This is a genomic window from Marinirhabdus gelatinilytica (assembly GCF_003353425.1).
Taxonomy (GTDB): domain Bacteria; phylum Bacteroidota; class Bacteroidia; order Flavobacteriales; family Flavobacteriaceae; genus Marinirhabdus; species Marinirhabdus gelatinilytica.
The window spans coordinates 1,038,087-1,095,757 of sequence record NZ_QRAO01000001.1; the positions used below are offsets into that span (position 1 = coordinate 1,038,087).

General features: G+C 41.7%; 51 protein-coding genes (2 of these 51 cut by a window edge). 28 read left to right on the forward strand and 23 right to left on the reverse strand.

Going from position 1 to position 57,671, the window contains the following annotated elements:
* Together C8D94_RS04735 and C8D94_RS04740 are read left to right on the forward strand one after the other, a co-directional pair.
* A protein-coding gene (locus C8D94_RS04735; RefSeq protein WP_115122720.1) for a hemolysin family protein crosses the window boundary here: on the forward strand, nt 1-783 show its 3' portion. 507 nt of this gene lie to the left of the window's left edge; 783 of the gene's 1,290 nt are visible here — the last part of the coding sequence; its start codon lies beyond the left edge, outside the window; it ends in the stop codon at nt 781-783.
* Nucleotides 784-964: 181 nt separating this feature from the next.
* Complete coding sequence (locus tag C8D94_RS04740; RefSeq protein ID WP_115122721.1) at nt 965-3,079, forward strand: SurA N-terminal domain-containing protein; 2,115 nt, start codon at nt 965-967, stop codon at nt 3,077-3,079.
* 50 nt (nt 3,080-3,129) lie between these two features.
* Here C8D94_RS04740 and C8D94_RS04745 read toward each other — a convergent pair whose 3' ends face one another.
* Nucleotides 3,130-4,035 (reverse strand): GYDIA family GHMP kinase, encoded by a 906-nt coding sequence (locus C8D94_RS04745; protein WP_115122722.1) that lies wholly within the window; start codon nt 4,033-4,035, stop codon nt 3,130-3,132.
* Between the two features lie 11 nt (nt 4,036-4,046).
* Nucleotides 4,047-5,354: a hydroxymethylglutaryl-CoA reductase, degradative gene (locus tag C8D94_RS04750; RefSeq protein WP_115122723.1), complete on the reverse strand. Its 1,308-nt coding sequence runs from the start codon at nt 5,352-5,354 to the stop codon at nt 4,047-4,049.
* Nucleotides 5,355-5,564: 210 nt separating this feature from the next.
* Between C8D94_RS04750 and C8D94_RS04755 the strand changes: the two genes are divergently transcribed.
* The 3 genes from C8D94_RS04755 to C8D94_RS04765 all read left to right on the forward strand — a co-directional run bounded on the left by C8D94_RS04755 (nt 5,565) and on the right by C8D94_RS04765 (nt 9,961).
* Entirely contained in the window at nt 5,565-7,700 is a 2,136-nt protein-coding gene (locus C8D94_RS04755) for a S9 family peptidase (RefSeq protein WP_115122724.1), read from the forward strand.
* Nucleotides 7,701-7,728: 28 nt separating this feature from the next.
* Nucleotides 7,729-9,321 carry a peptide MFS transporter gene (locus C8D94_RS04760; RefSeq protein WP_115122725.1) on the forward strand — a complete coding sequence of 531 codons (1,593 nt, stop codon included), beginning with the start codon at nt 7,729-7,731 and terminating at the stop codon, nt 9,319-9,321.
* A gap of 103 nt (nt 9,322-9,424) precedes the next feature.
* A complete protein-coding gene (locus tag C8D94_RS04765) occupies nt 9,425-9,961 on the forward strand; it encodes a thioredoxin family protein (protein WP_115122726.1) in 537 nt (178 codons plus the stop codon).
* A gap of 23 nt (nt 9,962-9,984) precedes the next feature.
* Here the strand turns inward: C8D94_RS04765 and C8D94_RS04770 are convergent, their stop codons facing one another.
* From C8D94_RS04770 to surE, 5 genes are all read right to left on the reverse strand, one after another.
* A complete protein-coding gene (locus C8D94_RS04770) occupies nt 9,985-12,033 on the reverse strand; it encodes a ComEC/Rec2 family competence protein (protein ID WP_115122727.1) in 2,049 nt (682 codons plus the stop codon).
* A gap of 59 nt (nt 12,034-12,092) precedes the next feature.
* Nucleotides 12,093-12,602, reverse strand: coding sequence for a C40 family peptidase (locus tag C8D94_RS04775; RefSeq protein ID WP_115122728.1), 510 nt, complete (start codon nt 12,600-12,602; stop codon nt 12,093-12,095).
* Nucleotides 12,603-12,760: 158 nt separating this feature from the next.
* The gene (gene lpxB / locus C8D94_RS04780; RefSeq protein WP_115122729.1) at nt 12,761-13,876 is read right to left on the reverse strand and encodes a lipid-A-disaccharide synthase; all 1,116 of its coding nucleotides are present in this window, start codon (nt 13,874-13,876) and stop codon (nt 12,761-12,763) included.
* 46 nt (nt 13,877-13,922) lie between these two features.
* Entirely contained in the window at nt 13,923-14,213 is a 291-nt protein-coding gene (locus C8D94_RS04785) for a hypothetical protein (protein ID WP_115122730.1), read from the reverse strand.
* On the reverse strand, nt 14,210-14,986 hold the full coding sequence (gene surE, locus C8D94_RS04790; protein WP_115122731.1) for a 5'/3'-nucleotidase SurE: 777 nt from the start codon (nt 14,984-14,986) through the stop codon (nt 14,210-14,212). Before surE ends, C8D94_RS04785 begins: the two co-directional genes overlap by 4 nt.
* 170 nt (nt 14,987-15,156) lie before the next feature.
* Between surE and C8D94_RS04795 the strand changes: the two genes are divergently transcribed.
* The 7 genes from C8D94_RS04795 (at nt 15,157) to C8D94_RS04825 (ending at nt 23,145) form a co-directional block, all read left to right on the forward strand.
* Nucleotides 15,157-17,322, forward strand: a complete 2,166-nt coding sequence (locus C8D94_RS04795; protein WP_115122732.1) for a carboxy terminal-processing peptidase — start codon at nt 15,157-15,159, stop codon at nt 17,320-17,322.
* Nucleotides 17,323-17,428: 106 nt separating this feature from the next.
* Nucleotides 17,429-18,538, forward strand: coding sequence for an ABC transporter permease (locus C8D94_RS04800; RefSeq protein WP_115123039.1), 1,110 nt, complete (start codon nt 17,429-17,431; stop codon nt 18,536-18,538).
* A gap of 525 nt (nt 18,539-19,063) precedes the next feature.
* The gene (locus C8D94_RS04805; RefSeq protein WP_115122733.1) at nt 19,064-19,627 is read left to right on the forward strand and encodes a hypothetical protein; all 564 of its coding nucleotides are present in this window, start codon (nt 19,064-19,066) and stop codon (nt 19,625-19,627) included.
* A gap of 99 nt (nt 19,628-19,726) precedes the next feature.
* Complete coding sequence (locus C8D94_RS04810; protein ID WP_115122734.1) at nt 19,727-20,470, forward strand: hypothetical protein; 744 nt, start codon at nt 19,727-19,729, stop codon at nt 20,468-20,470.
* 184 nt (nt 20,471-20,654) lie between these two features.
* Nucleotides 20,655-21,086, forward strand: a complete 432-nt coding sequence (locus C8D94_RS04815; RefSeq protein ID WP_115122735.1) for a hypothetical protein — start codon at nt 20,655-20,657, stop codon at nt 21,084-21,086.
* Nucleotides 21,087-21,126: 40 nt separating this feature from the next.
* On the forward strand, nt 21,127-22,242 hold the full coding sequence (locus tag C8D94_RS04820; protein WP_147278495.1) for a hypothetical protein: 1,116 nt from the start codon (nt 21,127-21,129) through the stop codon (nt 22,240-22,242).
* 99 nt (nt 22,243-22,341) lie between these two features.
* Nucleotides 22,342-23,145, forward strand: a complete 804-nt coding sequence (locus tag C8D94_RS04825; RefSeq protein ID WP_115122737.1) for a DNA/RNA non-specific endonuclease — start codon at nt 22,342-22,344, stop codon at nt 23,143-23,145.
* A gap of 470 nt (nt 23,146-23,615) precedes the next feature.
* On the opposite strand, the gene rodA is transcribed toward C8D94_RS04825, so the two are convergent.
* The 6 genes from rodA to purH form a co-directional block, all read right to left on the reverse strand.
* Nucleotides 23,616-24,881 (reverse strand): rod shape-determining protein RodA, encoded by a 1,266-nt coding sequence (rodA, locus tag C8D94_RS04830; protein WP_115122738.1) that lies wholly within the window; start codon nt 24,879-24,881, stop codon nt 23,616-23,618.
* 18 nt (nt 24,882-24,899) lie between these two features.
* On the reverse strand, nt 24,900-26,828 hold the full coding sequence (gene mrdA, locus C8D94_RS04835) for a penicillin-binding protein 2 (RefSeq protein WP_115122739.1): 1,929 nt from the start codon (nt 26,826-26,828) through the stop codon (nt 24,900-24,902).
* 28 nt (nt 26,829-26,856) lie between these two features.
* Nucleotides 26,857-27,363 carry a rod shape-determining protein MreD gene (locus C8D94_RS04840; RefSeq protein ID WP_115122740.1) on the reverse strand — a complete coding sequence of 169 codons (507 nt, stop codon included), beginning with the start codon at nt 27,361-27,363 and terminating at the stop codon, nt 26,857-26,859.
* Nucleotides 27,350-28,234: a rod shape-determining protein MreC gene (gene mreC / locus C8D94_RS04845; RefSeq protein WP_115122741.1), complete on the reverse strand. Its 885-nt coding sequence runs from the start codon at nt 28,232-28,234 to the stop codon at nt 27,350-27,352. The genes C8D94_RS04840 and mreC overlap by 14 nt, the downstream gene beginning before the upstream one ends.
* Nucleotides 28,235-28,245: 11 nt before the next feature.
* The gene (locus C8D94_RS04850; RefSeq protein ID WP_115122742.1) at nt 28,246-29,274 is read right to left on the reverse strand and encodes a rod shape-determining protein; all 1,029 of its coding nucleotides are present in this window, start codon (nt 29,272-29,274) and stop codon (nt 28,246-28,248) included.
* A 64-nt stretch (nt 29,275-29,338) separates the two neighbouring features.
* The gene (gene purH / locus C8D94_RS04855; protein WP_115122743.1) at nt 29,339-30,871 is read right to left on the reverse strand and encodes a bifunctional phosphoribosylaminoimidazolecarboxamide formyltransferase/IMP cyclohydrolase; all 1,533 of its coding nucleotides are present in this window, start codon (nt 30,869-30,871) and stop codon (nt 29,339-29,341) included.
* A 204-nt stretch (nt 30,872-31,075) separates the two neighbouring features.
* Here purH and C8D94_RS04860 point away from each other — a divergent pair, with 204 nt between their 5' ends.
* Nucleotides 31,076-32,332 carry an ABC transporter permease gene (locus C8D94_RS04860; RefSeq protein WP_115122744.1) on the forward strand — a complete coding sequence of 419 codons (1,257 nt, stop codon included), beginning with the start codon at nt 31,076-31,078 and terminating at the stop codon, nt 32,330-32,332.
* A gap of 106 nt (nt 32,333-32,438) precedes the next feature.
* On the opposite strand, the gene C8D94_RS04865 is transcribed toward C8D94_RS04860, so the two are convergent.
* Nucleotides 32,439-32,906, reverse strand: coding sequence for a GAF domain-containing protein (locus C8D94_RS04865; RefSeq protein WP_115122745.1), 468 nt, complete (start codon nt 32,904-32,906; stop codon nt 32,439-32,441).
* Between the two features lie 80 nt (nt 32,907-32,986).
* Between C8D94_RS04865 and xrtF the strand changes: the two genes are divergently transcribed.
* The 7 genes from xrtF (at nt 32,987) to C8D94_RS04900 (ending at nt 38,608) form a co-directional block, all read left to right on the forward strand.
* A complete protein-coding gene (xrtF, locus tag C8D94_RS04870; protein WP_115122746.1) occupies nt 32,987-33,535 on the forward strand; it encodes an exosortase family protein XrtF in 549 nt (182 codons plus the stop codon).
* Nucleotides 33,532-33,966, forward strand: a complete 435-nt coding sequence (locus C8D94_RS04875; protein ID WP_115122747.1) for an exosortase F system-associated membrane protein — start codon at nt 33,532-33,534, stop codon at nt 33,964-33,966. The genes xrtF and C8D94_RS04875 overlap by 4 nt, the downstream gene beginning before the upstream one ends.
* Nucleotides 33,967-34,012: 46 nt before the next feature.
* Nucleotides 34,013-34,567, forward strand: a complete 555-nt coding sequence (locus tag C8D94_RS04880) for a DUF3347 domain-containing protein (RefSeq protein WP_170134717.1) — start codon at nt 34,013-34,015, stop codon at nt 34,565-34,567.
* A 22-nt stretch (nt 34,568-34,589) separates the two neighbouring features.
* On the forward strand, nt 34,590-35,000 hold the full coding sequence (locus C8D94_RS04885; RefSeq protein ID WP_115122749.1) for an HYC_CC_PP family protein: 411 nt from the start codon (nt 34,590-34,592) through the stop codon (nt 34,998-35,000).
* A 123-nt stretch (nt 35,001-35,123) separates the two neighbouring features.
* Complete coding sequence (locus tag C8D94_RS04890; protein WP_115122750.1) at nt 35,124-37,361, forward strand: TonB-dependent receptor; 2,238 nt, start codon at nt 35,124-35,126, stop codon at nt 37,359-37,361.
* Between the two features lie 57 nt (nt 37,362-37,418).
* The gene (locus C8D94_RS04895) at nt 37,419-37,778 is read left to right on the forward strand and encodes a heavy-metal-associated domain-containing protein (protein WP_115122751.1); all 360 of its coding nucleotides are present in this window, start codon (nt 37,419-37,421) and stop codon (nt 37,776-37,778) included.
* Nucleotides 37,779-37,870: 92 nt separating this feature from the next.
* Nucleotides 37,871-38,608 (forward strand): heavy-metal-associated domain-containing protein, encoded by a 738-nt coding sequence (locus tag C8D94_RS04900; RefSeq protein WP_115122752.1) that lies wholly within the window; start codon nt 37,871-37,873, stop codon nt 38,606-38,608.
* A gap of 512 nt (nt 38,609-39,120) precedes the next feature.
* Here C8D94_RS04900 and groL read toward each other — a convergent pair.
* From groL to miaB, 7 genes are all read right to left on the reverse strand, one after another.
* Complete coding sequence (gene groL, locus C8D94_RS04910; protein ID WP_115122754.1) at nt 39,121-40,752, reverse strand: chaperonin GroEL; 1,632 nt, start codon at nt 40,750-40,752, stop codon at nt 39,121-39,123.
* A gap of 136 nt (nt 40,753-40,888) precedes the next feature.
* Nucleotides 40,889-41,164, reverse strand: a complete 276-nt coding sequence (locus C8D94_RS04915) for a co-chaperone GroES (RefSeq protein WP_115122755.1) — start codon at nt 41,162-41,164, stop codon at nt 40,889-40,891.
* A gap of 182 nt (nt 41,165-41,346) precedes the next feature.
* The gene (secG, locus tag C8D94_RS04920) at nt 41,347-41,679 is read right to left on the reverse strand and encodes a preprotein translocase subunit SecG (RefSeq protein WP_115122756.1); all 333 of its coding nucleotides are present in this window, start codon (nt 41,677-41,679) and stop codon (nt 41,347-41,349) included.
* On the reverse strand, nt 41,676-42,617 hold the full coding sequence (locus tag C8D94_RS04925) for a hypothetical protein (protein WP_115122757.1): 942 nt from the start codon (nt 42,615-42,617) through the stop codon (nt 41,676-41,678). The genes secG and C8D94_RS04925 overlap by 4 nt, the downstream gene beginning before the upstream one ends.
* 2 nt (nt 42,618-42,619) lie before the next feature.
* Entirely contained in the window at nt 42,620-43,132 is a 513-nt protein-coding gene (locus tag C8D94_RS04930; RefSeq protein ID WP_115122758.1) for an LptE family protein, read from the reverse strand.
* Nucleotides 43,133-43,148: 16 nt separating this feature from the next.
* Nucleotides 43,149-44,423, reverse strand: coding sequence for a sigma-54 interaction domain-containing protein (locus tag C8D94_RS04935; RefSeq protein WP_115122759.1), 1,275 nt, complete (start codon nt 44,421-44,423; stop codon nt 43,149-43,151).
* 51 nt (nt 44,424-44,474) lie between these two features.
* Nucleotides 44,475-45,926, reverse strand: a complete 1,452-nt coding sequence (gene miaB, locus C8D94_RS04940) for a tRNA (N6-isopentenyl adenosine(37)-C2)-methylthiotransferase MiaB (protein WP_115122760.1) — start codon at nt 45,924-45,926, stop codon at nt 44,475-44,477.
* A 118-nt stretch (nt 45,927-46,044) separates the two neighbouring features.
* On the opposite strand from miaB, the gene C8D94_RS04945 reads away from it, so the two are divergent.
* A complete protein-coding gene (locus tag C8D94_RS04945; protein WP_115122761.1) occupies nt 46,045-46,821 on the forward strand; it encodes a hypothetical protein in 777 nt (258 codons plus the stop codon).
* Here the strand turns inward: C8D94_RS04945 and C8D94_RS04950 are convergent.
* On the reverse strand, nt 46,805-47,347 hold the full coding sequence (locus C8D94_RS04950) for an inorganic diphosphatase (protein ID WP_170134718.1): 543 nt from the start codon (nt 47,345-47,347) through the stop codon (nt 46,805-46,807). The genes C8D94_RS04945 and C8D94_RS04950 overlap by 17 nt on opposite strands.
* 255 nt (nt 47,348-47,602) lie before the next feature.
* On the opposite strand from C8D94_RS04950, the gene topA reads away from it, so the two are divergent.
* From topA to C8D94_RS04985, 7 genes are all read left to right on the forward strand, one after another.
* The gene (gene topA / locus C8D94_RS04955; protein WP_115122763.1) at nt 47,603-50,110 is read left to right on the forward strand and encodes a type I DNA topoisomerase; all 2,508 of its coding nucleotides are present in this window, start codon (nt 47,603-47,605) and stop codon (nt 50,108-50,110) included.
* Nucleotides 50,111-50,190: 80 nt separating this feature from the next.
* Nucleotides 50,191-51,354, forward strand: coding sequence for a formimidoylglutamase (locus tag C8D94_RS04960; RefSeq protein ID WP_115122764.1), 1,164 nt, complete (start codon nt 50,191-50,193; stop codon nt 51,352-51,354).
* Nucleotides 51,355-51,464: 110 nt separating this feature from the next.
* Nucleotides 51,465-52,838, forward strand: coding sequence for a T9SS ring complex lipoprotein PorK/GldK (gene porK, locus C8D94_RS04965; RefSeq protein ID WP_115123040.1), 1,374 nt, complete (start codon nt 51,465-51,467; stop codon nt 52,836-52,838).
* Nucleotides 52,839-52,912: 74 nt separating this feature from the next.
* A complete protein-coding gene (porL, locus tag C8D94_RS04970; RefSeq protein ID WP_115122765.1) occupies nt 52,913-53,554 on the forward strand; it encodes a type IX secretion system motor protein PorL/GldL in 642 nt (213 codons plus the stop codon).
* A 44-nt stretch (nt 53,555-53,598) separates the two neighbouring features.
* Nucleotides 53,599-55,170 (forward strand): type IX secretion system motor protein PorM/GldM, encoded by a 1,572-nt coding sequence (gene porM / locus C8D94_RS04975; protein ID WP_115122766.1) that lies wholly within the window; start codon nt 53,599-53,601, stop codon nt 55,168-55,170.
* A gap of 17 nt (nt 55,171-55,187) precedes the next feature.
* Nucleotides 55,188-56,090, forward strand: coding sequence for a type IX secretion system ring subunit PorN/GldN (porN, locus tag C8D94_RS04980; protein ID WP_115122767.1), 903 nt, complete (start codon nt 55,188-55,190; stop codon nt 56,088-56,090).
* A 239-nt stretch (nt 56,091-56,329) separates the two neighbouring features.
* Nucleotides 56,330-57,394: an NAD(P)/FAD-dependent oxidoreductase gene (locus C8D94_RS04985; protein ID WP_115122768.1), complete on the forward strand. Its 1,065-nt coding sequence runs from the start codon at nt 56,330-56,332 to the stop codon at nt 57,392-57,394.
* Nucleotides 57,395-57,501: 107 nt separating this feature from the next.
* On the opposite strand, the gene C8D94_RS04990 is transcribed toward C8D94_RS04985, so the two are convergent.
* Nucleotides 57,502-57,671, reverse strand: the 3' end of a protein-coding gene (locus tag C8D94_RS04990) for a DUF983 domain-containing protein (RefSeq protein ID WP_115123041.1). 208 nt of this gene lie beyond the right edge of the window; the window shows 170 of its 378 coding nt (coding positions 209-378); its start codon lies off the right edge, out of view; its stop codon occupies nt 57,502-57,504.

Genomic DNA, 57,671 nt, shown 5'->3' on the forward strand with positions numbered 1-57,671 from the left:
ACCGAAGGGGATTCCGTACAGCTCACCTTCAGCAAAATTGAACTGGGGAACTACATAAGCGAACAAATGGAAACCGTGGAGCTGCAGGACGAGATTGACAGTGAGATACAGATTTTCCAGAACGCCCTCGATTTTTCCGAAATAAAAGCACGGGAGGTCATGATACCAAGGACCGAAGTGATCGCTACCGAAATAGCTACCACGCCCAAGGAGCTTTCAAAAAAATTCACCGAGACAGGGCTCTCAAAAATAATTGTATATCGAGAGAACATAGACGATGTAATGGGGTACGTACATTCTTTTGAGCTTTTCAAAAAACCGCAGACCCTTAAAAAAGTATTGATGCCAGTAATTTTTGTGCCAGAGACCATGCTGGCAAAAGACGTGCTCAACATCCTTACCCGAAAGCACCGGAGTATGGCCGTGGTAATAGACGAATACGGTGGGACTTCCGGCATCATTACCGTAGAAGATATTATTGAAGAACTCTTTGGTGAGATTGAAGACGAGCACGACAGCGCTGCCCTTACCGAGGACGAACTGGGCGAGAACCATTATAGGTTCTCGGCAAGACACGAAGTAGATTATCTCAATGAAACCTACAAATTAGACCTCCCGATAAGCGAAAGTTATGAAACGCTGGGCGGGATGATCGTGCACGTAACCGAAGAAATACCCCAGCAGGGCGAAGCCATAGAAATAGAGGGGTTCCAAATAAACATCCTCGAGGTTTCCAATACCAAAATTGAATTGGTAGAATTACAAAAAGCCGAAGAAAACTAAGCGTTTGTAGAAGCCATACCAACAGCTGTGTAACAGTAAATTGGCCACAAAAAAACTTCCCTGTATTTTTTCTGGTAAACGTTTTTATAAATGGTGGGAAAATGGTATTTTCGCCCACTAGTTAAAATTTTGAAATAACACCCTTTGGCTGTATTGGCAAAGGTTAAACATACTTTATAACATGGCAGTTTTAAATAAAATTAGACAGCGTTCGGTTTTCTTGATCATAATTATTGCGTTGGCACTATTCTCCTTTGTATTGGCAGATGTGTTGCGTAATGGAGGCTTGTCTACCGATAAGTCCCAGGCAAATGTTGCAACGGTTAATGGAGTGGATCTAGAGCGTACCGAGTTTATGACAAAGGTTGAGAATATGCGCCGTAATTTGGGGCCTAATGCACCAGCTGGCCAAGCCATAAATGCTGTGTACGAGCAAGAGGTGAGGCGTGTTGTGTTAGAAGAGCAGTACGAGGAATTGGGTTTAACGGTACAGGGAAATCAATTGAACGATGCGTTGAGCACTACACTTGCAGGCAACGAAACTTTCCAGGACGAGGCTGGCCGTTTTAGCCAAGCAAAGTTGGACGAATATATTGCCAGCATCCGTACCAATCGTCAAGCATCGCAACAGTGGGACGATTTCGTGGAGAGTAATAAAAAATCCATCTTGGAAAATACATACTTTACCATGGTGAAAGCTGGATTAACATCCACTTTGGCCGAAGGTGAACAGGAATACAGATATGAAAATGATAAGGTGAACCTTCAGTTTGCATATATTCCCTTCACTAAAATCCCAGACGAAGACGTAACCGTTACCGATGCTGAAATCGAAGCATATATCAAGGATAACAAAAAGGAATTTGAAGTAGAGCCAGAGGTGGACATCCAGTATGTTACAATTTCAGGAAAAGCTTCTCAGGAAGATATCGATGAAGCTAGGACTTCAATAGAAGAATTGCTGAAAGATACTGTTGAATATAACGAAGTTTCTAAACTGAACGATACTATTACAGGTTTTGCAAACACCAATGATGTTGAAGCCTTTGTAAACGCAAATTCTGAAACGCCCTACCAAGACCGTTGGATGTACAAGCAAGATGTGCCACTGTCTATCAGGGATACTGTTTTTACTATGAACCCGGGAGCAATCTATGGTCCTTATAAAGTTGATAACACCTTTAACCTTACAAAGGTTGTAGCAAAGCGCCAATTGCCAGACTCGGCAAAAGTGCGTCACATACTTATCCCAATTGGGTTGAACCAAACCGATAGTATCACAAGAACCAAAGAAGAAGCAAAGAAAACAGCTGACAGCCTGTTGGCAATCCTGAAAACAAATAAAAACAAGTTCCCAGAATTTGTTGAGAAGCACTCCTCAGATGTTGCAAGTATCGAAAAAGATGGTGTATACGATTTCTTCCCATACAACCAAATGGTACCTGCATTCAGGGATTATTCTTTCGAAAAGAATGTTGGCGATATGGGAGTGGTTGAGACAAGATTTGGGTACCATCTCATTGAGGTACTTGGACAGAAAAATCCTAAGGATGTTATAAAAATCGCTACGGTTACAAAAGATATTGAAACCAGCGAAAAAACATTGAACAACGTATTTAGCGAAGCCACTAACTTTGAGTTGGATGCGCAAAAAGGTGATTTTGCTGAAACTGCAAAAGCTGCATCACTTCCATTAAAGCCTGTAAATAAAATAGGAAAACTGGATGCTACTATTCCAGGTGTAGGGAATAATAGAGAAATAGTTAAGTGGGCGTTTGAAGAAGAAACCAATGTAGGGGACATTAAGCGTTTTGGAGTAGGAGACGATTACATAATAGCGCAATTGACCCGTAAGAGCCCTAAGGGGTTAATGAGTATTGCTGAGGCTTCGCCAAGAGTAACGCCAATCCTACGAAAAGAGAAAAAAGCCGAGAAAATCAAGGAGGGTGTTAGCGGTACTACAGTGCAAGAGGTGGCAAGTAGCCAAGGCGTGACCGTACAAACTGCAACTGCTGTTACTATGGCTAGCCCAACCATACCCGGTGCAGGTAATGAGCCGTTGGTAGTAGGTACTGCATTTGGTAAAGAAGCAGGACAAGAAACCGACCTTATTGTAGGCGAAAATGGAGTGTATAAAGTACGTGTGCTGGCGTTTAACCCTGCTCCTGATTTGGATAACTACGCATCTTACGCTAACCAGCTTACCGCAAAGGAAACTCCAGCTGTAAACGGAAAAGTATACACAGCACTTAAGGAAGCGGCAGAAATTGAGGATAATAGAGCAAATTTCTTCTAAGAGAATAATCCAGAATATGTAAAAGGCCCCGAGATTTTTCGGGGCTTTTTTTATTTTACCATCTCGTGAAAGGGTACTATAGTCCCATAACCCTGTTCCTTGAAATAGGACATTTCTTCAAAAGATCCTGTAGCGAGCACAAAATCACCTCCCCAAGCGCCAAGGCTCTTAACGGTTCCGCTAAAGTCTGCAAACAACCTCTCTTTAGCAGTGGGCATTTGTATTATTTCTGAAATGATACGTTCGTGGGCAGCCATAAGCGCTTCAAAATCTGAAAGGGTGTAGCACAGCAATAGTTTTTTTGACAAGTCCGATATCCTTTCAATCTGCTCTTTTGAAGCGGGCTTTTTGCCGTATTTAGCAATTCCTTGTTTGCTGTCTTGCTTTTTGTTTAGGTGCACAAAAAATAACGAGTCTGTAAAATCCCATGGCAAGCTTATTTCCTGAACTTTTGGGGCGTTTTTTTCAACAGTATAAAAAACAGGGGTGTTGTGTTGTGCTGCTGCTATGTCGTATCCACTGCCTCCAAAAGCATTTTTAAGCAGTGTAAAAGCATCTACCTGTGCCCATTGCGCAATGTTGTTAATTAGGGTGGAGGAAGTGCCAAGGCCCCAATTGCGGGGAAAATCCAATTCGGTGATCACATGTACCCCTTTCGAATTACTCAAAAACTTAGGGTTTAAATGTCTTGTTTCTCTAAGAATGTTGGAAAGTGTAATTGCGGTGTCTAGCCTATCCGCCACCAAAACACTGAAATCCACCATAGAAAATCCTGCACTGAACCAGCAACGGTTCTTTTCATCATAACTGTTCCAGAGCAATTCGCCTTCGGCCCGGGGGAGGACAGTGAGCGATTGTCCTTTTTTGGTGGGGATGGCCAACGCCGTTGCCCCATCCAACACTACATATTCGCCAGTGAGTAAAAGTTTTCCGTTACTGTAAAAAGTGTCTTCCAATAGAATCTTCTTTATGTCCTCACTTCTTTTAAGAATTGTTCCACAGCAGTGTGTGAAACTGCATATTCCTTAAAATAGCTCAAGGCTTTTTCTTTTTCTTTTACGGATGCTCCCTGTTGGTTCAAGATGTTCATCAAGTGCATTTTCATATGCCCTTTTTGGATACCTACTGTTACCAGCGACCTCACGGCTGCAAAGTTTTGTGCCAATCCTGCCACGGCTACCAACTGCATCAATTCCCGTGCGCTAGGATTTTGCATAAGTTGAAGTGCAAATTTTGCCAAGGGATGTAGTGAGGTAAGTCCGCCAACGGTGCCCAGTGCCAGGGGTATCTCAATCCAAAATCTAAAGACACCATCCTTTACTTGCGCATGCGTCAAACTACTATAGTAGCCATTTCTTGCGGCATAGGCGTGTACGCCCGCTTCTACTGCCCTAAAATCGTTTCCTGTGGCAAGGATAACCGCATCAATGCCGTTCATTATGCCTTTGTTGTGGGTTACGGCACGGCGGGTCTCAGATTTGGCAATATGTATGGCGCGAACAAAATCCTGGGCAAATTTCTCACCTTTTATTCCTTTTTGGTCCAAGTCTTCAACCTTGCAAGCAACTTCGGCTCTTACGAGGCATTCGGGGACATAATTGGAAAGAATGCTCATAACTACTTTCGGCTTGTTTTTAGCAAATGCTTCGTAGGTGGTTGCTTCGCTTTCAAAAGTTTCGGCAATTTGCTCTAGGCAACTGTTAATGAAATTGGCACCCATGGCATCCAGTGTCTCAAAGGTGCAATGTAGCTGGTAGTAGCCTTCCAGTGTTTCGGTAGCGTCCAGCAGTTCAATATCCAGAAGACCACCGCCACGATTTTTCATATTTTTTTGAAGGGAATCCAAACTAGTGATTAGTTTTGGTTTTATAGCTTCAAAAAATTCGGTCAATAGTTCAGCAGTGCCATAAAAATCTATGTGTACTTGCCCGTTTTTGGTAGTGGAGATCACTTCAGCAGTAAATCCGCCACGGTCCAACCAAAATTTGGCAGCATTGCTGGCAGCGGCCACAACGGAGCTCTCTTCGATGACCATGGGAATGGTGTACAGGTTTTGGTTTATTAAGAAGTTGGGCGCTATACCAAAGGGGAGGTAGTAGTTGGTGATGGCATTCTCTATAAAGTCATCGTGTAATTGTTGTAGGTTCTCGTTGCTATTGTAATATTGGTTGAGTACTTTTTTAGCGTTGGCATCTCCTTTGAAATATGTGTCCAAGAGCCAGTCTATTTTTTCTTCTTTTGTCTTTTTTGAAAAACGGGGAACGGGTTGCGCCATTGTATTGTTGTTGGTAGTGCAAAGATACCAAATTGCGATAGCTTAAAATAGCGAGCCATACAATTTTGAAACCGTGTGGCTAAGGATTGTGTTTACTGTATTTAACACATTAAATCGTGTGAATTTCACGAAAATTTAGTAACATTGGCATAACAAAATTTTAACAGTTTGAAACTCATTCCTCAAAAGTCACTCCTGGTTTTATTTGTTATGGCTATCACAGCCGTAACAGCACAAAAGAAAGAAATAACTTTAGAAGATATTTGGGGTGGGACATTCCGTACAGAGCGTATGGATGCCCTGCGTTCCTTGGATAACGGTAAAGAATATGCAGTACTTAACTATAGCAGGCAAACAAATGCCTCCACCGTAGATGTGTACGATTATAAAAGTGGTGAAAAAGTGCGTACCTTGGTGAACACAAACAATCTCCCTGGTATAAGCCATATTATCTCCTACGAACTTAGCGAAGATGAATCCAAAATACTCTTGGCCACCCAGCTGAAACAGATATACAGAAGATCGTCCCTCGGGACTTTTTATGTTTATGATATTAAGACGAAAGACCTTACCCTAGTTTCACAAAAGCAAATACAGGAGCCCACCTTTAATAACGATGCCACCAAGATTGCCTTTGGGTATAATAATAATATCTACATCAAAGATCTTAAGACAGGCACCGAAACACAAGTTACCACAGATGGTAAGAAAAACAGCATTATCAATGGTATTACAGATTGGGTATACGAAGAAGAATTTGCCTTTGTAAGGGCCTTTGATTGGAACAAAGAAGGCGATAAGTTAGCCTACATAAAGTTTGACGAAACCAACGTGCCGCGCTTTTCAATGGATGTGTATGGCACAGATCTCTACCCAAACCAACAGGTGTTCAAATATCCTAAAGCAGGAGACCCCAATGCTGAAGTTTCCCTCCATATTTATGATTTGGATACAAAGAATACCAGTGATGTAAACCTGGCCAACTACGATAGCTACTACATCCCACGTATTAAGTGGACCAAGGATAAAGATGTGTTGAGCGTTCAGCTTACCAATAGAAAACAAAACGAAGTTAACCTCGTATTTGTAGATGCAAAAAAGAACACCACAACACTTATACTGAAAGAACGAGACGATGCTTATGTGGATATAACCGATAACCTAACGTTTTTGAACAACAACAGTTTTATCTGGACCAGCGAAAAGGACGGATGGAACCACATATACCATTACGATAAAACAGGTGAGTTGATAAACCAGGTAACCAAAGGGGATTGGGAAGTGACCAATTATTACGGTTTTGACCAAAAAACTGGGCGAGTTTATTACCAAAGTACCGAGAATGGCAGTATAAACCGAGATGTGTACTCCGTATTGAAAAACGGGGAGAACAAGGCACGTTTAACACAGAGAACGGGCATAAACAGTGCTTCCTTCAGCAGTGATTTTACGTATTTTATCAATACCTTCCATGATACCGAAACACCTTATGTGTTTACACTCCACAATGCTTTAAACGGAGCACTAATCCGTGAGATAAAGAATAATGAAGCGCTTAAGAATGAGCTGGCACAATACAATATATCTCCGAAAGAATTCAGTACCATTAACATAAATGGTGAAGAACTTAATATGTACATAATTAAACCCTCAAATTTTGATGAGACCAAGCAGTACCCGCTGTTTATGTACCAGTATTCTGGGCCTGGTTCGCAAAATGTACGAAACGCCTGGAACGGTTCTAACGACTACTGGCACCAAATGCTGGCACAGCAAGGATACATTATTGCCTGTGTAGACGGTCGTGGTACGGGGTTAAAGGGAAGGGATTTCAAAAAAGTGACCCAAAAAGAACTAGGGAAGTACGAAGTAGAAGACCAGATAGCCGCTGCGAAAGAATTGGGAAAACTCCCCTATATCGATGCCTCTAGGATAGGTATTTGGGGATGGAGTTACGGTGGGTTTATGTCCAGTAATTGCCTTTTCCAAGGGGCCGATACGTTCTCAATGGCCATAGCCGTTGCCCCGGTTACTAGTTGGAGATTCTACGATACTATCTATACAGAACGGTACATGACCACCCCGCAGGAGAATGCAAGTGGATACGATACCAACTCCCCCATAAACCACGTGGATAAACTGAAAGGTAAATTCTTGTTGGTGCACGGTAGTGCCGATGATAATGTACACGTGCAGAACACGATGCGCCTGGTGGAAGCCTTGGTTCAGGCCAATAAACAGTTCGATTGGCGCATTTACCCCGATAAAAACCACGGTATTTACGGGGGCAACACCCGTTTGCACCTTTACACCTTGATGACCAATTTTATTAAAAACAACTTATAATCAATACATTAACTAACACTTCTATTCTATGGAATTTAAATTTGGAGGTTCAGAGATTAATCAGCGAACCGTTTTAGGCCATCCCTCGGGACTATTTGTACTGTTCTTTACCGAAATGTGGGAACGTTTCTCATACTACGGTATGCGTGCATTGCTCGTACTGTTTCTAGTAGCTTCAATTTTTGATGAAGGCGGCTGGGGCTGGGAACGTTCAGAGGCATTACAATTGTATGCAGTGTACACAGGATTGGTGTATATCACCCCAATTTTTGGTGGTATTATAGCTGATATGCTGACTGGATATAGAAAAGCCGTAGTACTTGGAGCCTTGTTAATGACTTTGGGTCACGCTTCTATGGCACTTGAGGTTACTTCAGATTCTTTCTTTTATATAGGATTAGGATTGTTGATTATAGGTAATGGATTGTTTAAGCCGAATATTTCTTCAATAGTAGGTCAATTATACAAAGGACAAGGCAAAGAAAAAGATGCTGGATATACCATTTTCTATATGGGAATTAACGCAGGAGCATTCTTGGGAATATTACTTTGTGGCTATATAGGTGAAAAAATAGGTTGGCACTATGGCTTTGGCCTGGCAGGAGTTTTTATGTTTTTTGGAATGTTGCAGTTCTATTTTGCACAGAAAATTTTTGGAAGAATTGGTTTGTCGCCAAAAGGAACAAAGGATTTTGATGATGCACTCGAAGATAAGATAGAGGCCACTGAAGATGCCATTGAAGATACGGTGGACGATGCCAAAAAATCTAAAATCACTCGTGATAGATTGATCGTAATTGGGATATTCGCCTTTTTTACCATTTTCTTTTGGTGGGCGTTTGAGCAAGCAGGTGGTTCCATGACCATCTTTGCAGCAGATTACACAGATAGAATTCTTGAAGGTAATGGAGCACTTATATTTAAAGTGTTTAATACGTTGCTCACCGTAATACCAATGTTGATAATAACTTGGGTTTTGGCAATGTTGTTTAAACAAACTTTTGGAAAGTATGCACTGTCTAACATTTTTTTAGGAATTAGCTTTGTAATTATATGGGCTATTGTAGTTTGGATGTTGGTTCGCCAGTTTTCAGATCCGGCACCAGAGGTACCAGCTTCTTGGTTTGGTATATTAAACTCCTTCTTTATTATTGCTTTTGCACCATTGTTTTCAAAACTGTGGCAAAGTAAATACAACCCCACGGGTCCAATAAAATTTGCAATTGGACTGGTGTTGCTAGGGCTTGGTTTTGGAATTTTAGCGTACGGTTCTATGGGAATCCCACTGGGAGCAAAAACAGCAAGTGTAAGTATGATTTTCTTAATCCTAGCGTACCTTTTACATACATTGGGAGAGCTGTGTGTTTCTCCAGTAGGACTGTCTTATGTTAGTAAATTAGCGCCATTAAAATTGGTGGGCCTCATGTTTGGGGTTTGGTTTGTGGCAAACTTTATTGCAAACCTGGCAGCAGGTATTACAGGTAGTTATATAGACCCTATTGTTGAAGAATACGGGATGACCACTTTCTTCTTAATATTTACTATTATTCCAATAAGTGCAGGAGTAATACTGGTACTTATTAATAAAATGATGCTTAGAATGATGCACGGCATACGCTAGTACACAATTAATCCATATAAAAAACGTTCCCATAGTGGAACGTTTTTTGTTACATGTCCTTTTAAATCATAACCAAAGGGTCAATGACCTAAATAAAAAATAAATGAAGAAGTTACTCCTTTTAGTCCTTTTACTGGCTGCAGGAACCATGACCGCCCAAAAAGTTGAGTGGATGAGTATGGAAGAGGCCCTGGCCGCACAAGCAGAGACTCCCAAAAAAATTTTTATGGATGTGTACACTACATGGTGTGGCCCTTGTAAATTATTAGATAAAAATACGTTTGGCAACCAACAAGTAGCCGATTTTATTAACGCAAACTATTATCCAGTAAAGTTCAATGCCGAAGGTAACGAAGATATCACCTATAACGATTTTACGTATACCAACCCTAATTACGTTGCTGGAAAAAGAGGGCGTAACTCCCAGCACTTATTAGCCCACGCTTTAAAGATTACCGGTTATCCCAGTCTGGTGTTTTTTGAAGAAGATGGTACGCTTATCCAAGCCATTCCTGGTTACAAAACCCCACAGCAACTGGAGATATATTTAAAGATGATTGCCAATGACGATTATAAAAAGCTTACCACGGCACAGGCCTGGCAGGAATATCAAGAAAATTTTAAAAGTACCTTTAAGTAGTTGTTTTTAGTTAAGTGTTTCGGCTATTTAAGTGTAAAGGCTCCCTTTGTACCCGTGTGGTGAAAAGGGAGTTTCTTTTTTTTGCAGGTTTGCTGCCAACGCTTTACATAACTTGTATAATTGCTCCCGTCCGCAAGAATTTGTTGCGGTTGTAGGCTGTCTATAAGCCGTTCCAGATTCACCCTTGGACTATGGGTGAGCAATACAATTGGCGATTTAGTTCCCATGGGATACACACCCAAACTGTCCAAAACCAAAACATAGTTCTGTTTGTAGCTAAAATACTTCGGAAGGGTTTTTTCTGAAACTTTTGCCACCGAATTTGCAGTCGTATATCCTTTTACGGGATAATTTTTTTGTAAATTCTTTGTGGAAGTATCGGTCGTGAACAATATCAACTGCTTGTTCTGTTTTACACCTATCAGGGTTTTTCGGTTCTTGTGGAAAACAATCATTTCTGAAAAATTTGCTTGCTTCTTTTCCCAGTTCAAAACAGCCAATAAAAGTATCATGGATACAAGACAATAGTTGAGCCTTCTAACCGAAAAGCGCTTCCAAAGTAAAACGAGACGTATCAAGAACAGATAGCTTACCAATACCATTGCCTTTGAAAATGGGATGTTTTCCCATAAAAATAATTCCTGCCCTGCGACCCATGAGATAAAGTTATTTAAAAGTTGGAGGGAGTAATTATATCCTTCAGCAAAAAAACCTGGAAGCGTGTTGCAGGCTGCCAAAAACACAAGTAACAGCCCTGCGCCAAGTAGTATTCCCAGTACTGGTAATACTACAATATTGGTGACAAAGAACAAGCCAGGAAACTGATGGAAATAATACAAGCTTAATGGGACAATGCCCAATTGTGCGGCAGTGGATACTGTGATGATGTTCCAGAACAGTCTGTCTACATAAAATTTGGGTCGGTAGAGCTTGTATAGTTTTGGGTGAATCCAAAGTATGGCGAACACCGCAAGATAGCTTAACTGAAAACCCACGTGAAACAACCAATTGGGCTTAAAAAGCAATAATATAAAGAATGAAAGAAATAGTGTGTTAAAACTATTTGTGGGTCTATCCACTGCTGTGGCAAAAGTGAAAAATGTGAACATAGTCACCGCCCGTACCACCGAGGGAGAAAGCCCTGCCAATACTGCAAAACCCCATAGAAAAAGTACAATAAGGATGCTTCTCATTATTTTTCCATACCGTAAATAGGTAAGAGGTTTGAACAGGAACAACACTATGAAATACAGTATCCCTACGTGCAACCCAGAAACCGCCAGGATATGGATGGCACCCGCAGCAGCATAATCGCTGTAAAGGTCTTTGTCGATATCCCGCCGTTGTCCCAGGACCAATGCTTGTAAAATACTGCGTTCTTTGGTTTGTAGTGGTGTGTTTTTCAATTTTGAGATAAGATGGTCTCGGATGCTTTCAGAAAATCCACGGATGGTTGTATTCCCTTTTTTGATAGTAAGGATTTGAGGTTGTTTCAATCGCATTTGGGCATATACACCCAAGGTTTTCATGTATGCAGCATAATTGAACTGGTGTGGGTTCTTGGGCGCAGGAACCGGTTGTAAAGTTCCGTAGGTGAGGAGTACGTCGTCCACTGCTAAGGAGAGTGAGTCTTTTGGTATTGATACGAGCACCTTTCCCGTAGCACTTGCTCCACCAACTTTTTGGACTTGAGCAATATATTTGTTGTTGAAGGAATCTGGCTTCAACACTTCGGTTACCTTTAGTTGTAACAAATTATTTTCAGAAATAATAAACTGATGCAAGTAATGAAGCTCCTGATACTTGGGCAATCGTAGCGTATAATTAGCAAATCCACAGATAAAAAAGAACAATAACACCCATACTCCAAAAATCGGGGATGGGGATAGTTGCTTTTTGTTCCATAGCCACGTAAGCAATAACAGTAAAAAGCAGCTTGCAAATACAAGTACCATAACATACTTGGAAACTGAAAATATTGTAGCTAGGTCCACCCAATACCCAACCGCAATACCCAGCGCAAGGCAAACGGAAAAACCAATTACCGAAAAGTTAACATACGAAACTCCCATACCGAAAAAAGGCCAAGTTGCCTTACAATTGGGGAGTTGGTATTAAAGATACTAATTTTTTAAATAATGCGCCGTGCCTGTACAAAAGAGCGGTTCCAGTAGCTTTCGGAAATATCGCTTATAATGACACCCCTAGAGGTCGTGGAGTGTATAAATTTAAGAACGCCGCTTTTATTGTAAACCACCAGGCCCACGTGGTTTATAACATTTCGGCTTTTGTTGGTCTGGAAGAACACGAGATCGCCTTCCTTTACCTTCAATAAAGAGATGCGTTTCCCCTCTTTGGCCATATCGCGCGATATTCGTGGAAGTGCTATGCCTTCATTTGCGAAACTTGTGTAAATGAGCCCAGAGCAGTCCATTCCCTTTTTTGTGGTACCGCCAAATTTATAACGGGTTCCCTCAAAACTTTTAGCATATTTTATGATCTTTCCTGCTTTGCTGTTGGGGTCAACGTTGCTCTTAACCACTTTCGAGGATCTGTTCTTTTTATAGGTAGTGGTTTTTCTAGAGGAGCCACAGGAGGCCAATACTAATGTGAGTAGGAGTAGGGGTAGTAGTTTTTTCATGGTGCGTGATTTCGGTCGTATAAAAATAAAAAGGTTTGTTCCTGCATTTTAGTGTTGCCCAAAACACTTATTAAAACGAAATTAACAATGGTTTCTTGTTTTCAGAAAAGAAAATGCACACGTTGCGCCTTTGCGAAACGTAGAGTACGTCCCTTATATTAGTTGTTTTCTAAGCTTGTATGTATAAGCTTCGCAGCCTTCTCACTCGCTCCCTTTCCTCCTAGCTTTTGCTCCAGATCGTAGTAATCCAAGAACAACTTGGCGCGTTGGTATTCGTCCAAAATGGTGGTGAGTTCTTTTTTCAGATTTTTGGTGTTCAGCTCTTTTTGGATGAGTTCTTTCACTGCCTCTTTATCTAGGATTAGGTTGACGAGCGAAATAAATTTCAGCGTGATGATACGCTTGGCAATTTGGTAGGAAATAGAACTGCCCTTATAGCAAACCACCTGTGGTACTTTGAACAAAGCGGTTTCCAAAGTGGCCGTCCCCGAAGTTACCAAAGCCGCATGGGACAGGCTCAACAAATCGTAGGTTTTATTTGAGACAAATTTCACATTCTTTTTGTCCAGAAACGTTTCGTAAAATGATGTGTCCTGACTGGGTGCTCCAGCGATCACAAACTGGTACTGCGGAAAATCCTCCACAACACTTAACATTACCTCCAGCATTTTGTTTATTTCCTGCTTTCTGCTCCCGGGAAGTAGCGCTATAATAGGGCGTTCGTCCAGTCCGTGTACCGCCTTAAACTGAATGGGATCTACCTGTTCCCTACCTGCAATGGCATCTATAAGGGGGTGTCCCACAAAATGTACGGGATAGTCGTACTGCTTATAAAAATCTTCCACAAAGGGTAGCACCACGTACATGTGGTCTATGGTTGCCTTAATGGTTTTTACCCGGCTGGCCCGTGATGCCCATACTTGTGGACTTATATAATAATGCGTACTGAAACCTTTTGGTTTTGCCCATTTGGCAATGCGGAGGTTAAAGCCAGAGTTGTCTATAAAAATCAATGCATCGGGTTGAAAGGTCTCGATATCTTTCTTGCACTTCGAAATGAATCTGAAAATCTTCCCCAAGTTGAAGATAACTTCAGAAAAACCCATAAAAGCACGTTCCTTGTAGTGCGTTACCAAAGTGCCGCCCACCGCTTGCATAAGGTCGCCACCCCAAAACCTAATGTCGGCCTTTGGGTCTTCCCTGATAATGGCTTTCATTAAATTGGACCCGTGTAGGTCTCCAGATGCCTCGCCTGCAAGAATGTAGTATTTCATTTATAAAAAATATCTTTTAAAGATACATCAAACAACCAATACTAACTTAATAAAACTTGGAAGCCAGAATAAACAAGGCAGCCAGCAACGTTGCCATGATTACACCGCGAGCACGGTAGTATCGGTTCTTCTTCAGAAAAAAGAAAAATAACAGTAGGTTCAATAATGCGCCAAGGCCAATAATGTTGCCCAGTACATCTTCCTCCAATGCTACTTGGATAGTGGTTTTTATACTGTATGTTGAGAATATAAGGATGTACAGTAACATACCAATGCAATTGGACACCAAGCCCAGTACAAATCCTATCGCAATGTTTTTTCCTATTTTTTTTCTCATAGTTCCCAAGAATTGATGTCCTGTATCGCGTGGTGAGCCGTAAGATCAAATTGAACGGGAACCACACTCACATAGTTATTTGCAAGTGCCCATTCGTCGGTATCTTCACCTTTGTCCTCATTCACAAATTCGCCCGTGAGCCAATAATACTCGCGTCCCAAGGGGTTGGTTCGCTTATCGAAATTTTCTATCCAGTGTGCATTTGCCTGCCGGCACACCTTAATGCCCTTTAGTTCTTTTGCGGAAGCTTTGGGAAAGTTCACGTTTAGCACAACTCCTTTGGGCATGCTGTTCTTTAAACATTCTTCAGCAATTTGCTTTACGTATTTTTTTACGGGTTCAAAATTGGCATCCAAGCTATAGTCCAACAATGAAAAGCCTATGGAAGGAATCCCCTGTGTGCCTGCTTCCACCGCAGCACTCATGGTCCCACTATAAATTACATTTATGGAAGAGTTGCTCCCGTGGTTAATACCACTTACACACAAATCTGGTTTTCGTTTTAAAATTTCGTTCACGGCCAGTTTTACACAATCTACCGGTGTCCCGCTACAACTGTACTCTTGTTGCTGCTCGTCTTTATGTACCTGTATTTTATCGCAATATAAGGTGTCGTTTATGGTAATGGCGTGCCCCATCCCACTTTGCGGAGAGTCTGGCGCCACAACACAAACATCGCCCAAGGTGTTCATGACCTCAATAAGGGCACGTATTCCCGGGGCAGTAATGCCATCGTCATTGGTAACTAAAATAAGGGGTTTTTTCTTTGCCATGGTATTAATATACTAATAGCGCAAAAATACAGTTTATAATCAGTAAGACCGTGGCGCAACTGTTTAAAATTTAGAGCACAACCGTTTAACAAAAAATTAGTACCCAAACCCTCATATGGCACGGTTTTTTCTCTATTTTTAGGGTTCTAAAAAATTTGACGATGCATTTTATGAAAAAGAATTTGAAATTTCTATTCCTAGGGGTTGTGATGGCTGTAACCTCTTGCAGTTTTACCACCAGGGAATTTAACGATCCGGATAAAGATAAGGTACTGTTGGACCTTATTACTTATGTTCTTGAAAAAGGACATTATAGCCCTGCAGATATGGATGATGCTTTTAGTATCGCTGTGTACGAGGATTTTATTAACGCTCTAGATCCCTTGAAGCGTTACTTTATAGCTTCAGATATTGAGGAGTTCAGTAAATACAGGACTTCTATAGACGACCAGATAAAAACCAAAGACCTCAGTTTTTTCAACACGGTTTACAAAAGGTTTACAAAACGAATGGAAGAAGGGAAAGAACGTTACAAAAAAGTGCTGGAAAAACCTTTCGATTATACCTTGAGCGAAACTATAAATGTAGATTACGATAACTTAGAGTATGTAACTACCGAAGCAGAAATGAAAGACCGGTGGAGACAACAACTCAAGTTTTCTACCCTTTCAAATTATTATGATCTAGTTGAAGAAAAAGAAAATGCAGCCAAGGTAAAGAAAGAAGCCGAAGATAAAGGCGAGGCCTACGAACCTTCGGAAAATGCAACACTTTCAGCAACCGAGATGGAAGAGAAGTCTCGCAACCAAACCAAGACTTCATTGGATGAATATTTTGAGTTCACCGATGACCTGGAGCGTAAAGACTACTTTGCCACTTTCCTAACTACCATTGTTGAAGAATTTGACCCCCACACTAATTACTTTGCCCCGCCAGATCGTGACCGTTTCGACCTGCGAATGAGTGGGAAATTGGAAGGAATAGGAGCACGACTTCAAAAAAAGAACGATTACATTAAAGTGGTGGACGTTATTAGCGGTGGCCCAGCCTGGAGAGGCGAACATATTGAAGTGGGAGACCTCATTACCAAAGTACGCCAAGAAGATGAAGATGAAGCCGTGAGTATTGTGGGGATGCGAGTGGACGATGCCGTACAGCTCATTAAAGGCCCCAAGGGAACCAAGGTGGTCTTGACCATAAAAGGGGTAGATGGGACCACAAGAGAAGAGACTATTACCAGAGACGTTGTAGAGCTTGAGGAAACCTATGCAAAGTCTACTGTTATAGAGAAAGAAGATAAAAAATTCGGGCTTATTAACCTTCCTGCGTTCTATTTCGATATGGAAAACTACAAAGAGCGCAATTCTGCCAGCGATGTAAAGAGGGAGGTTGAGCGCCTAAAGGAAGAAGGAGTTGAAGGATTGGTGCTGGACCTTCGAAACAATGGTGGAGGTTCCTTGCGTACCGCTGTGGATATTGCGGGGCTGTTTATCAAAGAGGGTCCTGTGGTTCAGGTTTCAAGCAGTAGTGGGAAAGAGGTTCTAAAAGATAAAGACGATTCTATACTTTGGGATGGTCCGTTAGTGATCTTGGTGAACGAGCTTTCTGCCTCAGCATCCGAAATTCTTGCAGCAGCTATGCAGGACTATAAAAGAGCTATTATCTTGGGAAGCAAGCAATCCTATGGTAAAGGAACCGTACAGAATTTGGTAGATCTTAACCAATGGCTCCGTAAAAACGATATGGGAGATATGGGAGCACTTAAGGTAACTACACAAAAATTCTACCGTGTCAATGGTGGCTCTACCCAGTTGGAAGGCGTGAAGAGCGATGTGGTAATGCCAGACCGTTTTAGCTATATCGATGTAGGCGAGAGAGATTATGAAAACCCACTGCCCTACGATAAGATTGCACCTGCAAAATACGATGTTTGGGATGGTTATGTAGATTTTGACGAAGCCATAGCAAAAAGCCGTGAAAGAATGGCTAAGAGCCAGCAATTGGCTTTGATCGAAGAAAATGCACTATGGATCAAAGAACGCCGTGACGAGACAGACGTGACTCTTAATTTTGATGAATATTATGCTGAAATTGAAAAGCGTAAAGCCGAAACCGAAAAATTTGATGCCATTGACGAGTATGATAACAAGTTGAATTATCGTTCCCTACCTGATGAGGTAGCCTTGATGAGACAGGACACTACCCTTCGCGAAAAGCGCAAGAGATGGCACAAAAGCTTGGCAAAAGATATTTATGTTGAAGAAGCCGTAAACGTGCTGGAAGACCTAAAGATTACAAACATAAAAGCCAAGAAAGTAGCCAATATTAAAAATTAGGAAATGCAAAACGCTAGGTTGAGCGTTGTCGAAACCTAATGTTTTTACTAAATATAAACCTGCCCACAATCAAAAGTTGGGCAGGTTTTTTTGTAGTTTTATGGCAGTGAAAAACAAGTCTACCTCACTTACCAAAATTGCGCTCAGGAAGTTCAAAAAAAACTTCTGGGGAATGCTCAGTCTCTGCTTTTTATGTATTTGCACATTGGTTGCAATCTTTGCGTATGCCCTCACTCCGGACGATTCGGAAAACGCTAACCAGATGCATCTCTCCATCCACTCCAAGCAACCTGGATTTTCTGTAACTATGCTCACCATTCCTTCGGCAGTTGAAGAGGAGAATGGACTTGCCTCATTTTTCTTCGGGAAAAAAACCACTGCCACCGAAGTGCCCATTTCATCATATAAGGTGACTACTGAAGGTGTCTTGGCCACAGCATATTCGGGAGAAGGTGCCGATGGATTGCAAAAGGGATATAAAACCAACCTTTTCCCAAAAGCAAAATCTCCCGAAGAAATTTCAGCGAATTACATTTCAGAAAAAAAGTTTTTACTGGGTACCGATAAATACGGCCGTGATTTATTGAGCAGGATGCTTGTTGGTATCCGTATTTCATTGGCCATTGGTTTTGTGGCAGTGTTCATCTCGTTGGTTATTGGCATTAGTCTGGGAGCCATCGCAGGTTATTTTGGCGGAAAGGTAGATGCTGCCATCATGTGGCTTATAAATGTAACGTGGTCCATCCCAACACTGCTGCTTGTTATTGCCATAACATTGGCTTTGGGAAAAGGATTTTGGCAGGTTTTTATCGCCGTGGGGCTCACCATGTGGGTAGAAGTAGCGCGTGTGGTCCGGGGCCAGGTGATGGGGGTGAAACAAATGCAATATGTAACCGCTGCACGGTCACTGGGATATACAGATTTCAGGATTATATTAAAGCACATTCTTCCCAATGCTATGGCGCCAGTGATTATTATCTCGGCGGCCAATTTTGCCGCTGCCATTTTAATTGAAAGTGGCTTGAGCTTCTTGGGAATAGGCGCACAGCCTCCAATGCCCAGTTGGGGAGGGATTATTAAGGATCATTATAGTTATATCATTTTGGGAAAACCCTATCTGGCCATTATTCCCGGGCTGGCCATTATGAGTCTGGTTACCGCTTTTATGCTCATCGGGAATGCACTGCGGGATGCCTTGGATGTGAAGACAAGTTGATTTTTCGCTAGTTTGTTTCTTGGAAATACCGTTTCAAAACATTACTTCATTACGGGTTTGTTGCATGTCCTTCGGTCCTATTAAAACTCTTTTTCTTTTCAAATTAATGTTGATATCAATTCATAAATTCTAACTCAGAATTTATGAATTCAAACTTGTCTTCCTTGCTTTTTCTGAAAATACCATCCAACTTTGGTACAACAAAAAACCTACTAATCCTTTGATGCTCAGCTTTATGTTTAACTGGGGAGTTAGTACGCTGAGTGAAAAGGTAGGGTAGGTTTTTTTAAAATAAATTTTCAACATAATTATAATGCTGTGACACCGAGTGCTTAAAACCAAAAAAAGAGAAAGCCCCTACTAGGTAGGAGCTCTCGCAGAATTTCAACAAACAAGCGATTGCCTGTTCTATGGTAAATATACAATTATTTGAAGAACCGGCAAGGCTGGTGGGATGCTCCCACCCAAAACCAAGCCGCGGAAACCGAAAAGCGAATGAGTAGGTGTTTTTTAAAGTAATGTATTATGAGAAATTTTAAACCATTTCTAATTTTAATTTTTTTACTATCAACAACATATGGTGTTGCACAGGAAAAATATACAGAAGCATCTGTAACAAATGCATTGAAAGAGAATTTCGTTGTTTTTGTTGAAAATGTCCGTCCGGCGTATACAAAAGGTGATAATTATGCTGAATTTAAAAGAGGTGTTTTAGTAGGAACATCTAAACCGCCTAATTATACCTTGCCGCCGATTCCTATAGAAGGCGAAAACTTATTAAAAGAGGCATATCGAGTTTTGGTTGCCAATTACTCTCCCAATCAGATAATGCAGGGATCTAATTTTAAATTGGTGGGAAAAGCTGTACTTTATATTAACGATCAAACTCAAAAGAAGAGTGTTGCAGATGCTGAAGCAGCATTATTTGGAGGAAATGATTATTTACTAAACAATAACGTAATACTGAATTCTTCCAGAGGTGAATGTAAGTGGTGGGAGCTTTGGTGCCATCTAAATCAGGTATTTGGAAGTGGCGGCGGAGCACAGATTCTTCAAACAATTGTAACCATAATTATCAACATTCTTTAATTTGTTTATTAAAATTTAAAGTAAACACAGAATATTCACGAAATTGGTAGTGATTAAAGTTCTGTGTTTACTTTAACCAATTGACATAAAATCTTTCCCATGAAAAACTTTCTTGTTTTAGTGATACTTTCCTTGTCTTTTCTAAGCTGCAAAAATCTATTATTCAATGCAGGATTAAGTGCTATGGGTGTTTATGATGAAGAAGCAAAGTATCATTTAGCTAAATCTAGGTCAAAGGTTATAGTAATACTTCCCACTCATCACATAGGAACCCCAGAATACTATGCAGATTTAAAGAGTAAAATAGACTCTTTAGCGGCCATTGAGTTTTATTTTTATGTGGAAAGTGTTAATACTCAAAGTCATGATGATTCACTTTTAAGAAAATTCAGGAAGTTTTCTGGCAATCCAATTCCTGCATCTGGGTACAAGAATATTGTGGATTCGGTATTGGGAAAAAAGTTCAAGATTAAGTTTAAAAAAGAAATTATCGATCAACCATCATATCCCGAACTTGGAGTCCCTTCAGAGAGATACAGTAACGTAGATGCTACCTTAGAACAGTTGGTGGGATATTATGAAAATCGATACGGCCCAATACAATTGGACCCGTGTGATTTTGAAACTGAAATATTCGAGGAAACTTCATGTAAAAAAATGAATGTGGCTAGAGAAGTGAAGAAAGATGTAATTGAGGATTTCAGAAATGAGATTGTTCTAAACCGAATTGATTCCGAAAAAGAACCTAAAATTGTTCTAATATATGGTGATGGGCATACTCCTGGATTAATTAGTGGTCTCAAGGTGAGAGGCTTTTTGATTCAAGAATCAGTTAAAGATTAGATAATCAACGTTTCACAATATAAATATAGAATTTATAAATTCTACAGTCCTTAAAGGTAATTAGTACTTATGTGCTTAAAATTGACTTTCTGTAATTTATGTTTTTTGCTTAGAGACATACATAGAGTGAACCTCTGAGTAGCGTTAAGTACTACCATAATAACACATTAAATACATACATATAATGAAAATATATATCACATTACTTTTATGTAGTATAAGCACCATCTGCTCTGCACAAAGAGGCTCTGTTTTAGTAGACGCTTCCTTTAACGGCTTTCATTGCGATGGCAAGCACGGCATTTGCGATATAGATAATGCCACCAACCGTGCGCAGAGCAATACCGAGATTACCTTCAACGAAGATGGTACACTAACCCTCAAAATAAACCGCTCAAAGCTGTCACCCAACGATGTTAAAAGTATTGCTGGTACAAATTCCCTCTCAAAAAACAATTCGCAACCCAACCATTTTATAGTAAACGAAAATTTCACACTGTCTGGCGCAATCGTCAAGGACCTTACCAACGAGGAAAAAGTATTGCGCATAAAAAAAGAAAGCTATCCTATACAGGTTACTAACGAGCACTTAACCATAACCTTTACCTTGGAATGATATGGTGCGCCTCTTCTACATAGCAATGGTTATTTTGTGTATGACGCAATTTGTGAATGCAAAAACATTGCGGGATGACGATGTTAAAATCGTATTGGAAGAGATGGGCCTGGAAATGTCTTTAATATCCAAAACTTTTATAATAAAGCTTCAGCAATATGAAGAGCGATTGTTTACTACCCACCAAATGCTCAGGTCGGTGAACAGTGTCGATGAAAAATTACACTGGTTGCTCCAAAAAGAGGACCTCGAAAAAGAAATAGATATTTTGGAGGCGCGCTATCTTTCAGACATCAGTAAAATACGCTACCTCAAGGGCCTACAGATTATTAAGATTCTCTACGAGAAAACCTTGTCCTTGGACCATCACTTCTCCACCGTTAGTACTTTAAATGAAATCAATAAAATATCCAACCCAAATCAATATGAGGAATTCAGGGAGGTGAAGGAATTATTGCAAACAAAAAAAGAGAAAAAAGCGGGCTTCGACTTATCCACAATACTTGGTAATAACATCTATACATCAGTAGTACATTCGTTTGTGTCGCTCTTTACCAATGAAAACACTTCAAAAGTGGAAAAGCAAGGCCAGATAAAGGATGTAGAGTGTATATTGGATTTTACCTTGCGAATGCACCAAGACCTCAACACCATCTATTTTGAGACTGTTTTCCTGCAAAAGAGCAACGAAACCATAATGGAAGAGCTCGAAAAACTTTTTAACGATTATACACAGCCCATACACTATAAAACCGCACTGAAAAAATGTAGAGAAAATGATGACTGGGGTGCTGTTAGAAATAACCTAAATGAATATTTGGACAATCTCAATACTACCATAGCGTCTGGCAACAAGGCTTCAAAGGTTCGATCTATGCAAATTGATCTGCAGTTCCCAATAGACAGACTGTTGCAATTCATTACCCAATACAATGCATTTATCGATCAAGGAGAAAAATTCTATGAAAAGTTCGGTATTATGCTCAATAGTTATGAAAATGAGCAACAATGCGCTAACGAGATCCCAACCGAATACCAAACGCTGAAAAATAATATCTCGCTATCTATCGAGAAATTCAATACGGCGTATAAACCTATTGAGATCAATGGCAGCAAACTGAAACAATTGCTCTATGGTATCAATGAATACGAATAACGGAAGGACTTGTTGAAATACTACCCAAAGACCTACACTTTTTAGAAAGATTTTCTCCCAATTCAGGTCAGTTTTACAGCGGTAGCCTATTTTTGTGGTATGAACCGAAAACACCTATATCCCTTGCTCATAGTACTCGTTACGGTAATCTTGTATTTTGTGGATACGTACGTGGACAGGCAGCAAGAGGAATATCCTGAAACCAATAATTCCCAAACAAGTTATTCTGAATTTGATGAAGGTTTTTTGCCAACTTCCACCACGGGAGTTGTTGTCCCGCATCAATATTACACACTATCCTATGTTGAGGCCCACGAACAAGCAGAATGGGTAGCATACGAATTAAAAAAAAACCAAATAAAGAACAACGATTTTAAGCGCCCATATTTTGTGCAGGATAGGAGCGTAGCAACTGGATCGGCAGATTGGCGCAATTATAAGAACTCAGGGTACGACCGTGGGCACTTGGTTCCCGCAGCCGACCGTGAGTTTGACTACGAGGCCTACCACGAAACATTTTTGACCAGTAATATAAGCCCGCAGAACAGAGATTTCAACGGCGGTATCTGGAACAAGTTGGAACAGAAGGTGCGCTATTGGGCAAAACGACACGATGGGGTTTTTGTGGTTACAGGCGGTATTTTGCGGGACGGGTTGCCAACCATTGGTGACGAGCGGGTTTCGGTACCCGAGGAGTTCTATAAGATTGTGCTCGACAAACGTAAAGGTGAGTATAAGGTATTGGCTTTTTTGATACCCAATACTTCCACTACCACATCCTTTTATGACTATATCGTCACGGTTGATAAAATTGAAGAAAAGACAGGCATCAACTTTTTTCCGAAGCTTTCAGAAGCTGAACAGCAGAAAATGGAGAGCTCAACAGATAGGTCCGAATGGTGATCTTCGGCACAATTTTATATTTTACTGAAAATAAAAATAAAATCACCCATCACGTATGATTCCTATTTATTGATGAGGTAAGAAAAGCCTGTTCTTCAACCTTCGGTTTCGGTTTCGGTTTCCTGTTTCGATTTCATCAGGTATAATAATAATTCCCCCCGTCCAATCGAATAAAGACAAACAATGGGCTTTACTGCCGCCATCGCAAGCTGTTTTTTGTGCTGCGCATTTTACAAAAAACACCTTGCTCGCCACCCCGTTTTCAGCCTTCGGTTTCGGTTTCGGTTTCCTGTTTCGATTTCATCAGGTATAATAATAATTCCCCCCGTCCAATCGAATAAAGACAAACAATGGGCTTTACTGCCGCCATCGCAAGCTGTTTTTTGTGCTGCGCATTTTACAAAAAACACCTTGCTCGCCACCCCGTTTTCAGCCTTCGGTTTCGGTTTCGGTTTCTTGTTTCGATTTCATCAGGTATAATAATAATTCCCCCCGTCCAATCGAATAAAGACAAACAACAAAATAGTGAACCCCCACAGGCTGGAGCCACCGTAGCTGAAGAAGGGTAGCGGAATTCCAATGGTGGGAAAGAGGCCCATGACCATCCCCACATTTACAAAAAAGTGAATGAACAGGATAGCCGCAACACTATAGCCATATACCCTGGCAAAGGTTCCCTTTTGGCGTTCGGCTAAATAGAGAATGCGAACTATAAGCGCTACAAATAACACTACCACCAACAGGCTGCCCAAAAATCCCCATTCCTCACCCACGGTACTAAAAATATAATCGGTATGCTGTTCGGGGACAAAGTTTCCCTTGGTCTGCGTGCCCTGTGTCCAGCCTTTTCCTGTCCAACCACCGCTGCCTATGGCAATCTCGCTCTGGTTGGTGTTGTAGCCTATTCCCTTTGCATCGGTTTCCTTACCCAGCACAATGTTGAAGCGATCTCTGTGTCGTTGTTCAAAAACATTTTCAAAAATATAGTTTACCGAAAAGGCAAAACCAATACAGGCCAATGCAATAAATATATATCGCATTAAAGGTGGTTTCTTTCTGTTTCGTTTTAAATTATACAAATAGATAAGTGCCCCTAAGAGCAGTACGCCCAATGCTACCCATACCACACCCAATCCCAGCGTAGCAACAAAAAGTGCCGCTGCAAAAAAACCAAGTAGTAGGTATACAAAATGCAATCCTTCACGGTAGAGCGGAAAAATAAAGGCAGCGTAGATCAATGCGCTCCCGGGATCTGGCTGGGGAACTATTAATATCGCAGGCAAAGCTATAATGATAAATGCCCTTATCTGGTGTTTGAACTCCCTGATATTCACTCCCAAATCTGAACAGTACTTAGCCAGTGCCAGTGCTGTGGCGGCCTTCGCAAATTCACTGGGTTGCAGCCCAAAAGCACCAAAGCCATACCAGGATGTAGCACCGTTTATGTTTTTGCCAAACACAAAGAGCCCTAGCAGGGACAGGAGTGAGACTATGTAGATAATACTGGAAAACCGTTCGTAGAATTTAGCATCTATTGCCAGTATGAATATAATGAGCAAGACGCTTAAAACAATGAACAGTAATTGTTTGGTGTAAATTTGTGAAAGGTCAAAAAAAGTGGTTGCGCTCTCGTCCAGTGAAGCACTGTAAATGTTTACCCACCCAATGGCCACCAAGGCAAAAAACAGAAAAATGGTGAGCCAATCGAATTTTAAATAAACTTTGCTTTGGGGCATAAAAAGGGTTCTTTTATTCTATTGCAACGGTTTGTCCTCTTTAGGAAGATCTGCAAGGAACTTAGCACTTATTTTTTTACCATCGTTAATAGGGAATGGTCTACCGCGAAGGGGCTTTTCATATTCTTCCATAAGGCTGCCCTCAAGTACGTATTTCTCAAGATCGGTTCGGGTAATTTCGCCTTTTATGTATTTTTCAATCATTAAGCTGGCTATTTTCCCAGCCCAGCGACTTCCCCAATAACCATTTTCAACAAAAACGGCGATGGCAATTTTTGGGTTGTCCTTAGGTGCAAATGCTACAAAGGTAGAGTGGTCCGTAAGCTGTACGGTCTGTCCTTCTATACGGGTAAAATTTTCGGCAGTTCCTGTTTTTCCGCATATTTCAATACCGGGCACCCGCAAGTTTGCAGCGGTCCCTTTGTTGTACACATCCCACATCCCCTGTACTACAGGTTCAAAATGCTGCGGGTCTATCGTAGTGGTAATTCTTGTAGTGTATTCCTGCGGAATTGTGTCTACACCTTTTATATTTTTAATAAAGTGCGGGCGGTACCAATAGCCCCTATTTGCAATAGCTGCAGTAAAGTTTGCCATTTGCATAGGGGTTAGGTTTACCTCTCCTTGCCCAATGGCGTTGGAGATGGTCGCCGTAGCATACCACTTGTATTTGGGGTATTCGTACCAACGGTTATAGAATTCTGAGCTGGGTATCAAACCTTTTTTTCCACTGGGGAGATCGTACCCCATATAATCGCCAAGCCCAAAACTGCTCAAATGTTTTTTCCAATTGTCAATACCTTCTTGAGGTGTTGGATATTTTTCAATAGCACGGCGGTACGCAGTACAAAAATAAGCGTTACAGGATTGGGCAATCCCATCGGTCATCGCTAGGGGGCTGTAGTGACTATGGCACCCCAGCTTCCTGCCTCGGCCGTATACGTAGCCGTGGTTGCAGTATATCCTTTCCTTGGTGTCTATCACCCCTTCTTCCATTGCGATAAGCCCTGTGAGGGTTTTAAACGGGGAGCCAGGAGAATATTCACCCTGCAGTCCTCTGTCGAATAAGGGCTTTGCTATAGTATCGTAATACAGTTTTGTGAAGTTTTTGGAGCGTTCCCTGCCAACGAGCAATCCAGGATCGAAATTGGGAGCGGTCACCAGGGCCAAGATTTCGCCCGTGGCGGGTTCAATGGCAACAATGCCACCGCGTTTGTTCACGAACAGTTCCTCACCATATTTTTGTAGTTCGGCATCAATGGTCAAGACTATATCCTTGCCACGTTCTGGGATGGTATCGAAAATACCGTCTTTATAGGAACCAATATCGCGGTTAAATCTATCTTTTTGGATATATTTTACACCCTTAACCCCTCTAAGGACGTCCTCATAAGCCTGCTCTATACCAGCTTTCCCAATAAGTTCGCCCATAATATAGTCCGGGTTGTTCTTTATAATGCGTTCGTCCACCTCACGAATGTACCCCAGCACATTGGCAGAGTGGTCCACTTGGTATTCTCTCAAGGAACGTTTCTGGATATAAAACCCTTCAAACTTGTACATTTTTTCTGAAAGGGAAGCGTATTCAGCTTTCGTCAATTGGGCAATTAGGGGTTGAGGGATACGTGGGGAATAGATCCACGCTTTCTCCATTTTTTCGATGAAGGTTTCTTTTGAAATTTTCAGCAAACGGCAAAATTCCAGCGTGTCCAGAGGCTTAACCTCCCGTGGGATTACCATAACATCGTAAGAGGGTTGGTTGGATACCAACAGCTCTCCGTTTCTGTCGTACACATATCCTCTTTGGGGGTAGTCGTATTCAACCTTTATGGCGTTGTTTTCTGAAAGTTTTTCAAACGAGGTATCCAGCACTTGTAAATAGAAGAGCCTGCCGGCAAATACAACGCCAGTGATCATTACAACAACGAGTAATAATAATTTTCGCATGCTACTAACTGAAAATTAGGTATTGGGTTTAGTTTTTTCTGCTGAAAAGCAACGTAATGCAAAAAAGCAGAATAATGGTAAATATACTTGAAAATAACGTAGATTTCAGTACCAATACTATGTGGCTAATGTTAAAAATTTCTAAGGAAAACAATACTAAATGATGTGCCACTACAGCGGCTGAAATATACGTAATACGAGCACCAAAATCTGCTTTGCTCAATTTTATAGTATTGAACTCATAGCTCACGCCGAATGAAAACTTTAACAGTAAAGGACGGATGTATGCCAAAAATACACAGGCAGCGGCATGAACCCCGCCAGAATCGCTGAATATATCGACGCTCAAGCCCAGCAAAAATCCTAGGAAAATGAGCAGGCTCTTGTTTCCCGTAAACGGAAAAATCAATATAAAAAGAATATATGGATACGGATTTACATATCCCAAGAAGTTGATGTGGTTGAACAGCAGGATCTGCACCACGATCAAGACTATAAACCGCCCAATATTTAGAAAGAGATCACTGTTCTGCATTGTTCTGTGGGGATGGTTGGTTTATAGAGTCCAGGACAACCGTGGGACGGTTGTCATTGTTTTCAATTTGGAGAATGGCTTCTTTCTCGTTGTTCTTGATAATGTACACCGTGTTCAAACTCGTCATGTCGTTGAAGAGTTCCACCGAGACATCATAATAATCTTGGTTGGTCGAAAGGTTGAAATTTTTTATGGTCCCTATTAAAACTCCTCTAGGAAAAATGGTGGATTTTCCACCCGTGATGATGGTATCTCCCACAATAACAGGGGCTTGCCGAGGTATATCTGCCAGTTTCACCACATTGGGGTTTTTGTCTTCAGGTTCCCAACTTAGCGTTCCGAAGTGAAAGGAGTTTTTAAGTTTTGCGTTTATTTTACTGTTTGTGTTCAGGATAGATTGAACGGAGGCATATTTTTTGGACACATTGTTTACGATACCCACGATCCCCTTTGAGGAAATTACGCCCATATCTGGCTCAATATTGTCCGAAGCTCTTTTTCGTAGGGTTAGGTAATTTTTTGTTTTGGAATACGAGTTGTTAATTACCTTGGCTGGAAAATAGGTGAAAGGTGCGGGTAGTATGGTGCTGTCAATCTCTTTTGCCACAACAGTATCCTGTTGTTTACGGAGTAGGGTTCGTAGACGAAGGTTTTCTTCGGCTAAGGCTTCGTTTTGTTCCCGTAGCCCAAAATAGTTGGTCACACTACTTTTCCAGTTGTAAATGGTTCCGCTGAAAAAATTTGCGGAAGTAATGTATTTGTTCTTGTGGTAGGAATGGCTATTAATGGTGAACCCTATAGAAACCAAGAACAGTAGAAGGAACAACAGGAAGTTCTTATTCCGTATAAAGAAATATATAATCTGTTGCACACGCTAGTAATTTATTTAATGAGTACACTCTTGTACTTTCCTATGTTCTTTAAGCATATACCAGTACCCCGAACGACGGCTCGTAATGGGTCTTCAGCAATATACACGGGAAGATCGGTTTTTTGGGACAAGCGTTTGTCGAGGCCACGAAGCATAGAACCACCACCCGCAAGATAGATACCTGTGTTGTAGATATCTGCCGCCAATTCTGGTGGCGTTTGTGATAGGGTTTCCATAACTGCATCCTCGATCCTTAGTATAGATTTGTCCAGTGCTTTGGCAATCTCACGATAACTGGTTTGTATTTGCTTGGGTTTTCCGGTAAGCAAATCACGCCCTTGAACGCTCATTTCTTCTGGTGGAAGCTCTAGGTCTTCGGTCGCGGCACCTATCTGTATCTTTATTTTTTCAGCAGTACGCTCTCCCACGTATAGGTTGTGCTGGGTGCGCATATAATAAACAATATCATTGGTAAACACATCTCCAGCAATCTTAACCGATTTGTCACAAACAATCCCCCCAAGGGCAATAACGGCTATCTCTGTGGTACCTCCCCCTATATCTACCACCATGTTACCTTTTGGTTGCATAATATCTACGCCAATACCTATAGCGGCCGCCATGGGTTCGTGAATAAGGTACACTTCCTTACCATTTACCCTTTCGGCACTTTCCTTTACCGCTCGCATCTCTACCTCGGTGATCCCACTGGGGATACAAATCACCATTCGTAGGGAAGGGGTGAGCCATTTCTTTTTAAGCGCAGGGATGTCCTTAATGAACATATTTATCATTTTCTCACTCGCGTCAAAATCTGCTATTACCCCATCCTTGAGCGGCCTGATAGTTTTTATGTTTTCGTGGGTTTTTCCCTGCATCATCGCGGCCTCGCGCCCAACAGCAATAATTTTTCCGGTGCTACGGTCTCGGGCAACTATAGATGGCGCATCTACCACTACCTTGTCGTTGTGGATAATGAGCGTGTTTGCGGTACCAAGGTCAATGGCTATTTCTTCGGTGAGAAAATCAAAAAATCCCATAAATTTTTAGGTCGGTATAAAAAATTAAATAAAAAGCGAGCGTTCTCTCACAAATGTAACAAAATTAGTGTTTAAAGTGACGTGTTCCCGTAAATACCATAGACATATTATTATTGTTACAATAATCTATGCTCAGTTGGTCTTTAATGGAACCTCCTGGTTGTATCACCGCATTGATTCCTGCATTGTCCGCAATCTCCACACAGTCTGGGAACGGGAAAAATGCGTCACTTGCCATAACAGCACCGTCGAGGTTAAACTCAAAGCCGTTTGCCTTTTCAATGGCTTGACGCAGCGCATCAACACGGCTGGTCTGGCCTGTCCCACTGGCACACAATTGTTTGTTCTTTGCAAGCACAATGGTATTGCTCTTGGTATGCTTGCAAATTTTACTTGCAAACAGTAAATCTTCTAACTCTCTAGCGTCAGGTTTATTGTTGGTAGCGTGGGTTATTTCTGAAACACTATCGGTTTTAAAATCTTTGTCCTGTACCAACACGCCGTTTAAGCAAGTCCTCACGGTAGTTTCAGGTAGTTTTGCGTCCTTTTGGATCAATAGGATTCGGTTCTTTTTTCCTTTCAGGATTTCTTCGGCTTCTACTGAAAAGGAAGGGGCGATCACTACCTCGCAAAACAGTTTATGGATCTCATCAGCAGTGGAGGTATCGATCCCAGTATTACATATTAAAATTCCGCCAAATGCCGAAACAGGATCGCCTGCCAATGCATCGTTATAGGCATCCAGTACGGTATCCCGTTGTGCAATTCCGCAGGCATTATTGTGCTTAAGGATTGCAAAGGTGGGGGCTTCGCCCCTAAACTCGTTCATCAAATTTACGGCTGCATCTACATCGAGCAGGTTGTTGTAACTTAATTCTTTTCCGTGCAACTTGTCGAACATCGCATCAAAATCTCCAAAGAAGAATCCTTTCTGGTGTGGGTTTTCACCATAGCGCAGTACTTTACCGTTGGTTTCACTAATCTTTAGTGAAGGGATGGAGTGGTCGCTGTTAAAATAGTTGAAAATCGCACTATCGTAATGCGAAGAAACATTGAAGGCCTTGGCGGCATATTTCTTTCGGTCCTCTAGAGACACTTCACCTTCGTTTTCAGAAATGATCGTGAGGAAATCTTTGTAGTCTTCCATAGAGGAAACACAAATGGTGTCCTTAAAGTTTTTTGCGGCAGCGCGGATAAGTGAAATACCTCCAATATCAATCTTTTCAATAATGTCCTGTTCTGCAGCGCCAGAGGCAACGGTCTTTTCAAATGGGTATAGATCTACGATCACAACATCCAACTGCGGAATGTTATACTGCCCCATTTCACGTACATCGCTATCGTTATCCTGACGGTTCAAGATGCCTCCAAATACCTTTGGGTGCAACGTCTTTACACGGCCGCCCAGGATAGAGGGATAGTCTGTCACGTCTTCTACTGGAATTACATCGATTCCCAGGTCGTTGATGAATTTTTGGGTGCCTCCCGTGGAATAGATGGTCACACCCAGATCGTCCAATTTTTTAACGATAGGGCCCAAGCCGTCCTTGTGAAATACCGAAATTAATGCCGAAGAAATTTTTTTGGTTCCGCTCATAGCTGCTTTGCTGTGTTGTAGGTTTATAATTTGAAAGTGCAAAAGTAACAATTACCCTCCGTTTTTTGTAACGAATGTTAACAGAAAGCGTCCTACTTTTCATAACTTTATACTGCTGATTAAAATTGTAAGGTTGAGCCCAGTCGAAACCTCTATCGAGTTTAAAAAAAATTAATGTTTCAGCATTATTTTAAGTAATTAACAATGCTAATCTACCTTCGAGTTCTCAAAGAAAGCTTCAATTTTGCAGTGAGTGCGCTTAAAAACAATAAGTTGCGTACCTTCCTATCGTTGGTGGGGGTTACCATTGGTATCTTTTCCATTATTGCCATCTTGGCGGCGGTAGATTCTCTTAAAAAAGAAATTGACGGCAGTTTGAGCTCCTTGGATACCAGTACTATTTACTTGGGGCGTTTCTCCTTTGGACCAACCGATGTGCCGCGGTGGAAATTTGAACAGTTCCCGGACGTTACCTACGATGAATATCAATATATAAAACGAAACGTACCTGATGTAAAGGCTGTTTCTTATACACTGAATGTGCCACAGGAAACTATGAAATATGAAGACAGGTCTGTGAGCAACGTGGAAATTGGGGCCATAACTTCCGAATACTACGAAATTGAGGCTCTGGATATTGCCGAAGGACGCTTTTTTAACGAAGCAGAATCCTCCAGCGGAGTGAACGTAGCGGTGATTGGTGATGAAATTGCCAACGTGCTTTTCGATGGTGCCGCACAGGCCGTTGGGAAACAGGCGAGGCTCTATGGAAGAAAATTTACCATAATTGGTGTTTTGAAGAAGGAAGGCTCTGGGCTCTTTGGTAATTCGCGCGATACTGCTGCCTATGTTCCGGTAAATGCTGTTCGGAAAATCTTTGGCAATAGCAATCGAAACCTATTTCCCTTTATAGTGATAAAACCCGAAAAGGGAGTGGACAATGCCGAATTTATAGCCTTACTGTCCCAAAAAATTAGAATGGCCCGTGGTCTAAAACCCGACGAAATTGATAATTTTTTCGTGAACCAATTAAAGGGCTTTACGGATTTGATAGACAATATTACAGGGCAGATGAATATTGTTGGGCTCATAATTAGCGGCTTCTCTTTGCTGGTTGGCGGTTTTGGTATTGCCAATATTATGTTCGTAAGCGTTAAGGAGCGCACCAATTTAATAGGGATCCAAAAATCGTTGGGAGCCAAGAATAGGTTTATACTGTTTCAGTTTTTATTTGAGGCAGTGATACTGGCGGTAATAGGCGGGCTGATTGGCTTGCTTTTAGTATTTATTGTTTCCATCATCGCCTCTTCTTTTACGGGTGATTTTGAGTTTGTGCTCTCTGCCTGGAATATGTTTATAGGTACAGCAATTTCTGCGGCTATTGGTTTGATTTCAGGGATACTACCTGCGATTTCGGCATCAAAACTGGATCCAGTGGAAGCTATTAGAACAGGAATGTAAGCAGCGTAGCTACAAATCTCAAAAAAACAAATCCCAAATCCCAAAAACATATGTTTGGAATTTGGGATTTGCTATTATGGAGTTTTTAATAGTCCTCCTTAAGAGATTAAAGGGTTTGGGGTAGGATCTCTGCTACCTTCTCATTTACCCATTCCAGAAACTTTTCATCTTCTTCCGAAAACGGATCGGCAATGTGGGAATCAATGTCTATTTGTCCTATATTTTTGCCATCTTTAAAGAGAGGGACCACTAGTTCGGCTTTCGTGTAGATACTGCACGCAATATAGTTGTTTTGTGCCTTGACATCCGGCACCATAAAATTTTCGTTGCTCTCTGCCACTTGGCCGCATATCCCTTTGCCAAAGGGGATTACGGTATGTTCGGTGGGCTCTCCAGCGAATGCTTTTAAATGTAATGTCTTGGCTCCGTGATTGGCAAAATAGAATCCTACCCAATCGTAATACCCAACAGTGGTTTGCAATACCTCACATACTTGTGTCAAGCGATTGTCAACTGTTTCTTCCTCATTATGTAAAAGGGCAGTTACGCGGGGTTGTAAATTTTTAAAAGGCATCTCTTTTTGATTTTACACAAATGTATTTTAAAAGCGGTAACTTTTTGCAGGGTAAATGCTGTATTTTTGTTAAAGTTATAATGAAAAAGCTCTTCAGCAAATATAAAGGCGTAATAGTGTTCTTGCTCCTGTTTTTAGGAAGCTATTTAGTGTTGACCGTAGCGTACGTAATGTATTTAAATCTTTCAGAAAATGGAAGCTATCCGCCGGATTTTGTGACAAACCTCGTCTCAAAACAAGCCAGTGCTGTTGTAGAAAGCTTTGGATATAAAGCGCAGCTGGTGCCGCATCCCAGTCAGCCATCCATGAAGATTTATGTAGAAGGGATGCTAAGAGGAAGAATTGTTGAGGGTTGCAATGCGCTTAGTATCATTATTTTATTTGTCTCCTTTGTCATCGCCTTTGCGCAGGGTTTTAAAAAGACGCTGTTGTTTTTGCTGGCCGGTATCACTATTATTTATGCCGCCAATGTTGTTCGAATCGCAATTCTCGCTGTGGCCTTGTACGAGTTTCCGGAGCAAAGGCATGTATTGCACGGGGTAGTTTTTCCGGGAATTATTTACGGGATGGTGTTTTTACTTTGGCTTATCTGGGTACGATTATTAACACCAAAAGTAAAAGTAAAATGAACAAAATGCTGAAATTTTTTCTGGCGCTTTTGGCGTTTGTGCTTTTGGTGCTCGTTCGGTTGTTTGAAGAAAATTTATTTTATGACCCACTGCTCAGCTTTTTTAAAACCGATCATACTACCGAAGCGTTACCCGATCTTGAAACAGGGAAGCTTCTGTTACATACATTTTTTCGATACGTTATAAATGGGGTGCTTTCTATTTTTATTTTATGGATACTGTTTCAGAAAAAAGGAGCTGTGAAGTTTTCAATAGTACTGTATTCAATTTTATTTGTATCGCTGTTCATTGTTTTTTTCATCTTGCTGAAATCGTCACAACCCGGAGAACATCTGGCTTTATTTTACGTAAGAAGGTTTTTAATTCAGCCATTACTGCTACTGCTTTTGCTACCTGCTTTTTATGTACAACGGCTTAACAAGAGTTTATAAAAATATGCTTCTCAAAATGTGTAACTTTGTACTTTAAATGAAACTTATGAAAACTACGCTTAGACTTCTCGCATTAGCTGTACTGGTTACTTTTACAGCTTGTAAAAATGATACAAAAGAACATACGCCTGAAACCGTTGAGGTAACTTCCGGAGATGAGGTGACACAGGAAAACAGTAAGAAACCAACCATTGGTGAAGTGGCTTTTAATGACCCGAAAATGGCGGTTGTGTTTCGCGAATATCTAGGCCTAAAAGATGCTTTGGTAGGCTCAAATCCCGCTAAGGCTGGAGCTTCTGCCTCAAGATTAATGACCGCTTTTGCAAACATTGGCGTTGAAGATAACGTATTGAAAGCTGCACAGAATGTACTCGATGCAAAAAATATCGAAGAGCAACGTACCGCATTTGTAGCGGTAACTACTGAAGTAGAGGCTATGCTGAAAGGAGAGATTGCCTCCGGGACTGTTTACAAACAATACTGTCCCATGGCCTTTAATAATACCGGCGCCTCATGGCTAAGTGCAAGCAGTGATATCATGAATCCTTATTTTGGTGATAAAATGCTGCGTTGTGGTAGGGTAGAAGCGAAAATAGAATAGATTTTATACCTTTGCTTTACAAATGAAAAAAATAATTTCCATATTTATGTGTGTCTTGCTTATGGCAAGTACAAGTGGTGTAGCCTACGCCCAGCATTTCTGTGGAGATTTTGAAATGCTTGCAACGGTAACCTTGGGAGAGGAAAAACTCACTTGCTCCATGGCAACTTCACAAGACGACGATTGTGATAATGAAGATGCCGAAGACCATGACTGTTGCGATAGCCAATACATAAAAATTTCAACCGACGATAATTTTAATGCCTCCCAAGATACATTTCAGCTGCCAACAAACTTTGTAGCAGCTTTTGTTTCGGTGTTCGTTCTACAAAACGATGTTTCACTAAGTGACGAGACACCAATACCTTCAGAATATATACCTCCAGCACTCACTAAGGACATACCTGTGCTTTATGAGTTTTTCCTTATTTGATTTTTTATTGAAACGTTAGTTCGCACTAGCGAGCGTTATGGTGCTTCCCATGCTCTTTTTGGGGTGCGCTTAACTATAATTCGATAAAAAATTTTATTCATCTTATTAAAAGATAAATTACCTATGAGGAAACTTATCGTAATCCTATTATTATTTCCTATGGCAGTCCTTTCCCAAGATAAAGTAGAAGGGATAGTTTTGGAAATTCTAAATAATAAAGAAGTCCCGCTGGGGGGAGCCAACGTTTTTTGGTTAAACTCCAAGGTGGGCGACGTAACCGATTTTGACGGGATTTTTGAAGTCCCCTTCGAAGAAGGCCATATCAAATTGGTGATTAGTTATGTAGGCTACGAGTCTGATACACTTACCATCACCCAGCCCAAAAAAATTAGGCACGTCTTGAAATCCAAAGGTTCGTTGGACGAAGTAACGGTTACTACCAGAAAAAAAGCCACGTCCCGTTCGTTCTTAAATACCCAAAATACTATAAATGTAAGTAGCGCAGAATTGCTGAAGGCCGCGTGCTGCAACCTTTCAGAAAGTTTTGAGACCAACCCGTCCATCGATGTAAATTTTGCCGATGCCGTGACCGGTGTTCGACAAATCAGGATGCTTGGGCTTACGAGTCCGTACACGCTCATCACGGTAGAGAATATTCCTGCCATTCGTGGGGCAAGGCAATCCCACGGGTTGAGCTTTATTCCCGGGACTTGGGTGGAGAGTATACAAATTACCAAAGGCGCCGGAAGCGTTGTGAACGGTTTTGAGAGCATTGCCGGGCAGATAAATGCCGAATTTGTAAAACCCCAAACCGACCACGACCTTTTTGTGAATGCCTATGGTGCTATTAACGGCCGTACCGAGTTGAACACCCACCTAAATACCAAGGTTAGCGATCGATGGGATACGGGTATATATGTACACGGAAATTACAGAGGCGTGGAAAACGATAGGAACGAAGATGGCTTTTTGGACACACCTCTGGCAAAACAAATAAACTTGCTGAACCGCTGGCAATATACCAACGCTGAAAAGGGGTTTGTTAGTTTTATGAATCTTAGGTATATGAAGGATGATAAACAAATAGGGCAGACCAATTTTAACCCAGAAACGGACCGTGGCACAACCAATGTTTGGGGTGGAGAGGTAGATACGCAACATCTCGGTTTTACAGGGAAACTAGGATATGTATTCCCTGAAATCCCTTACCAGAGCATGGGTTTACAGCTATCGTACAGTGACCACGAACAAGAGTCTTATTTTGGGTTGCGTAATTTCAACATCCGGCACCAGAGTTTTTATGCAACTGCATTGCTAAGTTCTATCATTAGCGATTCTAGACATAAATTCAAGACAGGTCTCAATACCACCTACGAGAATTATGACGAATTTGTAGAAGGTGTGGATTACAGCAGGGTGGAGAATTCGGTCGGGGCCTTTTTTGAATATGCCTATGACGACCTGGAGAATTTCACAATGACCGCTGGGCTGCGAGCCGATGTGCATAACCTGTTAGGGACATTTATCACCCCAAGGATACACGCGAGGTACACCCCATGGGATAAAGCCGTGATCCGGGCTTCGGTAGGGAGAGGAAAGCGAAGTGCCAATATTTTTGTTGAAAATCAATCACTGTTTTCTACAAACCGTACCATTTCAATCTTGGACACCACTGGTGATATTTATGGGCTGGACCCCGAAATTGCTTGGAACTATGGTCTTTCGTTTTTGCAAGGTTTTAATCTGTTTGAGAGAAGGGCCAATATTGCTTTCGATCTTTATAGAACAGCTTTCCAAAACCAAGTAGTGGTAGATTGGGAGGATGCAAACCGGATAAGGTTCTATAATTTACGAGGCAACAGCTTTGCCAATAGCTTTCAGGTAGAACTGGATTATAACCTCGCAAAGCACTTAGATATTCGTACTGCATATAAATTTTATGAAGTAAAGACAGACTACGCCAGCGGAACATTGGAAAAACCGTTGACACCAAGCCACAGGATTTTTGCCAATATCGCGTACGAAACCCATTTAAACGAACAAACCGGCGCCCGCTGGAAATTCGACCTTACCTACAATTGGCTGGGGAAACAACGCTATGCCTCCACGGCATCCAATCCAGTATATTTTAGGCGTGGAGAGTACTCGCCCACCATTGGTACCTTCAACGCACAGGTTACCAAAGTATTCAGTGCTGCTTTTGAAATGTACTTGGGCGCAGAGAACTTTACGGACCAAACCCAAGACGATCCCATTATTGATCCAGAGAATCCCTTTGGCTCAAATTTTGATACTACCTTTGTCTACGGTCCTGTATTTGGTAGTAATTATTATCTTGGACTTAGATATAAACTCAATTAAATAAACAATCATAATTATCTACTGAACATTTCAGTAGTGCCTTAAAAAACCATTACAATGAAAAATATAATAATAGCCGTACTAGTGGTGTTTGCAGGAATTACTGCAAGTGCCCAAGACAAAAATGCAAGAGCTACCATTGAGGTAGATGGTGTTTGTGGTATGTGTAAAAAACGTATCGAGACCGCTGCCATCAAGACCAAGGGAGTGAAATCTGCAGTTTGGAACGTGGAGACCAAGGAATGTAGCCTTATCTTCGACGAGCGCAAGACAGATCTTACGACCATAAGCCAAAGCATTGCGGACGTAGGTCACGATACCAAAGAAATAAAAGCTACGGACGAAGCCTATAACAGTGTACACCCTTGCTGCCTCTATCGCGATGAGGAAGTACAAAAGGACCACGGAAACAACTAAAAAAGTTTAAAGCAGTTCACATAAAGCTCATCCCTAAAAAGATGGGCTTTTTTTGAAAATCTATATAAGCCAATATTGAAAAATAGTATAAAATGAAGCAAACCTATACAGTTGAAGGAATGACCTGCGAGGGCTGTAAAGCTTCGGTTACAAAGCATCTCTCCCAAATTAAGGGCGTTACGGAAGTTTCGGTACATCTAGAAAAAGCTGAAGCCACCGTAGTTTCTGAAAAACCTTTGGTTATTTCAACGCTAAAGGAAGCACTCCCTTCAAAATATACCATCTCAGAAAAGAACATTTTTAAAGAAAATACCAACACTGTTACAACTGAAGTGCAAAACAAAGAAGGAAAGAGCAAGCTACAGCAACTGAAACCATTGTTTTTAATTTTCCTTTTTATCGCACTTATTGACGGCGCAATGAACTACCCCCAATTTAAAACCCAAGCGCTTATGCTGGATTTTATGGGATTGTTCTTTATGGTATTCAGTCTCTTTAAGTTATTCGATTTAAAAGGTTTTTCCAGCTCGTTTGCTATGTACGACCCCTTGGCAAAAATGGTACCTCCCTACGGTTTTGTGTATCCTTTTATTGAAGTTGGTTTGGGCATATTGTTTTTAATGCGCATCGCGATTCCGGGGTTGTTAATCATTACGTTGGTTGTTCTGTCAATCACGACTATTGGTGTAACCCGCTCATTACTGGGTAAAAGGAGCATTCAATGTGCCTGTTTGGGCACCGTCTTGGATTTGCCCATGACCCAGGCCACGTTTATTGAAAACGCCGTAATGATCGTGATGGCATTGGTGATGATTTTTGGCTGGGTATAAAGAAAATAGTTTCGTTAAACTTTAGCCAACGGAATATCTTTTACAGACTTCTGTTGTACATTTATGGTGTTCTTAGCAATCTAAGGATATGAGTTGTAAGTGCTGCCCAACAAGGCAAAAACCCAACTCAGTAACTTTAATACCTTAAGTTATGAAACAAAAGCAGAACAAGCCATCTCAGAAGCCAGAACAAAAGCAGGCTCCTAAGAAAGCTCCTCAGCCTACTTCAAAGAAGAAGTAATTTGAGCTGAAGTTTTAGAGAAAACTTCCTACTCGATTTCTGGTCGAGCATTAAAAGAACTAGAAGAAAACCGCCTTTTTTAAGGGCGGTTTTTTGTGTTTTATTATTACGTTTAAGGCCCTCATGAAATTCCCAATTTTTTGTAAGGGGTCTACGGGAATTTAAATTTCGACTATGACCAACGACCAACAAAAAAAAGACCCCTACTTAAAAGCAGGGGTCTTGAGAGTAGGCAAGGCCAAACTCTATTGTTGTTTGTGGCGACAGGCCACTACATCATTCCTGGCATTCCGCCGCCACCCATTGGGGGCATTGCCGGAGCATCCTCTTTAATATCTACTAGGGCGCACTCTGTGGTGAGTATCATCCCAGCAACCGATGCTGCATTCTCCAAAGCGATACGGGTCACTTTTTTCGGGTCAATAATTCCCGCTTTTAGCATGTCCACATATTTTTCGCTCTTGGCATCAAAACCTTCGTTCTTTTTGCCTTCGGTTACCTTGTTCACAACAACCGATCCTTCACCACCAGCATTCTCAACGATAGTGCGCAATGGTGCTTCAATAGCTTTGGAGACAATTTGTATTCCAGTTGCCTCGTCCATAGTATCAGTAGTTAATTTTTGAAGTACTTTTTGTGCGCGAACAAACGCTACACCACCACCGGCTACAATACCTTCTTCAACGGCAGCTCTTGTTGCGTGAAGTGCATCATCCACACGGTCTTTCTTTTCCTTCATTTCTACCTCGCTCGCGGCACCAACGTACAACACAGCCACACCGCCAGCCAATTTGGCCAAACGCTCTTGTAGTTTTTCCTTGTCGTAGTCGCTTGTTGTGCTTTCAATTTGAGACTTTATCTGTCCCACACGGGTTTGGATATCGCTCTTTTTACCTGCTCCATTCACAATGGTCGTATTGTCCTTGTCAATGGTTACGTTCTCAGCAGTTCCCAACATGTCCAAGGTTGTGTTCTCCAGTGTAAATCCTCTTTCTTCAGAAATTACGGTTCCACCGGTCAAGATAGCGATGTCTTCCAGCATAGCTTTTCTACGGTCACCAAAACCTGGTGCTTTTACAGCAGCAATTTTTAGCGAACCTCGAAGTTTATTTACTACCAAAGTAGCCAATGCTTCACCGTCCAAGTCTTCAGCAATAATCAATAGTGCTTTTCCTTGTTGTGCAACGGGTTCTAAAACTGGCATTAAATCCTTCATTGAAGAGATTTTCTTGTCGCATAACAAGATCATTGGGTTTTCCAGCTCGGTTTGCATTTTTTCGCTATCGGTAACGAAATAAGGGGAAAGGTACCCACGGTCAAACTGCATTCCTTCCACTACATCCACATAGGTTTCGGTTCCTTTGGCTTCTTCCACGGTAATCACCCCTTCTTTGCCCACTTTTCCGAAGGCATCGGCGATCAATTTACCAATGGTTTCATCATTATTTGCCGAAATGGAAGCCACTTGCTGGATCTTTTCAGAAGAATTACCCACTTTAGTGCTTTGCTTTTCCAAGTCCTTTACGATAGCATCAACAGCCTTGTCAATGCCTCGTTTAAGATCCATTGGATTGGCACCTGCTGCAACATTTTTAAGCCCTTCTTTTACGATGGCCTGTGCCAAAACGGTTGCAGTGGTAGTACCGTCACCAGCCAAATCGTTGGTTTTGCTGGCTACTTCCTTTACCATTTGCGCTCCCATGTTCTCCAGTGCATCTTCCAGTTCAATTTCCTTTGCTACTGAAACACCATCCTTGGTCACCTGTGGTGCCCCAAAACTCTTACTAATAATTACATTACGGCCCTTTGGTCCCAATGTTACTTTCACTGCGTTTGCCAAAGCATCTACCCCGCGCTTTATTGCGTCGCGTGCTTCTACATCAAATTTTATATCTTTTGCCATTTTAAAAATCTTTGGTTTTTTAAAATTTCCACGAAAGTAGAAATCTTGAGTTATACATTTTTTAGGTTTCGACTGCGCTCAACCTGACAATACGTAGGTAAGTTCGCAGTTAATTTTGAAATTAATATTCGAGAAATTATATTATCGCAAGTATGTCGTCCTCGCGCATAATTAGGTAATCGTTACCTTCTAGTTTGAGCTCGCTACCCGAATATTTTCCGTAAAGAACAGTGTCGCCCACTTTAACGGTCATCTCGTGGTCTTTTTTGCCTTTACCAACGGCAACTACTTTACCTTGTTGTGGTTTTTCTTTTGCGCTATCTGGTATGTACAATCCAGATGCAGTCTTAGTCTCGGCCTCTTGTGGCTGGACAACAACTCTGTCTGAAAGGGGTTGGATTTTTAATGCCATATTAAAATTTTAATTTAAGCTTCCGCGAAAGCGGAAGTCTTGTTAAACATATTTGTTAATATCTACGAGGCACAATAGGCAGAAAGTATGCCAATGGGTTATAACTGACAAATTGAAAGTCCTGTAAACAAAAAATGCCAGCTTATGACAAGCTGGCATTTTTTTTAATTTTTAAAAATATCTTATTCGGTATCAGTATCTGTTGCAGCATCGGTGCCTGTATTCGTTTCAGGTACTACATTCTCAACATCTTCTTGAAATGTGCTATCGGTCCCTGTACCACTCATAATAGGGATATTGCTGGCAAGGATAAGTACCAAAAGGGCTACGGCAAGCGTCCAGGTACTCTTGTCCAGAAAGTCGGTTGTCTTTTTTACACCACCCATTTGGGTGCCGCCGCCACCGCCAAAGGTAGAGGAGAGTCCACCTCCTTTTGGGTTCTGTACCATAATAACTACCACCAACAAAAAGGCGATAAAAATAATCAAGACTAAAAATATTGTAAACGTGCTCATTGTTCTTCTTTTGTATTCAGTTTTTTAATTGCCCGAATTTGGTCTGCAAAGAAACCACTTTTTTCGGGATTTTTCAAAATTAATATTTCATAGGCTTTTATAGCCTTTTTATAGTTTTTTTGTTGCAGGTATACCTTTGCCAAGGTCTCTGTCATCAAGGCATTGTTTGTTTGTGTGTAGGGCTTGGCGAGGTTTGCTTGCTTGCTCGCAGGGACAGATACCTCCAGTTTTGGTTTTTCTTGGATAAACTTTTCAATGAGCTCGAATTTCTTTTCTACAGACGGCGTGGCCTCACTTTCCTCGTTTTTCGAATTTTTTTCAAGCGTTTTATTTTCTTCCCTTTCAATGGGTTGTGCCTTGGTGAGCTTTAGCCATTCGGTAAAAGAGTGGGTGTCTTCTTTTTTGAAGCTGAGCGGAGCATCCACCTCAATTTCAGGAGTTTCGGGTTTTTGGGTCTCTTTTTCAGTTTCAGTAGTATTTTCTTCTGGAACCTGTCTGCCCACAGGCAAGATTTCAACTACAGATTCTACCTTGCGCTCAAATAATTGTGGGTTAAGGATGGCTTCGGCCTTTTGTAGCTCGGCCTTCATTTGCTTGTCCAATTCGAGAGCGGTTTGCTCTGAAATATCCTCAAAGTCAACTTCAATGTCGTTCGCAGAAGCATCATGCTGAAGGATGATTTCTGAAATTTTATCCTGTGCAAATTCTTCCGAGGTAATGTACTGGAAAAGGATATCACGATCTGCCGTGTAGGCTGCCGTAATCTTGAGGGTGTCGTTGTACAAGAAGCTATTTGTATTCTTCAGTCCTTTTAGCTGAAGGGCACGTGCGCTCTGGAAATACGGGTATTTCTGCACCACACTGTTGAGCTCCGAAAGCTGTTGGTCCGACAACTGCTGCGGGTGTGCCAAGAGATATGTGAGGGTTTCTGTGTTCACGGTTACCAGTTTGCGAGCGATTTGTTAAAGATATCTTGTGTGATGCGCTCAAATATAACATCTATGGCAGCATCCAAGGTAGAGCCCGTTAACTGGGTAGATCCTGGATAGTCAAAATAGAACGAGAAGCGTTGTTCAAAATCTTTTTCGTCCTTGTTTGTGTTGTAAAAACGTACGTTCACGCTTATGGTCAAACGGTTTTGGGCGGCAGTACTGTTTGCCTGTGCCGTGATGGGAGCTATATAGTATTCAACAATTTCGCCTTCGTAAATAAGATCGCCATTGTTGTTCACCAGGTCCAGACTGGTCTGGTTAATGAGTATGTCCTGTAATTTTAAGGTGAAATCCCTAGCAATCCCAGGCTCTACGATAGGAGCGTTGTTCTGGAAAAAATTTACCTGGAACGTTTGGGTAGTGCTATAATCTATGTCTGCCCCGGTAAAGGAGTAGAATTTGCAACCTTGTACTAGAGGCACAAGGCAAATTAGGATCGCTATTTTTAAGGTTTGGATCATCTAGGGTGCAAGGTACTTATAAATTATATTGTTTTATCTTCCTGTACAGGGTACGTTCGCTTATGCCCAGCTCGTCTGCAGCGTCCTTGCGTTTTCCGTTATGCTTTTCGAGTGATTTGCGTATAAGTTCCAGCTCTTTGTCCTGTAGGGACAGGCTTTCTTCTTCTTGTATTTCTTCGGCAAAGTCGTACTTGTCCTCCTTTTTTTCAGAAGCGTTTTCAGCGAGATTGAGTACTTCTACCTTGCTGGGTTCTTCGTATTCCTCTTCTACAATGGCAGCGAGCTCTTCTTGGTGATCGTGCTTTTGAGAGTAGATTTTGTTGATCAGACCCTCGTTATCTTCCTTCACTTTACTGGTGTTGCCAGATTTCATCAATTCCAAGGTAAGTTTTTTCAGGTCGTTCACGTCCCGTTGCATATCGAACAAGACCTTATAGAGTATTTCACGTTCGCTGCTGAAATCGCTCTCGTTTTTCTTCGGATTGATAACTGCGGGTAGGTTGCTGCCCATGTCCGGAAGGTACTGGCGCAGTTTGTCTCGAGAGATGGTCCGGTCTTGTTCCAGTACTGAAATTTGCTCGGCAACATTACGTAATTGACGAATATTTCCGCTCCAGCGGTAATTGAGCAACATTTGTACGGCGTCATCGTCCAGTCTTAGCGTTGGCATTTTATATTTCTGGGCAAAATCTGCCGCAAATTTTCTGAAGAGTAAGTGGATGTCTTCCGATCGTTCCCTGAGCGGCGGTAAATTAATGTCCACGGTACTCAAACGATAGAATAAATCCTCACGGAATTTACCCTTTTCAATAGCTTCTACCATTTTTACGTTGGTGGCTGCAACAATTCGAACATCGGTCTTCTGGATTTTTGAAGAACCTACTTTTAGAAATTCACCATTTTCGAGCACACGTAACAAACGAACTTGTGTTGGTAGGGGCAGTTCTCCCACTTCATCCAAAAAAATGGTACCGCCATCAGCTACTTCAAAATAACCGCTGCGGGTTTGTGTGGCACCTGTAAACGAGCCTTTTTCGTGACCGAACAGTTCACTATCTATGGTCCCCTCCGGGATGGCACCACAGTTTACGGCAATGTACTTGCCGTGCTTTCGGTGGGATAGCGAGTGTATTATCTTGGGAATGCTCTCCTTACCCACACCGCTCTCGCCGGTCACCAATACCGAAATATCGGTAGGGGCCACCTGTATGGCTTTTTCTATGGCGCGGTTCAGTTTTGGGTCGTTCCCAATAATCCCGAATCGCTGTTTTGTTGCTTGTACGCTTTCCATATATATTTAAAATTCCAACCCTCAACTACGCTCGGGTTACCGTGTTTTTGTTTAGCCCTGCACACTGAGCGGAGCTGGAGTGCCAATTAACGTAGCGCTTGTGCAATCATGAATCTTTACGTTCACAAAATCACCGGGCTGGTAGTTTTCTTTCGGAAAGACCACCACAATGCTCTGTTCGTTACGGCCGCTCCACTGGTTAGGATCTTTTTTAGATTCCTTTTCTATTAAAACCTCGGTTGTTTTCCCGATAAATTGTTGTGTGCGATGCGCACTATGGTTTCTTTGTGCGTTCACTATTTCTGTGAGGCGTCTTTTCTTGGTTTCTTCTGGGACGTTGTCCTCCAGTTTTCTGCCTGCCAGGGTTCCGGGTCGCTCAGAATATTTGTACATATACCCAAACACAAATTTTATGTCCTCCATAAGTTGTAGCGTATCTTGGTGGTCTTCTTCAGTCTCGCCTGGGAAGCCTACAATAATGTCTTGCGAAATTGTGCAATCTGGTAAAATTTCCCACATTCGGTGTGCCAGGGCACGGTACTCTTCGGCGGTGTGCTGGCGGTTCATGGCTTTCAAAATACGATCGCTTCCACTTTGAAAAGGTAAGTGTATGTGGTTGCAAATGTTTTGGTGCTTGGCCATTATGTGAAACACATCCTCGGTCATATCCTGCGGATTACTGGTAGAAAACCGAACGCGCATCTTAGGCTGTGCCCGTGCGACCATTCCAAGCAGTTGTGCAAAATTTGTTGCCGTGGCTTTTTGCATTTCCGAAGCATCCTTAAAATCCTTTTTGAGTCCGCCACCATACCACAAATAGCTATCTACGTTTTGCCCAAGGAGTGTCACCTCCTTATAGCCCTTGGAAGCTAGGTCGTTCACTTCTTCCAATATACTTTGTGGGTCCCTGCTACGTTCTCGCCCCCGGGTAAAGGGTACCACACAAAAGGTGCACATATTGTCACAACCACGGGTAATGCTTACCAAAGCATTGATTCCGTTGGTGTTCAGCCTTACGGGAGCAATGTCGCCATAGGTTTCTTCTTTGGAAAGGATGACATTTACTGCATCGTTACCGGATTCTACCTCGGCCAACAGATTGGGAAGATCTTTATAGGCATCTGGGCCTACTACCATATCTACAATTTTTTCCTCATCCAGGAATTTTTCCTTGAGGCGTTCTGCCATACAGCCCAATACACCAACTTTCATTTTTGGGTTCAGGTCACGCTTTACGGCATTGTACTTTTCCAAGCGTTTCCGTACGGTCTGCTCTGCCTTATCGCGAATGGAGCAAGTGTTTACCAAGACAAGGTCTGCATCCTCCAGGTTCTGGGTAGTATTAAAGCCCTGCTCGTTGAGGATAGAAGCTACAATCTCACTGTCGCTAAAATTCATAGCACAGCCATAGCTCTCGATAAAAAGCTTTTTGGTGTTTTCCTTCTTATCGTCAAGTACTAGGGTGTTGCCCTGTTGTGTTTCGTCTATGGTCTTTTTTTGCATTTTATTCTGAAATGGTACCTAGCGTTCTCAAGCAGTGTGCAAAGATACAGATTATTCTAAATTTGTGTCAAAATGGCAGATTTCTTTTTAGTATCTTTAAAATTAATTTCTGCTGAAAATGAATAACCAAGAGCACCCTATTTTCCAACGAATTGAAAAAGCGCCAAAACCAGATTTTGGGAACATCCTCACCGTCTCTTTCGATGCTGTAAAAGAGCTTTGGCAACCTGCCCTGTACCACGGCTTGATAAGCTTGATCTTTATGGTGCCTTTTTTGCTGTTGGTGTATGCTCCCCTGGCACCTTTTTATATCGATCTGTTTCAAAACATGGGAGATCCTTATTATCAACCTGAGTTTGAGTACCCACTTTCTTTTTGGCTTTGGTACACTATGGGGTGTTTGGTAGTGGCGCTCCTCATCCAGTTATTTAATTTTTCTTTGGTAGCACACTTTTACAAAGTAATTAAACTGAAAGATGCAGGCTCTAGAGAAAGTGCTGGTGGTTACTTTTCCTATTTAAAAGGTAATGTGGGTAAAATTCTCTTGCTCAATGTGGCTGCTATGGTAATTGCGGTTGTGGCCGCTTTGCTGTGTTATTTACCCATATTTTATGTTATGGTGCCGTTACAATTGTTTGCGGTTATCTTTACGTTCAATCAAGACCTTTCGGCATCGCAGATCATTAAGGCTGCATTTAAGTTAGGGCATAAATTCTGGCTCATTATCTTTGGAGTCGTGTTAATTTCATCTATGATTGCACAGTTGGGCATCATATTTTGCTTTGTGGGTGTTTTCGTGACCCAGCTTTTTGTGCATATACCTATTTATAATATCTATAAAAATACGATTGGTTTTTCTGAAATTTCTGATGAAACAACTATTCAGCATCCTTAAAATACCCAGCCAGTTTTTTAAGTTCTGCGAGCGCTTCTCTCTCGTTGCTCCAGCCTTGTATGGTGATGGATTCCGAAGGATCGTTATGTTGAAACCAGAGTTTTAGTATCTCCAGTGCCATAGGGTGTTTTTTGTTGAAATCTTCCAGCCCTTTGGCCTGCATAATTTGTAATGCTGGATCTTTAGGGATGCAAATCACCTTATCGTCCATTTGCCCCTCGTCCACGAGCCGAAGTATCCCTATGGGGTATGCCTCCACAACGCTCCCTGTGGGCAGGCTTTCGCATAGCAGCAATACGTCTATGGGGTCGCCGTCGCCACCTTTCTGTGGGTCTGAGAACGTAGAAGGAACAAATCCGTAATTGGCAGGATAGGGGAGGTACTCCTTGATACGCTGTTTTCCGTTTCTTTTGTCGACCTCAAAGGTGTTCGTACTTTTGTTGAACTCAATCTTTTTATTGGTGCCGGCGGGGATTTCAATAATACAGTTTACAGTGTTGGTGCTCACGAAGGCGGGCGTATTCAAAGGTTGCTTTTTTGAACTGCAGGACATTGTAGGGAGTGCCGACCAAAATAATACCAAACCTAATAGAACAGAGGAAGTCTTTCGCATAACTAGAGTGGTTGTTTACTAGTAAAAGGTCGCAAATACTTTACAAATGTATGTTAATGGAAGCCTAATTTTTTAGGTTAAAATTTCGGTATAAAAAAAATCATATACTTTTGTAGTCCAAAAAAATGAATTTCCTCCTTCTGGGGAAATGTGTAAGAAAGCATATATATGGCAAAGAATTTAGTGATTGTGGAGTCCCCGGCAAAAGCCAAAACCATAGAGAAGTTCCTTGGAAAGGATTTTAAGGTAACCTCAAGTTTTGGGCATATTGCAGATTTGCCCTCAAAAGAATTGGGTGTTGATGTAGAGGGAGACTTTACTCCTAAATATATAGTCTCTCCAGACAAGAAGAGCCTGGTGAAAGACCTGAAGGGTTTGGCAAAAAAGGCCGATACCGTATGGCTGGCAAGTGATGAGGACCGCGAGGGAGAAGCCATTGCGTGGCACTTGGCCGAAGAATTGGATCTTAAGGATGAAAACACAAAACGGATTGTGTTCCACGAGATCACAAAATCCGCTATCTTAAAAGCCATTGAAAACCCTAGAAAGATAGATTATAACTTAGTCAATGCCCAACAGGCCAGACGTGTCTTGGACAGGCTGGTGGGGTATGAGTTGTCTCCCGTACTTTGGCGAAAGGTAAAGGGAGGGCTTTCTGCAGGTCGTGTGCAAAGTGTGGCCGTGCGATTGATCGTTGAGCGCGAACGTGAGATAGAAGCCTTTACGCCTGTTGCTTCCTATAGAGTTGATGCAGAATTTTTAACAGTTGATGGAAGTTCCTTTAAAGCGAAGCTCCCAAAGAATTTTGAAACCGAAGAAGAAGCAAGGGCCTTCCTAAAAAAGAATCTGGGCGCCGATTATAAAATTGCTGATCTCACCAAAAAACCGGCAAAAAAATCGCCTGCTGCTCCATTTACTACTTCTACTTTACAACAAGAAGCCTCTAGGAAATTATATTTTTCGGTGGGCAAGACCATGACCATTGCACAGCGATTGTACGAGGCCGGTCTCATTACTTATATGAGGACCGATAGCGTAAACCTGAGCAACGATGCCCGTAAAGCGGCACAGAAGGAAATAGAAAGTTATTATGGCGTCACCTATAGCCAGCCACGTAACTACAAAGGGAAGTCCAAGGGGGCGCAGGAGGCTCACGAGGCCATTCGACCAACCGATATGAGCAAGCACGGTATTGAAGGCGATCGCGACCAAGCAAGATTGTACGACCTAATCTGGAAACGTACCCTTGCCAGCCAAATGGCCGATGCGAAATTGGAACGTACCAATGTAAAGATAGATGTGCTGGGGAAGGAAAATGTAAAGGAGCAATTTACTGCAAACGGAGAAATGATAAAGTTCGATGGTTTCCTAAAAGTATATCTCGAAGGAACCGATTTTGAAGAAGAAGAACAGGACGGGATGCTTCCACACCTTACTAAAGGTGACAATTTGGATAATAAATACATCACCGCTACCCAGCGTTTTACAAGACCGCCGTATCGTTTTACGGAAGCTTCCTTGGTAAAGCAATTGGAGGAACTTGGTATTGGGCGACCTTCCACGTATGCTCCTACCATCTCTACTATCATCAGTCGAAATTATGTTGAAAAGGGAACTATCGAAGGGGTAGAGCGTAAGTACCTGCAGCTTTCCTTAGAGGAAAACTCCTTAGATGAAAAAGAACTTACCGAGACCGTAGGCAGCGATAAAGGAAAACTCGTTCCTACAGATATTGGGATGATCGTGAACGATTTTTTGGTGGAGCACTTCGGAAATATTCTGGAATATAATTTTACCGCTAAGGTTGAAGAAGATTTTGACGATATAGCTGAAGGAAAAGAGGACTGGAAGCAAATGATGAAGGATTTTTACAAAAAATTCCACCCCCACGTAGAAGACGTCCAGGAAAATGCCGAAAGAGAAAGTGGTGAGCGAATTTTAGGTGAAGACCCCGAAACTGGACGTCCTGTGCTGGTACGATTGGGTAAGTATGGCCCTATGGCACAAATAGGAGCCCCGGACGATGAGGAAAAGAAATTTGCCAGTCTGCGCCCAGACCAGCAATTGCACTTGGTAACTTTTGAAGAGGTAATGGACTTGTTCAAGCTCCCAAAAACCCTGGGTGTGTTCGAAGGCGAGGATGTAGAGGTGAACAATGGTCGTTATGGGCCTTATGTTCGCTTTGGGAAAACATTTATCTCATTGCCCAAGGGGATGGATCCGCTGGATGTGGATATGCAGTTCGCCAAACAATTGATCGAAGAGAAGAAAAAGGCAGATGCACCTATATATACGTATGAGGATTTGCCTGTTCAAAAAGGAAAGGGAAGATTTGGCCCGTACATCAAGTGGAACAATATGTTCATTAATGTGAACAAGAAGTACGATTTCGATAATCTTTCGGAAGAAGATATTGTACAATTGATCGAAGATAAAAAACAAAAGGAAATAGATAAGCTTATCAACGAGTGGCCCGAAGAGGGAATCCGTTTGGAGAAAGCAAGATGGGGTCGTTTCAATCTTATAAAAGGAAAAACCAAGGTGGAGTTGCCCAAGACTACAAAGGCGGATAAGATTACCTTAGAAGACGCCCAGGAATTACTGGACAAAAAAGCCCCCAAGAAGAAAACTCGAAAAAAGAAAACCACTGCAAAGAAAAAAACTACCAAAAAGTAATGGTAGTGAACTATGCCAGAGCAACGATAAAATAATTTTAGATACTTTAGCGCAATCCAAACAATAGGCATTTTACTAAAATGATCGAATTTCTTTCCCCCGTCCCAAAAAAAGTATTGGCCCATAAAGAAGTTCTGCCCGCAGGAACTTTGGGGAAACAAATACAGGCGTACCATAAAAAAGGTGAGTTGCCCACTCTGGAAAATGTAGGGTTCGCTCTCTTGGGTGTGTTGGAAAACCGCAGGGATGTAGATTTTATAGGTGAGGAGCTGGTTCTGGATTCTTTCAGAAAAGCCTTTTACTCCCTTTACCCCGGAAACTGGGACAAGAAGATCCTGGATTTGGGTGATATAAACAAAGGGGATACGGTAGACGATACCTACTTTGCCCTAAGAACCGTAGTGGAGGCGCTGCTTAAAAAAAACATCATTCCGCTTATTTTGGGAGGTAGCCAAGATGTGCTCTATGCGCAATATCGGGCCTACGATGGATTTGGGAAAATGGTGAATATGGTAAACGTAGATGCCAATTTCGATCTGGGAGATGCCGAAAAACCCATAAACAGTAAATCCTATGTGGGAAAAATTATTGTAGACGAGCCTTACAACCTCTTTAATTATAGCGTAGTTGGGTATCAATCTTTTTTCAACCCACCTGGAGAGATCGAGTTGATGAACAAACTATATTTCGATGCATACAGGTTGGGTGAGATCACCGCTGATACCTCGATAGTAGAACCCATTATGCGCGATGCAGATTTGGTAAGTATAGACAGCACGGCAATAAAAGGAGCAGAATTAAGTTATAAAAATAGCACAAGTCCTAACGGATTTGACAGCCGGGAAATATGCGCCCTGGCAAGGTACGCCGGTATAAGCAATAAGGTGCGGTCTTTTGGCGTTTATGAGTTAAAGGATTTTAATGGTTCCAAAAATGGCGCAATGCTCATTGCGCAACTATTGTGGTATTTTATTGAAGGTGTTAATTTCCGTGTTTCAGATGAAGATTTTACCGATGAACGGCAATATTCTACCTATAAAGTACCAATAGGTGAAGATGTTCTAGTCTTCAAAAAGAGCCACAAAACCGGTAGGTGGTGGATAGAAATACCATTTATTTCAGAAGTAGATACTAAACTGAAAAAGCATACGTTATTACCTTGCACTTACAGTGATTACGTGGGTGCGACAAATCAGGAGATTCCTGAGCGGTGGATTAAAGCCCGCCGAAAAAACGAAGTATAAATTAAATCAAGTAACATTGGTTTAAGGGTTTTTTGAGAAAAATGTTGTTTTTCTTGAATATTATAAATAGGTTTACGCCCTTAAATCAAACGAATTTAACCGAAATACCTATGAAGAAGTTTCTTGCATTAACTGCAGTGGTAGCCTTTTTGTTTAGTTGTAACTCTGGAGATAGAGGTGAACTTGTTGGAGCTAAAGGCAAAAAATGGTACCCAGAAAAACCTTACGGAATGACGCTAATTCCCGGAGGTTCATTTATTATGGGTAAATCTGACGATGACTTTGTGGCCGTAAACGACGCCCCCACAAAAACTGTAACAGTACGTTCTTTCTACATGGACGAGACCGAAATCACAAACGCAGAGTACAGACAGTTTGTAGAATGGGTACGAGACTCTACCGTACGTCTTAAGCTGGCTATCCTTGCCGATGAGGTAGGAGCAACTCCAGGCGATGGTGGTATTGGAGATTTTGCATTTGTGGACCAAGAAAACGAAGAAATGACCCCGTACGAGCAATATATGTACGACAACTACTATGGTATGGGAGACGATTTCTATGCAGGTAGAAAAATAAATAACGATGTAGACCTTATCTGGGACACTTCTGAATATCCAGACGAGTACTACTCTGAGGTAATGGATACCATGTATATTCCTGCTGAAGAGGCCTACAATGGGCAGCGTACCATAGATGTAGAAAAACTGAAGTTTCAGTATACCTACATGGATATCCAATCTGCAGCACGTGCAGGCGACAAGCGTAGAAAAGACTTTATTAAAAAAGAAGAGGTTCAAATATACCCAGACACAACAGTATGGATTAGAGACTTCAACTACTCCTACAACGAACCCATGCACAACGACTACTTTTGGCACGCAGCTTATGGGGATTATCCTGTAGTGGGTGTTAACTGGAAGCAGGCAAAGGCTTTTTGTGCCTGGAGAACCTTGTATAAAAATTCGTACCAAAAATCCAAAGGCCGACAGCATGTAAACTCATTCCGTCTTCCTGGTGAAGCAGAGTGGGAGTATGCAGCACGTGGTGGTTTGGAATCTGCTACCTACCCTTGGGGTGGTCCTTATGCAAAGAACGACCGTGGTTGTTTTATGGCTAACTTTAAGCCATTGCGTGGAGATTATGCAGCAGATCAAGCATTGTACACTGTAGAAGCAGATGCCTACGAGCCAAACGACTATAACCTTTACAACATGGCAGGAAACGTGGCCGAATGGGTAGCCTCAAGCTATGAGCCAGCCTCTTATGAATATACTTCAACAATGAACCCAAGTGTAAACGATCCAGACAACATGCGTAAAGTTGTTCGTGGTGGTTCTTGGAAAGACGTTGCTTACTTCTTACAGGTAAGTAGCCGTGACTTCGAGTATGCAGATTCTGCAAGAAGTTACATAGGTTTCCGCACCGTACAAGACTACATGGGTACAGATATTACCGTAAACACCAACTTTGGAGATGCAAGATAAGCGCTTGCGCCTCCTTCCCCTTAATATTGAATCTTAACGTACTTAAATTAACTTAACTAAAAACTATTGTAATTATGGCACAGTCAAAATCATCAAAAAAATTATTTAACATGGCCTACGGGCTTGGAGCTTCTATCGTAATCTTGGGAGCACTTTTTAAAATCCTTCACTGGGAACTTGGGCCCCTAAACGGAGGTCTATTACTAGCAATTGGACTTATTACCGAAGCGATTATTTTCGCTATATCTGCATTCGAACCTGTAGACGATGATTTAGATTGGTCTTTGGTATACCCAGAATTGGCTGGAGGACAGTCTAAAGGAAAGAAAGAAGAACCTAAAGATGCTGAAGGAATGTTGTCCAAGAAATTAGACAATATGCTTAAAGAAGCTAGAATCGACGGTGAGTTGATGGCAAGCTTAGGAAACAGCATCCGTAACTTCGAGGGCGCTGCAAAAGGAATCGCTCCTACCGCAGACGCTATGGCTTCTACTAAGAAGTACAGTGAGGAAATGGCATTGGCAGCAGCACAAATGGATTCATTGAACAGCTTGTACAAAGTACAGATAGAGTCTACTAGCCGCCAGACCGAAGCAAACGAGCAAGTAGCCCAAAATGCAGAGCAATTAAAGGCACAGATGGAAAACCTAGCCAGCAACCTTTCTTCATTGAACGGTGTGTACGGAGGTATGCTATCTGCAATGAACAGAAACTAAAGATTGTTTTTCAACCTATTATAAACTTTTAAAAAGAAAAAAATATGGCAGGAGGACAATCCCCCAGACAGAAGATGATTAACCTGATGTATCTGGTTTTCATCGCAATGCTCGCACTCAACATGTCAAAAGAAGTACTATCGGCTTTTGGTTTGTTGAACAATAAAATTGAAACAGCGAATGCTGAAACAGCTGCAAGAAATACCGCATTTATGGACGGTTTGAGCACTAAGGCTTCTGATGAGCCTGCTCAATATGCGGCAGTATATTCCAAGGCACAAGAAATTGAAACAGCTTCAAACGAATTAGACACCTATCTTTCCACTTTGAAATCTGGAGCAATTGAAGGCTTGGAAGATCCTACCGATTATGAGGTAATGGACAAGCCAGATTACTACAACAATTTGTTCTTTACTGGTGACAATTACAAGCCAGAAGGGCAAGAGTTTATCGATAAAATGAACAATTATCGTACTGAAATGATGGCAATTCTTTCTGATACTGCTGTCGCAAAAAAAGTTGCAGGCGTTGAAGATATCAAGAAATCTATCGAGAATAACTTTTCTACCGCACCAGAAGAAAATCGTGATGGTAAGGAAGTAGAGTGGTTAAACTACCACTACGAAGGATTCCCGTTAATTGCTTCTTTGACCAAATTAACGCAATTACAAGCCGATGTTAAGACTGCAAAAAGTGAAATACTTTCTAAAATGCTTTCTGGACAGCAGGCAGCGGCACTTTCTTTTAGTAACTATTCTACGATAATGGATGTTGAGAAATCTGCATACTATTCAGGAGAGACTTTTAATGGTGCCATTATGCTAGGTCGTACCGATGCTAGTACTGTGCCACAGGAAGTAAACCTTACGTTGGATGGGAGACCGCTAACCGAAGAGCAATATGATGTTGTGGGTGGTAAAGTTGTATTAAAAGTTGGTGCGGGAAGCCCCGGAGATCATAAGATTGAAGGAACGTTGGTATACGGTGAAGGTGGAGAAAAAGTTGAAGTTCCTGTAAAAACAGGTTTCGCGACCATCTCTAAACCAAACGCCGCCGTTATCGCTGCCGATAAGATGAACGTGGTATACCGTGGTGTAGATAACCCAATGACTGTGTCTATCCCTGGTATCCCAGATAATAAGGTGAGCGCTAGTGGTGCTGGACTTTCAAAGGTATCGGGGAGTAAGTACGTAATGCGTCCACAATCAGGTACCACTGTAACCATTACGGCTAGCGGTACTTTGCCAGATGGACAAAAGGTAAGTTCTAACTCGCAATTCCGTATCAAGGGTATTCCTGCTCCGTTAGGAACCATCCGTGGAGAGTCTGGTATTGTTCGTATGCAACGCCAAGGACTTGAAATTTCAAGTGTAGGTGCTTTGTTGGAAGATTTCGATTTCGATCTTAACCTACGTGTAACAGGATTTAGCTTTAAGGTTTCCGGACAGCCTACCGTTGTGGTAAGTGGAACAAAACTTAATGGAGCTGCAAAAGCTGCATTGCGAAGAGCAAAGCGTGGTGATGTAGTTCAAATTTTCGATATCAATACAAGTATATCTGGTAGCAATGTGAAGTTGAGAAAAACAGCGCCTGTTACCGTTGAATTAACAAACTAGAATTTAAATACTAATTTATGACTTTTAAAAATGTTGTTTTAGGTGTTTTTGGACTGTTGTTGTGTACAACCACAGCCTCGGCCCAGTTGAACATTCTCAACGCCAAAACACCGGATGAAATAGGCAAGAAGACAGAAGCGCAGATTGCTTATGACAATGATGAGCCGTTACCCTATGGGTACACAGACGAGCGTGACATCCTATGGTCCAAGACCGTTTGGGAAATCATAGACCTCGATGAGCGTGTGAACTTCCCGTTGTACTATCCTATAGACACTAACAACATTGGTAGCGAAAGACGTTCTTTGTACGATGTTTTGGTAAAGAACATCAAGAATGGAAATATTGAAGAGGTTTATGCGGATTCGTATTTTACTGAAAAGCGTACCCTCGACGATATTGGAGCTTCCCTCGCCTATGTAGATACTACTGATGCCGGTATAGACCAGTTTAACGCCGAAGGTAGGGTAGACCCTCAATATATCCGTAGATTCGATTTGGACGCAGGAGACGTTGAAGAGTGGAGAATACGCGGTATCTGGTACTTGGACAAACGTCAAGGTGAATTGAAATACCGTATGTTGGGTCTTTGTCCGGTAGCGAACGAAGCACGTTCCAAAGCATTCCCGGACGATAATATAGATAGTAAAGTAGAGTTGTTCTGGGTATGGTTCCCAGGAGCGAGAGAAGCATTGCATGAGGCAAAAGCCTTTAACCGCAAAAACACCTCCCAACCCATTACTTACGATCATCTATTGAACTCCAGACGCTTTAACGCCATGATCTATAAGGAAGATAACGTCCAAGGAGACCGAGGTGTCCGTGACTACATCAACGATAATGCGATGATGCAGTTACTCGAGGCTGAGCGTATCAAGGACCAAATCCGTAATATGGAAATAGACCTCTGGAACTACTAAAAGTCCCAATATAAAATACCAAAAACCTCCTAAGTATCATTCTTAGGAGGTTTTTTATTTTCATCCAAGATCTCAAAATCCAAAACCTCCCAATAGCTAACGTTGTAATCAGGTTAGTATCATTGGATAGTTTTGTCAAGCTGAACTTGTCGAAGTGCCTCAATAAACGTCTTCGACAAGCTCAGACTGATATGTCGCTAGTATTCCGTTTCAATTTTAAACCTTAATTTTACAGCAAAATGAAACAAGTAGACTACATCATAGTGGGATTTGGCATTGCAGGCCTCTGCTTTGCCGAAACATTGTTGCAGCACGGAAAAACCTTTATAGTGGTGGAAGATGGCAAAGAAGGTGCTACAACCGTTTCTGGGGGCGTATTAAATCCCACAGTGCTCAAAAGGTTTACCGCGGCATGGAATGCAGCACAATTTTTTGAAAAGGCCCTGCCATTTTATAGAACACTAGGGCAGGGATTGGGAAAACAAATAATACGTCCTATTTCCATACACAGGATTTTCAATGCTGTTGAAGAACAGAACAATTGGATAGTGGCAAGCGATAAAAATGAACTTTCACAATTTCTTTCAACCGAAATAGTAAAAAACAAGAACCTTTCAATAAACGCTCCTTTGGGCTTGGGCGTAGTAACTGGAGGTGCCATTATAAACCCTCCCCAACTTATTGAACACTACAGGATCTTTCTGAAAGAAAAAAAACTGCTGGTTTCTGAAACTTTTAACTATCAATCCCTCTCAAGTAGTAATGGTGGTGTAACCTATTCAAATATCTCTGCAAAACAAATCGTTTTTGCGCAGGGAACAGCCGTTCGCGACAATCCTTATTTTCAACTTTCAGTATCGCCAATGGGTTCCAAGGAGTTTGTGGGCAACAAAGGGGAGTATATTATTTTTAGGGCACCCAAACTTCAGCTAAAGGAAGTTTTAAAAGGTCCGGTCATGATTATCCCATTGGGTGACCATTGCTATAAGGTAGGTGCTAGTTTTGGCCGTGACGAATTTTCTACAGGAACTACCCAAGAGGCACGTGAAGAAATAGTTTCAAAACTAAAAAAAATGATTTCCTGTGATTTTGACGTGCTAGATCAAGTTTCGGGTATTCGTCCTACGGTTAAGGACAGAAAACCGTTGCTCGGAAATTTTCCAGAAAACAAAAATGTGTATTTCCTGAATGGTTTGGGTACACGTGGCTTGTCCATGGCTCCACTGTTGGCTGAGTGGCTTTTTCAGTATGTCGAAAACCACAAGAAGCTGCCGGAATCCGTCAACGTAAAAAGGTTTCTCTAGTCATTTTAACATTGGAGACGTCACATCCCAATGGGCCGTCAGAGCCAGTAAAGATTATATACAGGAATTTCAGTCTAAATCTTGGATGTATCTTGTAAGCCTTAACATCACACCTTCTTCCCGTCAAACTTAAAAAAGAAATTGATCCAGATATTGCGTGAAAGCCTTAATATAACCGGTAATAGCACGATAAGGGTTCCCATAATAACAAAAAAGGTGTGTAGCCTACCCAGCCCTATAAAGAAAAAGGCAATAATAAATGCCGCAACCGCTATTG

Excerpts from the sequence above, each read along its gene's own strand:
- C8D94_RS04945 (WP_115122761.1), top strand. The coding sequence starts at position 46,045 with ATGAATAACCAAGAGCACCCTATTTTCCAACGAATTGAAAAAGCGCCA.
- rodA (WP_115122738.1), bottom strand. The coding sequence starts at position 24,881 with ATGCCCCAAAGCAAAGTTTATTTAAAATTCGATTGGCTCACCATTTTT.
- topA (WP_115122763.1), top strand. The coding sequence starts at position 47,603 with ATGGCAAAGAATTTAGTGATTGTGGAGTCCCCGGCAAAAGCCAAAACC.
- C8D94_RS04985 (WP_115122768.1), top strand. The coding sequence starts at position 56,330 with ATGAAACAAGTAGACTACATCATAGTGGGATTTGGCATTGCAGGCCTC.
- miaB (WP_115122760.1), bottom strand. The coding sequence starts at position 45,926 with ATGCAAAAAAAGACCATAGACGAAACACAACAGGGCAACACCCTAGTA.
- C8D94_RS04860 (WP_115122744.1), top strand. The coding sequence starts at position 31,076 with ATGCTAATCTACCTTCGAGTTCTCAAAGAAAGCTTCAATTTTGCAGTG.
- C8D94_RS04865 (WP_115122745.1), bottom strand. The coding sequence starts at position 32,906 with ATGCCTTTTAAAAATTTACAACCCCGCGTAACTGCCCTTTTACATAAT.
- C8D94_RS04875 (WP_115122747.1), top strand. The coding sequence starts at position 33,532 with ATGAACAAAATGCTGAAATTTTTTCTGGCGCTTTTGGCGTTTGTGCTT.
- surE (WP_115122731.1), bottom strand. The coding sequence starts at position 14,986 with ATGGCAAAGAAAAAACCCCTTATTTTAGTTACCAATGACGATGGCATT.
- secG (WP_115122756.1), bottom strand. The coding sequence starts at position 41,679 with ATGAGCACGTTTACAATATTTTTAGTCTTGATTATTTTTATCGCCTTT.
- C8D94_RS04805 (WP_115122733.1), top strand. The coding sequence starts at position 19,064 with ATGAGAAATTTTAAACCATTTCTAATTTTAATTTTTTTACTATCAACA.
- C8D94_RS04885 (WP_115122749.1), top strand. The coding sequence starts at position 34,590 with ATGAAAAAAATAATTTCCATATTTATGTGTGTCTTGCTTATGGCAAGT.
- C8D94_RS04815 (WP_115122735.1), top strand. The coding sequence starts at position 20,655 with ATGAAAATATATATCACATTACTTTTATGTAGTATAAGCACCATCTGC.
- porN (WP_115122767.1), top strand. The coding sequence starts at position 55,188 with ATGACTTTTAAAAATGTTGTTTTAGGTGTTTTTGGACTGTTGTTGTGT.
- lpxB (WP_115122729.1), bottom strand. The coding sequence starts at position 13,876 with ATGAAATACTACATTCTTGCAGGCGAGGCATCTGGAGACCTACACGGG.
- C8D94_RS04770 (WP_115122727.1), bottom strand. The coding sequence starts at position 12,033 with ATGGGAGTTTCGTATGTTAACTTTTCGGTAATTGGTTTTTCCGTTTGC.
- C8D94_RS04810 (WP_115122734.1), top strand. The coding sequence starts at position 19,727 with ATGAAAAACTTTCTTGTTTTAGTGATACTTTCCTTGTCTTTTCTAAGC.
- C8D94_RS04850 (WP_115122742.1), bottom strand. The coding sequence starts at position 29,274 with ATGGGATTTTTTGATTTTCTCACCGAAGAAATAGCCATTGACCTTGGT.
- C8D94_RS04890 (WP_115122750.1), top strand. The coding sequence starts at position 35,124 with ATGAGGAAACTTATCGTAATCCTATTATTATTTCCTATGGCAGTCCTT.
- mrdA (WP_115122739.1), bottom strand. The coding sequence starts at position 26,828 with ATGCGAAAATTATTATTACTCGTTGTTGTAATGATCACTGGCGTTGTA.
- C8D94_RS04895 (WP_115122751.1), top strand. The coding sequence starts at position 37,419 with ATGAAAAATATAATAATAGCCGTACTAGTGGTGTTTGCAGGAATTACT.
- C8D94_RS04840 (WP_115122740.1), bottom strand. The coding sequence starts at position 27,363 with ATGCAGAACAGTGATCTCTTTCTAAATATTGGGCGGTTTATAGTCTTG.
- C8D94_RS04900 (WP_115122752.1), top strand. The coding sequence starts at position 37,871 with ATGAAGCAAACCTATACAGTTGAAGGAATGACCTGCGAGGGCTGTAAA.
- C8D94_RS04755 (WP_115122724.1), top strand. The coding sequence starts at position 5,565 with ATGGCTATCACAGCCGTAACAGCACAAAAGAAAGAAATAACTTTAGAA.
- C8D94_RS04765 (WP_115122726.1), top strand. The coding sequence starts at position 9,425 with ATGAAGAAGTTACTCCTTTTAGTCCTTTTACTGGCTGCAGGAACCATG.
- C8D94_RS04930 (WP_115122758.1), bottom strand. The coding sequence starts at position 43,132 with ATGATCCAAACCTTAAAAATAGCGATCCTAATTTGCCTTGTGCCTCTA.
- C8D94_RS04960 (WP_115122764.1), top strand. The coding sequence starts at position 50,191 with ATGATCGAATTTCTTTCCCCCGTCCCAAAAAAAGTATTGGCCCATAAA.
- porM (WP_115122766.1), top strand. The coding sequence starts at position 53,599 with ATGGCAGGAGGACAATCCCCCAGACAGAAGATGATTAACCTGATGTAT.
- C8D94_RS04750 (WP_115122723.1), bottom strand. The coding sequence starts at position 5,354 with ATGGCGCAACCCGTTCCCCGTTTTTCAAAAAAGACAAAAGAAGAAAAA.
- C8D94_RS04915 (WP_115122755.1), bottom strand. The coding sequence starts at position 41,164 with ATGGCATTAAAAATCCAACCCCTTTCAGACAGAGTTGTTGTCCAGCCA.
- C8D94_RS04935 (WP_115122759.1), bottom strand. The coding sequence starts at position 44,423 with ATGGAAAGCGTACAAGCAACAAAACAGCGATTCGGGATTATTGGGAAC.
- C8D94_RS04740 (WP_115122721.1), top strand. The coding sequence starts at position 965 with ATGGCAGTTTTAAATAAAATTAGACAGCGTTCGGTTTTCTTGATCATA.
- C8D94_RS04760 (WP_115122725.1), top strand. The coding sequence starts at position 7,729 with ATGGAATTTAAATTTGGAGGTTCAGAGATTAATCAGCGAACCGTTTTA.
- xrtF (WP_115122746.1), top strand. The coding sequence starts at position 32,987 with ATGAAAAAGCTCTTCAGCAAATATAAAGGCGTAATAGTGTTCTTGCTC.
- porK (WP_115123040.1), top strand. The coding sequence starts at position 51,465 with ATGAAGAAGTTTCTTGCATTAACTGCAGTGGTAGCCTTTTTGTTTAGT.
- C8D94_RS04820 (WP_147278495.1), top strand. The coding sequence starts at position 21,127 with ATGACGCAATTTGTGAATGCAAAAACATTGCGGGATGACGATGTTAAA.
- C8D94_RS04785 (WP_115122730.1), bottom strand. The coding sequence starts at position 14,213 with ATGAGAAAAAAAATAGGAAAAAACATTGCGATAGGATTTGTACTGGGC.
- groL (WP_115122754.1), bottom strand. The coding sequence starts at position 40,752 with ATGGCAAAAGATATAAAATTTGATGTAGAAGCACGCGACGCAATAAAG.
- C8D94_RS04775 (WP_115122728.1), bottom strand. The coding sequence starts at position 12,602 with ATGAAAAAACTACTACCCCTACTCCTACTCACATTAGTATTGGCCTCC.
- C8D94_RS04795 (WP_115122732.1), top strand. The coding sequence starts at position 15,157 with ATGAAAAAGAATTTGAAATTTCTATTCCTAGGGGTTGTGATGGCTGTA.
- C8D94_RS04825 (WP_115122737.1), top strand. The coding sequence starts at position 22,342 with ATGAACCGAAAACACCTATATCCCTTGCTCATAGTACTCGTTACGGTA.
- purH (WP_115122743.1), bottom strand. The coding sequence starts at position 30,871 with ATGAGCGGAACCAAAAAAATTTCTTCGGCATTAATTTCGGTATTTCAC.
- porL (WP_115122765.1), top strand. The coding sequence starts at position 52,913 with ATGGCACAGTCAAAATCATCAAAAAAATTATTTAACATGGCCTACGGG.
- C8D94_RS04880 (WP_170134717.1), top strand. The coding sequence starts at position 34,013 with ATGAAAACTACGCTTAGACTTCTCGCATTAGCTGTACTGGTTACTTTT.